The following is a 57,671-nucleotide window of genomic DNA, read 5'->3' as shown; positions in this document are numbered from 1 at the left end:
AATTGACCATAAACCCACCACCAGAACCACCACCGCGAGCAGTAACAAAATCAACGCTGTTTTATCCATAACTTGCTCAAATCTGGTAAAAAATCCTCGCTTTCGGACACTCATTCCAGCATCCAGTTCAACTTTTTACTATGACTATTTTGCCGTCGACGTGCGGCCTATTGATATCACTGGAGATTAATTTAACAACACAAATTGCCGAAGTTTGGGTTATGCGTTTAAGACGCCGTTACACGCAAAGATAATGTTTTGATAAGCGGGCCACTTTTTACAGTAAAAAATACCAAAACCCTATCTCAATAATAGGCATTGGCTATACATCTTTTCATTTTCATCTCTTACTTGCCGCTGTGCCCGCTAAAGTCATTATTTATCAATTTATTAAACAAATTTTCACTTACCTGTAAAGCCTTTGCGCAGAGTCTATGCTTATACCATATGCCGAAAAAAGGGGCTTGTGGGGAATAACCCTTCGGAAAAGAGGTTGAAGTGATAATCATTATCACTAACATAGCATTATGAGCCTTTGATCTGCTGATGTGAGGTAAACGATGGAATCATTTAATCCGCAAGATTTTACGTGGCGGGGGCTAACCATGACACCCGCTGCTGCAGAACATATCCGTGCGCTGGCCAGTAAGCAGGCCGGCGTGCTCGGCGTACGGCTGGGTATCAAGCAGACGGGTTGCGCAGGTTTTGGCTATGTACTCGATACCGTGACGGAGCCGAACGAAGACGATTTGCTTTACGAATCTGACGGCGCACGCCTTTACGTACCGCTGCAAGCGATGCCGTTTATTGACGGCACCGAAGTGGATTACGTGCGTGAAGGTTTAAATCAGATCTTCAAATTTCATAACCCGAAAGCCCAGCACGAATGCGGCTGTGGCGAAAGTTTCGGGGTATAGGCGGTACTATGTCTCGTAATACTGAAGCAACTGACGATGTCAAAATCTGGACCGGCGGCAACCTTAATTATAAAGAGGGCTTTTTTACCCGGTTGAGCACCGACGAGCTGGCAAAAGGCATCAATGAAGATGTCGTGCGGGCTATTTCAGCGAAACGCAACGAGCCAGATTGGATGCTCGAATTCCGCCTGAACGCCTTCCGGGCGTGGCTGGAGATGGAAGAACCGCACTGGCTGAAAGCGCAGTACGAAAAACTGGATTATCAGGATTACAGTTACTACTCCGCACCGTCCTGTGGCAATTGCGACGACACGTGCGCCTCGCAGCCCGGTGCGGTGCAACAGACCGGTGCAAATGCCTGGCTGACGGAAGAGGTCGAAGAGGCCTTTAACCAGCTTGGCGTTCCGGTACGCGAAGGTAAAGACGTGGCGGTCGACGCCATTTTTGACTCCGTCTCGGTGGCAACGACGTACCGGGAAAAATTGTCGGAGCAAGGGATCATCTTCTGCTCGTTCGGCGAGGCGATCCATGACCACCCGGAACTGGTTAAAAAATACCTCGGAACGGTGGTGCCTTCCAATGACAACTTTTTCGCCGCGCTTAACGCCGCCGTCGCCTCTGACGGGACGTTTATCTATATCCCGAAAGGCGTGCGTTGCCCGATGGAACTGTCGACCTATTTCCGCATTAACGCGGAAAAAACCGGCCAGTTCGAGCGCACCATTCTGGTGGCGGATGAAGGAAGCTACGTCAGCTATATCGAAGGATGTTCCGCACCGGTGCGCGACAGCTATCAACTGCACGCGGCAGTGGTGGAAGTGATCATCCACAAAGACGCGGAAGTGAAATACTCCACGGTGCAGAACTGGTTCCCGGGGGATAACAACACCGGCGGCATCCTCAACTTTGTGACTAAGCGTGCGCTGTGCGAAGGCGAAAACAGCAAGATGTCGTGGACGCAATCTGAGACGGGCTCCGCCATCACCTGGAAATACCCGAGCTGCATTCTGCGCGGCGATAACTCGATCGGTGAGTTCTTCTCCGTCGCGCTGACCAGCGGGCATCAGCAGGCGGATACCGGCACCAAGATGATCCATATCGGCAAGAACACCAAATCGACGATTATTTCCAAAGGGATCTCCGCCGGACACAGCCAGAACAGCTATCGCGGGCTGGTGAAAATCATGCCGACAGCGACCAATGCCCGTAATTTCACCCAGTGCGACTCGATGCTGATTGGCCCGGATTGCGGGGCGCACACCTTCCCGTATGTCGAGTGCCGTAATAACAGCGCGCAGCTTGAGCATGAAGCCACGACATCGCGTATTGGTGAAGACCAGCTCTTCTACTGTCTGCAACGCGGGATCAGTGAAGACGATGCCATTTCCATGATCGTCAACGGCTTCTGTAAAGACGTCTTCTCTGAACTGCCGCTGGAGTTTGCCGTTGAAGCGCAAAAACTGCTGGCTATCAGCCTTGAACACAGCGTCGGTTAAGAATTAAAGGATAAGAAATGTTAAGTATTAAAGACTTGCAGGTAAGCGTTGAAGATAAAGAGATCCTGCGCGGCCTGAGCCTGGACGTGCGCCCTGGTGAAGTCCACGCGATTATGGGGCCGAACGGTTCCGGGAAAAGTACGCTTTCCGCGACGCTGGCCGGACGTGAAGATTACGAAGTGGTAGGTGGCAGCGTCGAGTTTAAAGGCAAAGATTTGCTGGAGCTTTCGCCGGAAGAGCGTGCCGGTGAAGGGGTGTTTATGGCGTTCCAGTATCCGGTGGAGATCCCCGGCGTCAGTAACCAGTTTTTCCTGCAAACGGCGCTTAATGCGGTGCGTGAATATCGCGGCGAAGAGGCGCTGGACCGCTTTGACTTCCAGGATCTAATGGAAGAAAAAATTAAGCTGCTGAAAATGCCGGAAGATCTGCTTACCCGTTCGGTCAATGTCGGTTTCTCCGGCGGTGAGAAAAAACGTAACGACATTCTGCAGATGGCGGTGCTGGAACCCGATCTGTGCATTCTGGATGAAACGGACTCCGGTCTTGATATTGATGCGCTGAAAATTGTTGCCGAAGGGGTGAATGCACTGCGTGACGAAAAACGCGCATTTATCATTGTTACGCACTACCAGCGGATCCTGGATTACATCAAACCGGATTTCGTACACGTGTTGTATCAGGGGCGCATCGTGAAATCCGGTGATTTCACGCTGGTTAAGCAACTGGAGGAGCAGGGCTATGGCTGGCTTACCGAACAGCAGTAACGCGCTGCAACAGTGGCATCATCTGTTTGAAACGCAGGGCGGTGCGCGTTCTGAATCGGCGCAGCAGCATCTGCAGCAAATGCTGCGTTTAGGGTTGCCGACACGCAAACATGAAAACTGGAAATACACGCCGCTGGAAGGCTTACTGAACAGTCAGTTTGTGAGTACCTCTGGCACGATTGGTGCCGGGCAGCGCGATACGCTGGCATTGCCGGTGGATGCCGTACGGCTGGTGTTTGTTGATGGTCAGTTTAACGCGGCGCTGAGCGATGACACCGCGGGTTCTGGTTTTGAGGTCAAATTTGCCGATGTGCGGGAGGCGCTGCCTGCGCCAGTGCAGCCGGAAGTGTTCCTGCATCTGACAGAAAGCCTGGCGCAGAGCGTGACCTGGATTCAGGTAGCGCGTAACCAGCGTCCTGCTAAACCGTTGCTGCTTATGCATATTACTCAAGGGCTGGCGGGCGACGAGATGAATACCGCCCATTATCGCCACCATCTTGAGCTTGCCCAGGGGGCGGAAGCGACAATTTACGAACATTACGTCAGCCTGAACGATGCGCGCCACTTTACGGGCTCACGCCTGACGATGAATGTGGCGGCGAATGCGCGCCTGCACCACGTCAAACTGGCGTTTGAAAATCCGCAAAGCTACCACTTTGCGCACAATGACATCTTGCTTGCGGCGGATGCGGCGGCAGATAGCCACAGTTTCCTGCTCGGCGGCGCGGTGTTGCGCCACAACACCAGTACGCAACTTAATGGCGAAAACACGCAGTTGCGCATCAACAGCCTGGCGATGCCGGTGAAAGCGGAAGTGTGCGATACCCGTACCTGGCTTGAGCATAATCAGGGCTACTGCAACAGCCGCCAGCTACATAAAACCATCGTCAGCGATAAAGGCCGCGCGGTGTTTAATGGCCTGATCAAAGTTGCGCAACATGCCATCAAAACCGACGGGCAGATGACCAATAATAATCTGTTGCTCGGACGTCTGGCGGAGGTGGATACCAAGCCGCAACTGGAAATTTATGCCGATGATGTGAAATGCAGCCACGGCGCGACGGTTGGCCGCATTGATGATGAACAGATGTTTTATTTGCGCTCGCGCGGCATCAATCAACAGGCGGCGCAACAGATGATAATCCATGCTTTCGCGGCTGAACTGACGGAAGCCATTAGTGACGAAGCATTGAAACAACAGGTTCTGGCGCGTATCAGCCAGCGCCTGGCAGGGGGCAGAATATGAGTTTTCCCGTGAACGCCGTTCGCGCCGATTTCCCGGTGCTGCAGCGTGAAGTGAACGGACTACCGTTGGCCTATCTCGACAGCGCGGCCAGTGCGCAAAAACCGAACCAGGTCATTGATGCCGAAGCTGACTTTTTCCGCCACGGGTATGCGGCGGTACACCGCGGTATTCATACGCTCAGTGCGGAAGCCACCCAGCGAATGGAAAACGTGCGGGTGCAGGCCGCGGCGTTTCTTAACGCACGTTTACCGGAAGAGCTGGTGTTTGTGCGCGGCACGACCGAGGGAATTAACCTGGTGGCGAACAGCTGGGGTAACAGCCAGGTGCGCGCGGGCGACAACATTATCATTAGCGCGATGGAACACCACGCCAATATCGTTCCGTGGCAGATGCTGTGCGAGCGCGTGGGCGCGGAGTTACGCGTGATCCCGCTTAACCAGGATGGCACGCTGCAACTGGATGTGTTGCCAACGTTGCTGGATGAACGCTCGCGGCTGCTGGCGATCACGCAGGTGTCGAACGTGCTGGGCACCGAAAACCCGGTGGCGGAAATCATTGCGCTGGCGCATCAGCATGGTGCGAAAGTGCTGGTGGACGGCGCGCAGGCGGTCATGCACCATCCGGTGGATGTGCAGGCGCTGGATTGCGATTTTTATGTTTTCTCCGGGCATAAACTGTATGGGCCTACGGGTATTGGCGTGTTATATGCTAAAGAGGCTATCTTGCAGGATATGCCGCCGTGGGAAGGGGGCGGCTCGATGATCGCCACTGTGAGCCTGACCGAAGGCACAACCTATGCGAAAGCGCCGTGGCGTTTTGAAGCCGGTACGCCGAACACAGGCGGCATTATCGGGCTTGGTGCGGCAATTGAGTATGTCCGCAAGCTGGGGCTGGAAGCGATTGGTGAATACGAGCAGACGCTGATGCATTACGCACTCAATGCGCTGGCGGATGTGCCGGATCTGACGCTTTATGGCCCGGCGCAGCGCAAGGGCGTCATCGCGTTTAATCTCGGGAAACACCACGCCTATGATGTCGGCAGTTTTCTCGATAATTACGGCGTTGCGGTGCGCACCGGCCACCACTGTGCGATGCCGCTGATGGCGTTTTACCATGTTCCCGCCATGTGTCGTGCGTCACTGGTTATGTACAATACGGAAGAAGAGGTGGATCGTCTGGTAACTGGCCTGAAACGCATTCATCAGTTACTGGGCTAACGTGAGAGGCAAAAATGGCCGCATTACCCGATAAAGAGAAACTGCTGCGCAATTTTAGCCGCTGTGCCAACTGGGAAGAGAAGTACCTCTATATTATTGAGCTGGGGCAGCGTCTACCGGAATTAAGTGCCGACGCGCACAATCCTGAGAACATTATTCAGGGCTGTCAGAGCCAGGTCTGGATTGTCATGCACCGCAATGAAGCGGGGGTGATTGAGCTGGCAGGCGACAGTGACGCCGCGATTGTCAAAGGACTTATTGCCATCGTCTTTGTGCTCTATCAGCAGATGACCGCGCAGGATATTGTGGCGTTTGACGTGCGCCCGTGGTTTGAAAAGATGTCCCTTACGCAACATTTGACGCCTTCTCGCTCACAGGGGCTTGAGGCGATGATCCGCGCGATTCGCAACAAAGCCGCCAACATTAGCTAAACTTAAAAGACCATTTTTCATCCTGTTACGATGCGAGGCGTTATACGCCTCGCTGGATCTTCAGCTTTCTGACACCTTGTCAGTGGATACAGGAACTTCAGTATGAAACGCGCGTCTTTGCTCTCCTTATGTCTTTTCGGCGCTTTAAGCGCACTCCAGGTGGCTCGTGCGGCAGAATATCTTCTGCCTGCCGATGGGAGCCGTGTTATTGGGCAAAACCAGACTTACACTGTGCAGGCGGGGGATAAAAACCTGCAGGCCATCGCCCGTCATTTCGACACGGCAGCAATGTTGATCCTTGAAGCCAATAACACGATTGCACCCGTACCGAGGCCGGGTACGATCGTCACCATCCCTTCACAAATGATTTTGCCCGATACGCCGCGCGAAGGGATTGTGGTTAATCTGGCCGAGTTGCGGCTGTATTATTTCCCGCCAGGGAAAAATAGCGTGCAGGTCTACCCGATAGGTATTGGCCAACAGGGGCTGGAAACGCCGGTTTCGGTGACGCGGGTCAGCCAGAAGATCCCGAACCCAACCTGGACACCGACAGCGGGCATTCGCGCGCGTTCATTAGCCAACGGTATTGAATTGCCACCGGTGATACCCGCAGGGCCAAATAACCCGTTAGGGCGCTTTGCGCTGCGTCTGGGGATTGGCAATGGCGAATATCTTATCCACGGTACTAATGCGCCGGACAGCGTTGGGTTACGGGTCAGCTCAGGCTGTATCCGCATGAATGCACCGGATATCCAGGCGTTATTTGCACAGGTTGCGGCTGGTACGCGCGTGACGATTATCAACGAACCGGTGAAATACACCGTAGAGCCTGACGGGCGGCACTTTATTGAAGTGCATCGTCCGCTGGCACAAAAGGTTGAAGAAAATACGCAGACGGTGCCGATCACCTTCTCTCCCGCGCTGGAAGCGTTTATTCATAATGCCGGCGGTGATAATGGCATGATTACGCAGGCGTTGAATCGTCGTGCGGGTTACCCGATAGCAATTCCGGTGAAGACAGCGGCGGCAGAGTCGAAAGAAAGTGTGTTGTCCGTACAGAACAATGCGAAAGGTACGACGGTGGATGCAGAAGCCCAACAGGAGGCGGTAACGCAGTAGGCGAACAGGAAGGGCAAATTACAGGCAAAAAAAATGGCGCACAGAGTGCGCCATTTCATTACAGGAACTCTTACTTACGGTAAGAGTGAGCCTGGTTGTCCAGACGCTGGTTAGCGCGAGCTGCGTCATCTTTAGCAGCCTGAACGTCGGAACGGATTGCGTTCACGTCGTTGCTCAGCTGGTCAACTTTAGCGTTCAGAGTCTGAACGTCAGAAGACAGCTGATCGATTTTAGCATTGCTGGAGCAACCAGCCAGCAGAGTAGAACCCAGGATTACCGCGCCCAGTACCAGTTTAGTACGATTCATTATTAATACCCTCTAGATTGAGTTAATCTCCATGTAGCGTTACAAGTATTACACAAAGTTTTTTAGGTTGAGAATATTTTTTTGATGGGAATCCACTTAAATTTGATCGTTCGCTCAAAGAAGCACCGACTTTCAATAAAAGGTTAAAAAACGCGTGTTAAAACAGCGAGCTTCCATCGGATTCATCTTAGATAATGGCCAGTTTAAATAGTGAAATCCGATTGGATTTTTTATTTTAAATGGGGGCGGGAATATAAAAAAAAGCGCCGCAAGGGCGCTTTTTTAATCAGTCTGAATTGTCCGGGGATTATTACAGAACGTGGACAGAAGCCGTGTTTGTAGTGCCGCTCGGAACCAGTGCGCCGGAAACCATAACAACTACGTCGCCTTTGCTTGCCAGGCCGCTTTCCAGCGCCACTTCTTTACCCAGACGGTAGAAATCATCTGTAGAAGAGATCTCTTTCACCAGCTGCGGGATAACGCCTTTGCTCAGCACCAGCTGACGCGCGGTCACTTCGTTGGTGGTCAGCGCCAGAATAGTGGCATCCGGGAAGTATTTACGTACAGCGCGGGCAGATTTGCCGCCCTGAGTCGCAACAACAATCAGCGGAGCTTCCAGTTTTTCAGCGGTTTCAACAGCGCCACGGCAAACCGCTTCCGTGATACGCAGTTTACGGCTGTCGTTGTTGAAATCCAGACGGCTGGTCATCACGCGATCGGTACGCTCGCAAATGGTGGCCATAATGGTCACCGCTTCCAGCGGATATTTCCCTTTAGCGGATTCGCCAGACAGCATTACGGCGTCGGTGCCGTCGAGGATGGCGTTAGCCACGTCGCCAGCTTCAGCGCGGGTCGGACGCGGGTTTTTAATCATGGAGTCGAGCATCTGGGTCGCAGTGATAACGACTTTGCGAGCGCGGATACATTTTTCAATCATCATCTTCTGCGCGAAGATCACTTCTTCAACCGGGATTTCTACGCCCAGGTCGCCGCGCGCAACCATGATGCCGTCAGAGGCTTCGAGGATTTCGTCGAAGTTGTTCAGGCCTTCCTGGTTTTCAATTTTGGAGATGATCTGGATGTTCTCGCCACCGTGAGCTTTCAGGTGCTCACGAATTTCAACCACGTCAGAACGTTTACGGATAAAGGAGGCCGCAACAAAGTCGACGCCTTGTTCGCAACCGAAGATCAGGTCTTGCTTATCTTTTTCAGCCAGCGCCGGCAGGGCGATGGAAACGCCTGGCAGGTTAACGCCTTTGTTTTCACCGAGGTCGCCGTTGTTCAGCACTTTACAGATAACTTTATTGCCAACGATTTCGGTCACTTCCATACCGATCAGACCATCGTCTACCAGTACGGTGTTGCCAACGCTCAGATCGTTGGTGAAACCTTCGTAGGTCACGGCAACCGTATCCGCGTTGCCGACAACAGATTTGTCAGTGGTGAAGGTGAAAGTCTGACCTGCTTTCAGGGAGACGTCGTTGCCACCTTCCAGTTTGATGGTGCGGATTTCCGGACCTTTGGTGTCCAGCAGAATTGCCGCTTTTTTACCGGTTTTGCTCATCACGTTGCGCAGGTTTTTGATGCGCTGGCCGTGCTCAGCATAGTCACCGTGAGAGAAGTTTAAACGCATGACGTTCATGCCAGCGTCCAGCATTTTCGCCAGCATCTCTTCGGATTCGGTTTTCGGACCGATGGTGCAAACAATTTTGGTCTTTTTCATGACAGTTCTGGTCTTTAAGTTTGAGTTGAGAAGGATTGGGAATTTACGCTCCGGTTAGCGCACGGCTCCGGAGTCAAACCTGTGTTGCGAAAAGAGCGATGCCACAGTCTAAGGATAGGTGACATCAAAAAAGCGTGCAGAAGAATGTGTGCCTGAGATTCAGCCAGATCGGGGAAAAATTGATGTGAGTAATTTGTTTTACAGTTCAATCAGCTGAATCCATTCAAATTAGGATGGCGGCATTATAGCGTCGACATCGACAGAAAGGAATTAAAAACGCCGTTTCAAAATACGAATTTATCATCATTGTTGATTTGTTGTGTAACCGTTATCACAAAATTGCGCAACCGTTGCGTAGCCGAGGCAGCCCGCGGCCTGGCCATCGTAATGGCATCAGTTTGAACCACTCTCACGCCGCGTTATTTCTCTTCTACGGCTCCGCTTATTTACTTTCTCGCCTGCTGAGATTGGAAAATAAACAATAAGATTTTTCTGCTTATTTTTTATGCACAAGGGGTTGTGGGTATTAATTTAATAAAAAGTGTGCGCCAGTTTGCTTTTTAAATAATCGCCGGGGCGGCGGGTTTTTTACTTCTCTCTTTTGCATCAGCGAGGCGGATATATCCGAGAAGTACTGCTTAAAAGGGTGGAAATATATTTTATATTTCTGAATTAACATCACGTTTTTGCATGAAATTTGTTTTAAGGATAATCTTAAAATGCTTGCTTTTGTTGAGGGTTAACTGCTTGTTTTTTATTAAAAAGCAGAATGAATTGCGAAAGTGGTAGAAAACTAACTTATTGATAATTATGGTCTTTAACTTTTAGAAAGAATTTGCAATAAAACGCCTTGTTACTACTCTTAAGCGACTCTTGATGAGACCCGAAAAATTTATAAAAAATTTCGTTCCGGATTATTAACTCCGGAGGTCGGCTGGTGCCTGCTTATTATTTACTGCCAGCCTTATTTAATGCGTTTACTCATGATGAAGGTTGGGTGATGACAACTTCCGCTGTTGCTGGACAGGGATATGCTTTTATTCCGCCGCCAGAAATTCCGACCCAGCAGGGACCGATGGGCATCCTGTACGATTTTAATGACGGTGCCCGGTTATTGTTGCCAGCTGGTAATTGGCGGGTAGAAATAAGCGATGACGAAACGGGAAATATTCTGTTTGCCGACGATGTCGCGCAGGGCTGGGTAATCAGCACAAAAAAATATTACGTGCCGTTTCGTCTGCGGGTCTGGGACGGCGTCCAGCCGGAGCCCGTGCTGGACCACGCTCTGGATATGCGCGGCAAAACGGTACTGATCTCCTTTCCCGGCGGTACGCTGGGCGACCTCATCGGCTGGGTGCCTTACGCTGAACGCTTTCGGCAGACGTACCAGTGCAACGTTCATTGCACCATGGCACAGCCGATCGTCGATCTCTTCAAGCCGGTCTATCCGCAGCTCAATTGTGCTACCCCCGAAGAGTGGCTGGCCGGGCCGGGCGTGAGTGAGCCGCCTTACGCCAGCTGGCGCGTAGGGCTCTTTTTTCACGGCGATCTCGACAAGCAGCCATTTGATTTTCGCGCTGTCGGTCTGCACCGTACCGCCGGACATATTCTCGGCGTCGATCCCACAGAAATCGTTCCGGACCTGCGCCAGCGCAGCGCGCGTCGTATCGCTGAACCCTATGTTTGCATCGCGACCCAGTCCACCAGCCAGGCCAAATTCTGGAACAACGGCAATGGCTGGCATGAAGTGATCGACTATCTGAAAGCGCAGGGCTACCGCGTGCTGTGTATCGACAAAGAGCGCGTGGTAGGCCGCGGGTACATCTGGAACAAAATCCCCCACGGCGCGGAAGATTTCACCGGCAATCTGCCCCTCGCTGAACGCGTGGCGTTGCTGGAACACGCCGAATTTTTTATCGGCCTCGGCAGCGGTCTCTCCTGGCTTGCCTGGGGTTGCCATATTCCGGTGGTGCTGATCAGTGGATTCAGCCTGCCGAACAGCGAATTTCATACCCCCTGGCGCGTCATCAACACCCATGTCTGCAACGGCTGCTGGGATGACGTGCGATTTAATTTTGACCATCAGGACTATTTCTGGTGTCCGCGCCACAAAGGCACGGACCGGCAGTACGAATGCACACGTTTTATCACTGGTAAGCAGGTCATCGGTCATCTTCGTCGGCTGATTGCCCTGCGAAGCAATCCCTTTGGCATCAAAACAACAGCACTGGCAGACCCCGATCAACATGCCGCCTGACGGATGAGAGACGGGTTTTGAGGACACAGAAATGAAAAAAAGTCTTAACTGCAGTTACCGGCTGGTATGGAATGACGTTCAGCGGGCGTTTGTGGTGGTTTCAGAACTGACCCGGGCGAAAGGCAAGCGCGCAGGCGGCGCGGTGTTGATCTCGGCGGCGGTGGGTGGCCTGTTCGCAAGCAGCGGGGCGATGGCGTTTACCCCGGACGTCACTGGTTCGACGCGGGATGAGGTGGTGCAGGAGGGGGTTCAGAATGTGCGCTCTGGAGGCTTAACCACCAATCATACCATCAGCACCCGTGGTAAGCAGATAGTGGCGGGCGGGCAGACCGTGGATACGCGTGTTCAGGATGGCGGTTCGCAGATTGTGCGGCAGAACGGCCAGACGACCGGTACCGTTGTCACTAATGGGACACAGATTGTGGAAGTGGACGGGACGGCAACGGGCACGCAGCTTAACAGCGGCGGCACGCAGGCGGTCGCTGGCAGGGCTAATAGCACCGTTATCGGCGTTGGTGGTGTGCAGACTGTGCAGGAAAGCGGCGTGGCAAGCCAGACGATTATTAACACAGGTGGCGTGCAAGCTGTTAACGGCAGCTCCGTCCAGGGCGTCATTAACGCCGGCGGCATCCAGCTCATCAATAGCGGTGGTTTTTCTCAGGACGCGACGGTAAACAGCGGGGGTGTCCAGCACGTTAACGTCGGCGGTTCCGCGGCCGACACCGCCATCTTTGGCGGCGGCAATCAGGTCGTGGCCGGCACGGTATCCGGTGCGCACCTCAACGACGGTGGTGCGCAACTGGTTCAGCAAACCGGTAAAGCCACCGGTACCATCATTAACAACCGCGGTACGCAGACCGTAGACGGCACCGCTATCTCCGCAGTGGTCAACGGCGGCGGTACCCAACTGGTGCATAGCGGCGCGCTGGCGGCGGGCACCATCGTGAACAGCGGCGGGGTTCAGCATATTAATCAGGGCGGGGCAGCTTCTGACGGCGTGGTGTTTGGCGGCGGCACCCAGGTACTGGCGGGAACCGCATCCGGCACCAGCGTCAACGATGGCGGTGCGCAGCTGGTGCAGAAAACCGGCAAATCCACCGGAACCATCATCAACAATCGCGGCACGCAGACCGTAGACGGCCAGGCCATCTCTTCTGTCGTCAATGCTGGCGGGACGCAGCAGGTTAATCGCGGCGGGCTGGCGACGGGCGGCGTGGTGAACACCGGTGGTCTGCAACATATCAGCGAAGGCGGTGCAGCATCCGATGCCATTCTGCTCGGTGGCACCCAACTGGTGGAAGGCACCACCTCTGGCACCATCATTAATAACGGCGGTCTGCAGCAGATCCACGCCAGCGGCATGAGCAGTGATGCGGTGGTGAACGCCGGCGGTAAACAGGATGTGGACGGCGTCTCCTTCTCCGCTGAAGTGAACGACGGCGGCCTGCAGAAAGTCCGCAGCGGCGGTGCCGCCACCAGCGCAGTTATTAACACCGGCGGGATTCAAAATGTACTCTCAGGTGGATCAACCGCCTTCACCACGCTGTTGGGCGGGATTCAGCAACTGGCGGGCGTAGCGGCAGATACCATTATCGGTGCCGGCGGCGTACAGCACGTTCAGGTCGGTGGCAGCGCCAACGGATCGCTGATCAACGAGGGCGGTCTGCAGCGCGTGGATGGCACAGCTAACTCATCGGTTATTTATGACGGCGGCATCCAGTTGGTGAACAGCGGCGGTCTGGCGGATAACGCGACCGTTAACAGTGGCGGCCTGCAACACATCAATGAAGGTGGTGCAGCGTCCGACACCACGGTGTTTGGCGGCGGGCGGCAAGTTGTTGCCGGTACGGCCTCCGGCACCAGCATCAATGACGGTGCCTACCAGCTTGTTCAGGCCACCGGTAAAGCCACCGACACTATCATCAACAGCGGTGGCACTCAGGCGGTAGACGGCACGGCGATCTCCGCTGTGGTCAACGATAGCGGGGTTCAGCTGATCCACTCCGGCGCGCTTGCCGCAGGCTCGCTGGTTAATTCCGGTGGTCTGCAGCATATCAACGAAGGCGGCGCTGCCTCGGATGCGCTGCTGTTTGGCGGTACCCAGATTGTCGAAGGCACCGCATCCGACACCCGGGTGGACTCTGGCGGTGTGCAACAGGTTCACGTTACCGGGAAAACCATCGACAGCAAAATCTATGACGGCGGTTTCCAGGATGTTGACGGCACCGCTAACGGCACGATCGTCTACACCGGCGGTAAACAGCTGATCCGCAGCGGCGGTCATGCGAACGACACCCGCGTCGATAAAGATGGTGTGCAGATTGTGCGTGCCGGCGGCGCGGCGTCAAAAACGACGCTGCTGGGCGGAACGCAGCAGGTCGCGGGTATGGCAGGCGACACGGTTATTGGCGATGGCGGCATTCAGCACGTCCAGGTGGGCGGCATTGCCATGGGCGCGCTGATCAACAGTGGCGGTCTGCAGCGCGTTGACGGCTCGGCGACCTCCGCCGTGGTGAACAACGGTGGCGTGCAACTGGTGAACAGCGGTGGGCTGGCCGCAGGCTCCATCGTCAACAGCGGTGGCCTGCAGCATATCAACCTTGGCGGCGCGGCGTCTGATGGCACTATCTTCGGCGGGGGTAAACAGTTGGTGGCAGGGACCGCGTCCGGCACCAGCGTCAGCGATGGCGGTCAGCAGATCGTGCAGGCCAGCGGTAAAACCTCCGGTACGCAAATCAACAGCGGCGGTGTGCAGAGCGTGGACGGCAGCGCCACCTCATCCGTGGTACGCGATGGCGGCATCCAGCTGGTGAATAACGGCGGCCTGGCGGCAGGTACTGCTGTACACAGCGGCGGCCTGCAGCACATCAACCTTGGCGGCGCAGCGACTGATGGCACTATCTTTGGCGGCGGTAAACAGGTGGTGGCAGGCACGGCGTCCGGTACCAGCCTGAACGATGGCGCTTATCAAATCGTTACGACCACCGGGAAAGCGACCGGCACCCTGATCAACAGCGGCGGCGTGCAGAGCGTTGATGGCAACGCGACCTCGGCAGTGGTGCGCAACGGCGGCATCCAGCTGGTGAATAAAGGTGGTCTGGCGGCAGGCACCACGGTGAATAGCGGCGGTCTGCAGCACATCAATCTCGGCGGCGCGGCGTCTGACGGCACCATCTTCGGCGGCGGCAAGCAACTGGTGGAAGGTACTGCCTCCGGTGCCAGCGTGAACGATGGCGGTACGCAACTGGTGGCAGGGAGCGGTAAAACCACCGACACCCATATCAACAGCGGTGGTGTGCAGAGCGTAGACGGTACGGCCATCTCGTCCGTGATCAATAACGGCGGTCAGCAAATCGTCAACTACGGCGGCCTCGCTGCCGGTTCGATCGTCAATAACGGTGGGGTGCAACACATTTCCGCTGGCGGCGCGGCGTCTGACGGTACGGTGTTCGGCGGCGGTACGCAACTGGTGGAAGGTTCGGCTTCCGGTACCAGCATCAGCGACGGCGGGGTACAACTGGTGACCAAGAGCGGTCAGGCCAGCGGCACGCTGATTAACAGCGGTGGCGTACAACGCGTACACGGGCAGTCGTTCGACGCGGTGATTAATAACGGCGGTGCGCAGATCGTTGACCCGTATGGCTGGGCACGCCAGAGCGTGATTAATGCCGGCGGGACGCAGATCCTCAGTAACTCTGCTGTGGCGATCTCCACCGTGATGAATGGCGGTGAGCAGCACATCAATAACGGCGCGAAATCTTTCGCCGCGCGCCTGCTGGGCGGTACGCAGAATATCGGTAGCGGCGGGCAGGCCTTCGAAACTCTCGTTGAAAAGGGTGGCGTGCAGAACGTTAACGCGGGCGGTTACACCTACGGTGGCACCATCTCCACCGGCGGCAGACAAAATGTTGCCTCCGGCGGCGTAACCGACTTCACCTTTGTCGATGGTGGCCTGCAGGTGGTTGACGGTACCTCGATTGTCAGCATCGTGAAAAACGGCGGGCGTCAGGTTGTCAACAAAAATGCCAATGCCGAAGTCTCTGTGGTGATTGATGGCGGCATTCAGGAGGTCTTTGGCACCACCACCGGATCGGAGATCACCCGGGCGGAACAGCGCATCTATAGCGGGGGTTCTGCCACCTCTACCGTGCTGAGCGATGGTGCGGTTCAGGGGATTTACGACGGCGCGATAGTGACCGATACCCGTAACCGCAACAGCATCCAGAACCTGTACAGCGGTGGGCGTGCAGAAAACAACCTGATGGATGATTTTGCCGTGCAGAACATCGCTGCGGGCGCAACGGCGGTGAACACTTCGATGATCAACTCCAGCCAGCAGAATGTGCGCGGCAGTGCCGTTGATACCGATCTTTCGGCGAATGCCGTGCAGAACGTCTACCGCGGCGGGACCGCGACTCGCACGGCGATCTACGAGCGCGGCATCCAGAATATCTTCAGCGGCGGTTCATCAATACTTGCTGTCATTCAGGCCGGTGGGATCCAGAACGTGCTGAACGGCGGTACTGCCATCAGCACCACCATTAATAATGGCGGTACCCAGAACGTGAATAGTGGCGGGACGGTGATCTCGACCATTATCCGTGAGGGCGGGATCCAGAACGTCAATGATGGCGCGATCGTTATCGACAACAAAGTGGTTGGCGATCAGGTGGTCAATCAGGGCGGTACCGTCGCCTCGTCCACTGTTAGCGAAAACGGTACCCAGAGTGTCACCTTTGGCGGCACGGCGATTGCCACGACCGTCAGCAAAGGCGGCGCCCAGTTCGTGCGCGCCGGTGGTACGGCGGATCTGACGGCGATTGAGCGCGGCGGCGTGCTGGCGCTGGAAGATGGCGCAACGGTCACCAATATCAATCTCAATAGCGGCGCAGCATTGATGGCGGGCACCGATACCACGCTCAACGGTACCAACGCACTTGGCAGCTTCTCCATTGCCAATAAAGTTGCCGATAGTGTGCTGCTGGAAGGCGGCGGTCTGCTGTCGGTTGCCGCTGACGGCAGTGCCAACAACACCGTGGTAAGCGAGAACGGTACGCTGAGTGTCGCCGAAGGCGGGATGCTGACAGGGATAACCAAAGTCAACGACGGCGCTACGCTTGCCGGCAATCTTAACAACAGCGGCGAACTGCGTATCACCACTGATACCAGTGCCAACACCGTTAACGCGGCCATCAACGGTAGCGGTACGCTGTATAAAGAAGGTGATAACACGCTGACCCTGAGCGGTGCGCTTAATCAGGCGGGCGGTACTTATCTGCAGAGCGGTAAGCTGGTGTTCAGCGGGCTGGATGCCGTGACCGACATCATCGCCCAGCGCGGCACCTCGCTGCAGTTGACCAACGGCACTACGCTGACCGGGATGATCGACCCGACCGACCTGACCGTCGATGCCGGTTCAAGCTGGCTGATGACCGCAGACTCCCTGCTCAATAACCTGACGCTGGGCGGCTCGATCGATTACCAGGCACCGACCGGGACGTTCGTTCCGAAAACCCTGACGGTTACCAACCTGGTGGGCAATGGCGGCACCATTACCCTGAACACCCTGTTTAACGGTAATAGCGCAGTGAGCGACAGCCTGGTGCTGGACGGCGGCACCGCCACCGGTAATACGCGGATCGCCATTCGCAGCCAGGGCGGTCTGGGTGCACGTACCACCGGTAACGGCATCCAGGTGGTGAATGCCATTAATGGCGCGACCACGACCGATGATGCTTTCAGTCTCAGCGGCAGCCTGCAGGCGGGGGCGTATAACTACACCCTGCAACAGGGCAGCGCCGACCAGAGCTGGTATCTGACGACTGCTGAAGCCGGTGGCAACGAGAACGGCCCGCAGAACTACCGTTCGGCGACGTATCTTTATAGCTCTGTCTATGCGCAGGCCATGGACTACGACAGTGCGCTGCTCGGTTCGCTGGATGCCCGTCGCTATGCGGCGCGTACCGCCGCCGAAAGCGGTAGCAACATGTGGGCCCGTTTCCAGGCCGGTCAACTGAGCCACGATCATGGCAGCAACGATCTGCGTAACGGCAACACACCGGACAGTAAAGGCGGCTATACCTTCCTGCAGATCGGTAGCGATCTGTGGCAGGGTTCGGCTTCTGCCATGGAATGGACCGTTGGGGTGTACGGTGCGGCGGGGCTTTCTGCCGTCGACGTGCAGCGCAACGACAAGTCGAAAGCCGGTACGGTACGTGATGACGCTTACAGCGGCGGCCTCTACCTTAACGGCGTGCATGAGAGCGGCTGGTGGATGGATGTGGTGGCCCAGGGCACACGTCACAACTTCGATACCAACCCGCGCGATGGCGACGGTCTGAAAACTCACGGCTGGGGCTATGTTGGCTCCTTCGAAACCGGTCTGCCGTTTGAGATCGGCGGCGGCCTGGTACTGGAACCGCAGGTGCAGTACCAGTATCGCGGCGTGAACCTGAAAGATGGTAATGATGACGTTGCAGACGTGCAGTTCGGCGATGGTCACAGCCAGCAGGTGCGTGCCGGTCTGCGTCTGGGCAACAACGCGACGCTGAAAGAGACTGGCAAACCGGTACCGGTAAGCTGGTGGGTGCGTCCGTCCTTCATCCAGACCTTCGACTCGAAGGGTACGCTGAACGTCAGCGCACCAGGCGTAGCAGGCAGCGAGGTCGCGTTCAATCCGGATCAGGACGGCACCGCTGCTGCGCTGGATGTCGGCATTGACGGCCAGATCCGCGATAACGTTACCCTCGGGGTGCGTGCGGGCTACACCCGGAGCATTAATGACGCAGGCACTGGCGGCTACGGCGGTCAAATCACGCTGAAAGTCGGCTTCTGATAGCCAGGCGGTAACACGAAAAGCCGTGCCGTAAGGTGCGGCTTTTTTATGCGCTTTAGGAGAAGGTAGCGTGATCGCTGTCGCTAACGCAGAGTCGGCGTGGCGGTGAATATATGCTGAGATGAAAAAGAGGGATAAAGCTGAGAATGACTAAGAATGGTGCGTCCGAATGGACTCGAACCATCGACCCCCACCATGTCAAGGTGGTGCTCTAACCAACTGAGCTACGGACGCACTGAAAAGGAATGGTGCGTTCAATTGGACTCGAACCAACGACCCCCACCATGTCAAGGTGGTGCTCTAACCAACTGAGCTATGAACGCAATGTTGTGGTTGACAACGGGGACGAATATTAGCGGCAGGCCGGAGATGTGGCAAGCGGAAAATGGCAAATTTCTCACGCAATTCACCTGATTGCGGAACAACTGAGCAAAATGTCGTGAAAGTAGCCGCCAGCGGGCGGCTACCAACGTTTTAGCGCGCAGCGCGCTGCAAAATGGTCGCCGAGGGTTGACGTTGCAGGTAACGCATCCGCAGCATCATCATTATTGCCGCCGAGGTCAGGCCAATAATAAAGCCCATCCAGAAACCCGCAGGGCCCATTCTGTCGACCACTAAATCGGTTAACGCCAGCGTGTAACCCACCGGTAAACCCAGCACCCAGTAAGCAATAAAGGTGATAAAAAAGATCGAGCGCGTATCTTTATAACCACGCAGGATACCGCTGCCAATCACCTGAATGGAATCGGAGATTTGGTAAATCGCCGCCAGCAACATCAAGTGCGATGCCAGCGTCACGACCTGTGGATTATCGTTATAGATCAGCGCGATATGTTCACGCATTAACGCGGTGAAAATCGCCGTTAACGCCGCCATGGAGATGCCGACCAACAACCCCGTGTGGGCTGAGGTTTTCGCATCCAGCGTTGAACCCTGGCCGAGACGAAACCCGACGCGAATGGTCACCGCTGCTGACAGCGAGAGCGGTAAAACAAACATCAGGGAACTGAAATTCAGCGCGATCTGATGTCCGGCGACATCGACAATGCCTAACGGCGAAACGAGCAGCGCCACCACGGCAAACAGCGTTACTTCGAAAAAGAGCGCCAGTGCAATGGGTAGCCCGAGCTGAGTCAGGCGTTTTAACACCGCGACGTCAGGTTTGGCAAAACGTTGCATCGCTTGAATATCACGCATCGCGCGGGCGCGTTTAACGTACAGGCGCATGCAAATAAACATCACCCAATAGACGGACGCGGTCGCCACACCGCAGCCCACGCCGCCGAGTTCGGGCATACCGAAATGGCCGTAAATAAAGATGTAGTTCACCGGGATATTCACCAGCAGGCCGACAAACCCCATCAGCATACCCGGGATCGTGCGGGCAAGGCCTTCGCACTGATTACGCATCACCTGGAAAAAGAGATAACCCGGCGCCCCCCACATCAACGCACGTAAAAAACGCACGGCTTTATCCGCCAGTTGCGGATCGATGTTATGCATGGCGTAAATAATATGACCGGCATTCCACAGCACAATCATGATCAACACCGCAACCAGGCCCGCCAGCCAGAACCCCTGGCCAACCTGATGGGCAATTCTGTCGCGACGTCCGGAACCATTTAACTGGGCAATCACCGGCGTCATCGCCAGCAGCAGACCGTGGCCGAACAGAATGGCGGGAAACCAGATTGAGGTCCCGATTGCCACCGCCGCCATATCCGTGGCGCTGTAGCCACCGGCCATTACCGTATCGACGAAACCCATGGCTGTCTGGGCGACCTGCGCGAAAATAACCGGCACGGCGAGCGCCAGTAACTGACCCGCTTCTCTCATATACTTCTGCACGAGAACACCTTTATCTTGTAGTTATAAGAAGAATGGAACGACTAATCAGGAAGGAGTTTTTCCTTGTGCTAAAAAGGATGCCGCACAGCGATGGGTGCGACATGTGTACAAATATTACCTGCTATGGCGCGCTTTTGCCATGCCAGTCATAAAGCAAAGTTATCTTTTAGCATGCGGCGCTACGCTTATCTTTTTGCCAGAGTGGCGGGAAAAAGGGCGGCAGGGCGATTGAAACTGGCAAGGGTAAATTTCACCTGTTATTGTGCGTAAAGAACACGGTAATGGCCGTATGAATGGAACAGGAGTGGTAAGTATGTTTACGGGTATTGTGCAAGGCACGGCGAAACTGGTGTCAATTGATGATAAACCCAATTTCCGCACTCACGTTGTTGAGTTGCCTGAGACGATGCTGGATGGCATTGAGACCGGCGCTTCCATTGCCAATAATGGTTGCTGTCTGACAGTGACGGCGATTAACGGCCGCCATATCAGCTTCGATCTAATGAAAGAGACGCTGCGTATCACCAACCTCGGCGATCTGAATGTGGGCGACTCGGTAAACGTTGAGCGCGCGGCAAAATTCAGCGATGAAATCGGCGGTCACTTAATGTCGGGTCATATCATGACCACCGCCGAAATAGTCAAAATTCTCACCTCGGAAAATAACCGCCAGATCTGGTTCAAAGTGCAGGATCCTGCGCTGATGAAATACATTCTGTACAAAGGTTTTATCGGCATTGACGGGATCAGCCTGACGGTTGGCGAAGTCACCAGTAGCCGCTTCTGCGTGCATTTAATTCCGGAAACGTTGCAGCGTACGACGCTTGGCGCGAAAAAACTGGGGCATCGCGTGAATATCGAAATCGACCCGCAAACGCAGGCGGTTGTCGATACCGTGGAGCGTGTGCTGGCCTCGAAAGAAGCGGCGATTGTCGCAGCAGCCAGCGAAGAGTAAAAATAAACCCCGGCATGCCGGGGTTTATTTTTTAACGCGCGACGCGCAACCCGTGTTCAATACCCCGACTGAAAACCACCTGCCAGAGCTGAATGTCCCGCGCACGAAACGCCCCCGCGCAGGCATTGAGATAATAGCTGAACATCCGTTTAAAGCGCTCCGAGTAGTTGTCGGCGATTTCCGGCCAGGCGGCAAGAAAACGCTCATGCCACGCCATTAACGTACGGTCATAATCCGCGCCGAAATTGTGCCAGTCTTCCATCACAAAGTGTGATTCGCTGGCATCCGCAATCTGGCGCACAGAAGGCAAACAACCATTCGGGAAGATGTAGCGGTTGATCCACGGATCCACATTATGATCGGTACGTTTTGAGCCGATGGTATGCAGTAAAAAAATGCCATCAGGTTTCAGGTTACGATCGACAACGCGGAAATAGGTCGCATAGTTTTTTGGCCCGACATGTTCAAACATGCCAACGGAAACAATGCGGTCAAATTGCTCGTCGAGATCGCGATAATCCTGCAAACGGATATCGACATCCAGCCCTTCGCAACGCTTCTGCGCCAGCTTTTGCTGCTCTGCGGAGATCGTCACGCCAACCACACTGACGCCGTAATTTTGCGCCATAAACTGCGCCAGACCACCCCATCCACAGCCAATATCCAGCACGCGCATGCCGGGTTTCAACTGCAGCTTTTCACCAATAAGCCGCAGTTTTGCCCGTTGTGCATCGTCCAGCGTTTCAGCGTCTTTCCAGTAGGCGCAAGAGTATTGCATCTGCGGGTCCAGCATGCGGGTAAACAGATCATTACCAAGATCGTAATGTTCTTTGCCCACAATCCAGGCCCTTTTTTTACTTTGCAGATTAAATAATCTTGCTCCGGCAATGCGGAGTGTATCTTTGAAATGGTGCGGAAGTTGGTTTTCCAGCCCGGCGCGTAAGACTTTGGTGAAGAATATGTCCAGGCGGGCGCAATCCCACCAGCCGTCCATATAACTTTCGCCGAGTCCGAGCGAGCCTTCCTGTAAAACACGTTTGAAAAAATCAGGATTTTTCACCTGAATATCTGACGCTGCGGGACCGTTGACGCGGATACCTGCGCGACCCAGCAGTTCGTTTGCTATACGGAACCAATTGTCATCCCGTACGCTAACTTCTTCTATACACGATGAACTCATAACTTCTCCATCACTCGCAGTGATCAGAACCTTCAAACAGCGTAGACGCTTTTTCGGGCTTGTGAGAAATCTCACGGTTTTTACCGTGAGGCTGATATCCGACGTAGAACAGAGGAAGGGAGAGGACCCTTGCCGAAAGGCCTTCCATGGGTAAACGGGTACAATCCGGTACCCGTTAATGCATAATATTTATCGTATTTATCAAACAGCCGAAAATGAGTATAGGCTTCAAAATCGGGTGATTCAATAAAAAGCCCGTAGCAAGCTAACCACTGTGTTGTTGATAGTCGCTTGCGCAACTATTAATGCGACGAGGAAGCCACAACCTTTTTACCTGCTAATTCATCGTGCGTGCGGCGCTGAAGGCGATAACCCAGCGCGACCAGTAGCACCATTGCCAGCATGACACTGGTTGTCGTCAGCAGTGGTGTGGCGATGAGCCATGAGACCACCAGGCTTGCCAGAAAACATAAACCCAGCTGTAGCGTATTTTGCAAGGCGGCTGCGCGGCCGGTTGCCTGCGGGAAAGGACGCAGCGCCTGCGCGACCACGATAGGGTAAATCGCGCCGTTGGCCATTGCCATAAAGCAGAAGGGGATGAGCAGCGCGGTCAACGACACGGCCGGCATAAAACCGACGGCCCAGGTGGCGAGGACACTTAACGCGAACGCCCCCAGCAGCCATGGCAACAAACGAGAACCCTGCCATTTCTGCAACGCGGCACGGCAACCGTAACCGCCCACCAAAAAGGCGATGGTTTGCGGCACATAACTGAGGCCAATAACCGATGGGCCATAACCCATTTCATGCAGAATAAACGGTGAACCGGTCAGCCAGGCGAAGAAACTGGCTGAGCAGGCGGCATAGATAATCACATTCCCGCGATAATCCCGGGCACGCAGCAGATCCATAAATGTCAGCGGTTGTTCGTGGTGTTCACTTTTCTGCGCGGGTGATTTCAGCCGCCATGCCGGGATCATCAGAATTAACGTTATCGCCAGTAAAGTGGCGAAAATGGCCTGCCAGTTGAAATGCGCAAGGATCCAGGCGCCCAGCAGCGGTGCCAGTGCCGGCGTCAAACCCACCAGCGGCATAATAGTGGCGAAGATGCGATTGACGCGATGAGCGGGGTAGTTATCCGTCACCAGCGCCTGCCAGCTTACTGTCGCGGCGCAGACGCCGACCGCCTGGAGAAAGCGCAGTACCAGCAGCAGGGTTGCATCACGTACCCATAATGTTCCCAGACAGCCCAGCGCGAAAATTGCCAGCCCGGCTAGCAAAACCGGCTTGCGACCATAGCGATCTGATAGCGGCCCCCATACCAGTTGCGCAATGGCAAAGCCCGCCAGAAACAGGCTTAAAGTCGCGCTAACCACCGCAGACGATGTGTGTAAATCTTGCTGTATCGCGCTGAAGGCGGGGAGGTACATATCAGTGGCTAAAAAGCCGAGCACGCTTAATCCCGCGAGCCAGACTAAAAATCCGTTGCCAGGTTGCATTAGTGTTTCTCTTTAATTGCAGGTAATCAGGGCTGTCGAGTGTAAGGAGTGCATTAGCGCTTGTGAAACGCTAATATTTGCGTAGTGGTTTCAAATTTTTTGCAGGCAGATTATGTGGTCAGAATATTCGCTGGAAGTGGTTGATGCTGTCGCGCGCAATGGCAGTTTTAGCGGTGCGGCGCAGGAGTTACACCGTGTACCTTCTGCAGTGAGCTATACCGTGCGGCAGCTTGAAGAGTGGCTGGCTGTTCCGCTGTTTGAGCGTCGCCATCGTGATGTTGAGCTTACGCCTGCCGGAGTCTGGTTTTTGAAAGAAGGGCGAGCTGTTATCAAAAAAATGCAGATCACCCGTCAACAGTGCCAGCAAATCGCCAACGGCTGGCGCGGGCAACTGGCGATCGCCGTCGACAACATCGTAAAACCTGAACGTACCCGGCAATTGATCGTCGATTTCTATCGACATTTCAGTGATGTTGAGTTGCAGGTTTACCAGGAAGTCTTTAACGGTGTCTGGGATGCGCTTGCTGACGGACGGGTGGAGCTGGCGATCGGCGCAACGCAGGCTATTCCCGTCGGTGGGCGTTATGCGTTTCGCGATATGGGAATGCTGAGCTGGAAATGCGTGGTTTCCAGTCGCCATCCGCTGGCGTCACTGGCAGGCCCGCTTAGCGACGATACCTTGCGCAACTGGCCTTCACTTATCCAGGAAGATACGTCCCGCTCGTTGCCGAAACGTATTACCTGGCTACTGGATAATCAGAAACGCGTGATTGTTCCTGATTGGGCGTCGTCGGAGGCGTGCTTATCGGCAGGGTTATGCGTGGGAATGGTGCCGGCACACTTTGCCCGCCCGCGGCTCGACAGCGGTGACTGGGTTGCGCTGACCCTGGAAAATCCCTTCCCGGATGCGGCGTGCTGCCTGACATGGCAACAAAATGAGGCGTCCCCGGCGTTAAACTGGCTGCTGGAATATCTGGGAGATAGCGAAACGCTGAATGACGAGTGGTTACGGGAGCCGAATTAACGGCTCCGTAATAAGCGGTTAGCGGCGGTAGTCGCGGAACGGGCCATCGGCCACGGAACGGCGTTCAACCAGACGCGGATGTACTTCAATAGACTGCGACTCTTCGCGCTTGTTGACGATACGATCAAGCAGCATGGTAAACGCCGTTTCTCCCAGCGAATCTTTCGGCTGGTGAATCGTGGTCAGGGCCGGGGTGAAGAAGCGTGAGTTACGTACGTTGTCATAACCAATCAGGGAAATATCCTGCGGTACGCGTAAACCCATCTCATCGGCAGCGCACAGCGCGCCCATCGCCATAATATCACCGCCGCAAAAGACTGCGGTAGGGCGATGCGCCTGATTGAGGATTTGCTGCATCGCGCGATAGCCGGATTCCGGCTCGAAATCGCCCTGCACGATCCAGTTTTCCGGCACGCTGATAAGGGCTTCTTCCATCGCTTTCATAAAGCCGGCCAGACGGCCCGCGCCAGTGTTACGCTCCAGCGGGCCGGGGATCACGCCAATATCGCGGTGTCCGCGATCAATAAGGTAGCGCCCGGCCATATAACCGCCTTCAAAGGCGTTATCAATAACGGAATCCGTAAAGTCGGCCTTCGCTTCGCCCCAGTCCATCACTACCATCGGAATATGGCGGTACTCTTCCAGCATGCTCAACAGCGATTCCGGGTATTCGGAACACATTACCAGCAAACCATCAACGCGCTTTTGCGCCATCATCGACAGATAAGCACGCTGTTTTTCGAGGCTATTCCAGGCATTGCCGAGGATCAGGGTATAACCCTTCTGGAAGCACTTTTTCTCTACGGCTTCGATAATTTCAGCAAAGTAGGCCGCTTCACTGCTGGTGGCCAGCAAGCCGATCGATTTTGTGTGATTCACTTTCAGGCTGCGGGCGACGGCGCTGGGGGAATAGTGCAACTCTTTAATCGCCGCCCACACAGCGTTGCGCGTCTCTTCGGCGACGAAACGGGTTTTGTTAATTACATGTGATACGGTTGTAGTGGAAACGTTTGCTCGTTTCGCTACGTCTTTAATCGTTGCCATCAGATATCACTCCAGACCATATCATAAGCTCCTGATAATACTTAAGGTAAACGTTTGCCTTTAATCACCCTGTACCCATCAAAGGGGGTGCGGTACGCCGGGAAAACGACACTGGACGTCAGGAGGGGAGTCAATGGCCGGTACGCTAATAAATTTAGCGTCGAATTTTGTCTGATCTTGAGCAAAAGGGGAAGTATTAAAACGTTTCTCCTGCGAATTCCCGCAAGATTTTTAAGATAATTTGTGCAAAAATGCGTTATCTCACTTTTTGTGGGGAAATTAAAAAGGGGAAAATTGATGAGCACCGATCTGAAGTATTCTTTAATCACTACCGTCATCGTTCTGAGCCTGATTGTTTTCGGCGGTCTGACTGCTGCACTGCATTGATCTATCGCGAGGGAGAGCCTTTTCTCCCTCGGTTTTCTTCCCCGCCATTGTTATCACTTCTGCAATAATCTTTTGTCATTCTGCCAACTTCTGTTTTTTGTGATAGCTGTCATACTTTTGGCTTCAGCGACAGGGTCGCAAGTCGGCATGTCTATTTTGGAGTCACAGATGAAAATTAATTTCCCTTTGCTTGCCCTGGCGATTGGCGCCTTCGGCATTGGTACCACCGAGTTTTCCCCGATGGGATTACTGCCGGTTATTGCCCGCGGCGTCGATGTTTCTATTCCGGCGGCGGGGATGCTGATTAGCGCCTACGCTATCGGCGTGATGGTTGGTGCGCCGTTAATGACATTGCTGCTGTCTCACCGTGGCAGACGCAATGCCCTGATCTTTTTGATGGCGATTTTTACGCTCGGTAACGTGCTGTCGGCGATTGCGCCGGATTACGCCACATTAATGCTGGCGCGGATCGTCACCAGTCTGAACCACGGCGCGTTTTTTGGTCTTGGCTCGGTGGTGGCAGCGAGTGTTGTCGCCAAAGAGAAGCAGGCCAGCGCAGTGGCAACCATGTTTATGGGGCTGACCATTGCTAACATTGGCGGTGTGCCTGCCGCGACCTGGCTGGGTGAAACCATTGGCTGGCGTATGTCGTTCATGGCCACCGCCGGGCTGGGTGTCATTGCCATGGCGAGCCTGTTCTTTTCGCTGCCGAAAGGTGGCACAGGTGAGCGCCCGGACGTACGTAAAGAGCTGTCGGTACTGGTACGCCCACAAGTGTTGTCCGCATTGCTGACCACCGTGCTCGGCGCAGGCGCCATGTTCACGCTGTATACCTACATTGCGCCGGTACTGCACACCATTACCGATGCCACTCCCGTTTTTGTGACGGCGATGCTGGTGTTGATTGGCGTTGGTTTCTCCATTGGTAATTATCTTGGCGGCAAACTGGCGGATCGCTCGGTCACCGGCACGCTGAAAGGTTTTTTGATCCTGCTGATTGCCATCATGCTGGCGATCCCGTTCCTGGCGCGCAGTGAAGTGGGCGCAGCCATCAGCATGGTGGTGTGGGGCGCGGCGACGTTTGCGGTGGTTCCGCCGTTGCAGATGCGTGTCATGCGTGTTGCGCATGAAGCACCGGGCCTTTCATCTTCAGTCAATATCGGTGCCTTTAACCTCGGTAACGCGCTGGGTGCGGCAGCCGGGGGGGCAGTGATTTCCGCTGGGCTGGGTTATGATTTCGTCCCGGTTATGGGGGCGATTATTGCCGGGCTGGGCCTGCTGGTGGTGCTGTTCTCTGGTCACTCTCAGCCAGAACGTGCCTGTGCCGCAGCAGAATAAATAGCACAAATGCAAAAAAGGAGGGGCTAGCCCCTCCTTTGTTTTATGCCGCGTTTATGCCGCTAAATTTTTGGTCACGAATGACCAGTTTACCAGCGCCCAGAAATGTTCAAGGTAGTTCGGACGCGCATTACGGTAATCGATGTAATATGCATGTTCCCACACATCGACGGTTAACAGCGGGGTTGCATCGCTTGTCAGCGGAGTGCCCGCATTAGACGTTGAAACAATGGCTAATGTGCCATCCGCTTTTTTCACCAGCCACGTCCAGCCAGCACCGAAGTTTTTAACCGCAGCATCGGTGAATTGCGCTTTGAATTCGGCAAAGCTGCCGAATGATTTGGCGATAGCTGCCGCCAGTTCACCGGTCGGTTCACCGCCAGCATTCGGGGCCAGGCAGTTCCAGTAGAAAGTATGGTTCCAGACTTGGGCTGCATTATTGAACACGCCACCTTCGCTATTTTTCACAATCTCTTCCAGCGATTTACCTTCAAAAGCGCTGCCTTTGATCAGGTTGTTGAGGTTGGTGACATACGTCTGATGGTGTTTACCATAGTGGTATTCCAGCGTTTCGGCTGAGATATGCGGCGCCAGGGCGTCTTTTGCATACGGTAATGCAGGTAATTCAAACGACATTGCTATTCTCCTTTCATTATTTTAATAACACCCAATAGCCCTACTGGATGTGCGGATTAGGGTAGCAAATCGAAAGGCCAGACAAAAGAGGGAGTTACCTGCCGCAGGCGCGGCAGGTGAGGAGTTAGCGAATAGTTTTCGGCGTCACGACGCGACGCGCGCCAACATAATGGCGCTGCCAGTAATCTTCACTCAGCGATGTAACCTGAATGTCCTGGCCGCTACGCGGAGACTGAATGAATTTACCATTACCGACGTACACGCCCACGTGATCGGCGGTACCACGGCCCTGGGTACGGAAGAACACCAGATCGCCGCTCTCCAGTTCCGCCACATTCACCGGCGATGCATCGCGCAGGTGATACATTTCATTGGCGGTACGCGGAATACGGAATTTCACCAGATCCTTATATGCGTAATAGACCAGACCGCTGCAATCGAAACCGGTGCTTGGTGAGGTGCCGCCCCAGTGATAAGGCTTGCCAATCTGATTCATCAGCTTGGACATGGCGGTTTTTTGTGCTTTTTGAATGCGAACTTTATGCACATCGGCGATGGCGTTAGTGCTTTTAACCTTCACACAATGCGGCTTGTGGCCTTTGCGCGGCGTACATTTCTCAGTCCAGGTGACGGCGGTGGTTTTTAGCGGGCTGGATGTATTACGACGCGAGGTGATTTTGCTGGCTTTTTTGCTGGTAGTAACTTTTTTGTTTGCCGGAGCTTTTTTACTCTCCGTTGTTTTTTTGCTGGTGGTTTTTTCTGCCGGGCTGCGACTGTTTTTCTTTGGTGTCTTTTGTGATGTATTTTTTTTCTTACGTTCGGATGCTTTCGCCAGATGCGATTTTTGCACGGCCGACGCTCGCGCCTGTTCAGAGGCACTCGCTAATGGCGTGAAAGAAATCGTGGTGAACAACAAAGCACAGAGCGTGATTGAAGCTTTTGGTATCCGCGCCACTGAGCAATCCCCTGTTAGGGCAAGCATTTAATACGCCTGCAAATGGTTTTTTAAAACTCGTCGATTCTAATCCATAAAAACCCCAAAAGTTAATACTGTTTTTGCATCTATAGCTTCGTTTCGTTAACAAGCGCAAAAAAAAGCAGCAAAACGTTTCTATGTGCTCAAGAGTTAGGCAGCAAGCGGGATGGCGAGTTGAGTTAAGTCATATTCCTAAGGCAACTTTTGCCGACAGACGATAAAATCATGAACGGTGAACAAAATGTTATTTTCCGATGCCCCTCTGAACCGTTACAATGGCGAACATCTGCCGTAGAAGAAGTTGAAGGAAGCATGACAATGAGCACAACACTTGAAAAAATCCAGCGCCAGATCGCTGAAAACCCGATTCTGCTGTATATGAAAGGCTCTCCGAAGCTGCCAAGCTGCGGTTTCTCCGCCCAGGCGGTACAAGCGCTCTCTGCATGCGGTGAACGTTTTGCTTATGTAGACATTCTGCAAAACCCGGATATTCGCGCAGAACTGCCGAAATACGCTAACTGGCCGACCTTCCCGCAACTGTGGGTTGAAGGTGAACTGGTTGGCGGCTGCGATATCGTAATTGAAATGTATCAACGCGGCGAATTGCAGACGCTAATCAAAGAAGCGGCGGCAAAACATAAAGACGAGCCGAGCGCAGAGTAATTTCTGCCAATAAAAAAGCGACCTGACGGTCGCTTTTTTTATGCCTGATTTTCATCCGCGATGGGCAACGGCCAGCCGCCAAGGCGCTTCCAGCGGTTGACGATTTCGCAAAACAGCAGGGCGGTTTGCTCTGTATCGTACAGTGCGGAGTGCGCCTGCGAGGCGTCAAACGCAATGCCCGCTGCGCCACACGCTTTTGACAGCACCGTCTGCCCGAGAGCCAGCCCGCTTAATGACGCGGTATCGAAAGTGACAAACGGGTGGAACGGGTTGCGTTTCAGTGAAGCGCGTTCCGCAGCGGCCATCATAAAGCTGTGATCGAACGTCGCGTTGTGCGCCACCATAATCGCGCGGTTACAACCCTGATCTTTAATGCCTTTGCGCACTATTTTAAAAATGGCATGCAGGGCGTCATGCTCACTCACCGCGCCACGCAGCGGATTGCCCGGATCAATGCCGTTAAAGGCCAGCGCTTCGGGTTGCAGGTTCGCGCCTTCGAAAGGCTCAACGTGGAAATGCAGCGTGCTGTCGGGCATGAGCCAGCCTTGTTCATCCATTTTCAGCGTAATGGCGGCGACTTCCAGCAGCGCGTCGGTTTTGGCGTTAAACCCGGCGGTTTCAACATCAATTACCACAGGGTAAAAACCGCGAAAACGGTCGCACAGACCAGTCAGTTGAGCGTTATCGGACATCAGGATCTCTTGATACGGGAAAATGGCAGCGCATTATGGCAAATTTTACGAAGGGATGTAAAACAGCGGGCGCAAAGCGCGCCCGGAGGGGATTAGTTACCCAGGCCTTTACCGGCGTCTTTCTCTTCGATCAGCTCGATTTTGTAACCGTCCGGATCTTCAACGAAGGCGATAACCGTGGTTCCACCTTTAACCGGACCCGCTTCACGCGTCACATTACCGCCGTTGTTGCGGATAGCTTCGCAAGCTTGCGCCGCGTTTTCCACGCTCAGCGCGATATGACCGTAAGCATTACCCAGATCGTAGCTTTCCACGCCCCAGTTGTAGGTCAGTTCAATCACCGCTTCTTCGCTTTCCGGGCCGTAGCCAACGAAAGCCAGCGAATATTTATATTCCGGGTTTTCACTGGTACGCAGCAGCTTCATGCCCAGCACGTTAGTATAAAATTCGATGGAGCGTTGCAGGTTGCCGACGCGCAGCATGGTGTGAAGTAAGCGCATAATATCCTCTTGTATGAATGTGTTAACGTTCCGAATAGAAACACAGTTTTAGTATAGCGGCGCAGACCCGCCGCTATCAATGAACAATCAGAGGATCACAGAGAAGGGTAGTCAGTGTAACCTTCCGCGCCGCCGCCATAGAAGCTTTCCGGGCGCTGTGGGTTCAGTTCCGCTTTCAGTTGCAGACGTTTTACCAGGTCCGGGTTGGCGATATAGGCGCGACCAAAGGCTACCGCGTCAATCAAACCTTTCTCGATCAATTGTTCCGCTTTTTCCGGGGTATAGGCACCTGCACCAATGATCGGGCCGTGGAAACGTGCGCGCACTTTTTCACGGAACGCGTCGGTGTATGGTTCACCGCCGGCCCAGTCCGGCTCTGACATATGCAGGTAAGCAATACCGCGCTTGCCCAGTTCCTCGATCAGATATAACGCATCGGCTTCTTCGTTCGGGCCGTTATCCATGTTCTGGAAAGAACCGATCGGAGACACGCGAATACCAATGCGCTCTGCGTCCCACTCTTTGCTTACCGCATCGACCACTTCCAGCACCAGGCGCGCGCGATTTTCCACGCTGCCGCCGTACTGGTCGGTACGCTGGTTCGCCGACGGTGAAAGGAACTGGTGCAACAGATAACCATGGGCCGAGTGCAGTTCAACCAGATCAAACCCGGCGTCGCGCGCATTGGCAACGGCCTGGCGGAAATCATTAACGATACCCGGGATCTCATCGGTTTCCAGCGCGCGCGGTGTGGAGGTGTCTTCACGCGTGGCGTTGCCGTTGGCATCACGCAGAGAGGTACGCGTTCCCGCGTTGATGGCTGACGGTGCGACCGGCGCGGCACCACCCGGTTGCAGACTGCTGTGCGAGATACGACCGGTGTGCCACAGCTGTACGGCGATACGGCCGTTTTCGCTATGCACGGCATCGGTGATTTTCTGCCATGCCGCAATTTGTTCTGCGCTGTGCAGACCCGGTGCGCCGGCATAGCCTTTCGCCTGCGCGGAGATTTGCGTGGCTTCGCTGATAATCAGGCCGGAGCTGGCGCGCTGACGATAATATTCCGCCATTAACGGCGTAGGAATATCACCCGGCTCGATGCTGCGCAGTCGCGTCAACGGTGCCATAAAAACGCGGTTTGGAACGGTAATAGCGCCCACTTTCAGCGGCGTAAATAATTTACTGGACATAACAACTCCTGAATAGACCGGTCGACTAGTAAAAAGTGAAATAAAAATGCCTGCTCTCAGACAGGCGTTGCAATGATGCTGTTTGCATGCGCCAGCGCGCTTTCCAGCGGCAGGGCGCTTCGCGAAATTTTGGCCTGCAAATTGGCACCTAACCACAGGGAGTACAACACTTGCGCCTGCGTTAGTGCTTCCCCCTGAAACGTTAAGCTGCGATCGTTACGCCCTTTTTCCAGCGTATCCGCGAGCAGGGCGATAACGCCGCCCGCGCCTTTGTCCATTGCTGAACGCATGTCTTCCGACAGATCGCACACTTCCGCCGACAGTTTCACCGTCAGGCAACCGCTAATAATTCCCTGTTGGCTAAACTGCCGGAGCGTCTCCTGATAATACGCCAGCAGCCTGTCACGGTAGTTTCCCGGCCCGCTGGCGAAATGGGCCGCCAGCCGCTGGTGATACGCGGCATAGTGACGCTCAAGCAACGCCACGCCGAACGCCTCTTTAGAGCGAAAATAGTGGTAGAAAGAGCCTTTTGGCACTTCCGCCGTTTTCAGTAATTCGCTCAGGCCCATACCGGTAAACCCGCGATGCATGCAAAGCTGCTCGCCGGTCGCCAGTAAATGTTCGCGCGTGTCATGTTCGGTATTTCTGCTCATCGCGCCACTCTACTAGACCGATCGGTCTGTTGCAAGTGGCGAACAATACGTTTTTCGCCTTGCGCGTTGTCGACAGGCAGTCTTCAATAAAGGGAACTGCCTGTATTACCGGAGACGACTGTGCCAGAACAACTGGAGTTTTTCCCCGTCCAGAGCCCGTGCCGCGGTATTTGCCAGTCGGATGAGCGCGGTTTTTGCCGTGGCTGCATGCGTAGCCGCGATGAGCGTTTTAACTGGCAAAAAATGACCGATGCGCAAAAGCAGGAGGTGCTGCGTTTGTGCCGCCAGCGCCTGCAGCGCAAAATGCGCGCAAACAAAGCGTCCTCTGCGGAAGAACCTCAGCAACCTTCACTGTTTTAGTCGCCAAAATGCGTATACTCGAAGGCAAATTACCTTCGAGGAAATCATTATGGTTCAACGTATTGCCCTCGCGCCGCAAGGCCCGGAGTTCTCCCGTTTTGTGATGGGCTACTGGCGTTTAATGGACTGGAACATGTCCGCGCAGCAGCTGGTTAGCTTCATTGAGTCTCATCTTGATCTCGGTGTGACTACCGTTGATCACGCGGATATTTACGGCGGTTATCTGTGTGAAGCCGCGTTTGGCGAAGCGCTCAAGCTCGCTCCGCATCTGCGTGCCCGCATGGAGATTGTCAGCAAATGTGGCATCGCCACCACCGCGAAACCGGAACATGCGCTGGGTCATTACATTACTGAACGCGACCACATTATTCGCAGTGCCGAACAGTCGCTGGTGAATCTTGCCACCGATCACCTTGATTTGTTATTGATCCACCGTCCCGATCCGTTGATGGACGCCGATGAGGTGGCGGAAGCATTTCTGCATTTGCATCAGAGCGGAAAAGTGCGCCACTTTGGCGTTTCTAACTTCACACCCGCTCAGTTCTCTCTGTTGCAGTCACGCCTGCCATTTACGCTGGCGACCAACCAGGTCGAGATCTCGCCGGTTCACCAGCCGCTACTGCTGGATGGTACGCTGGATCAACTGCAACAGCTGCGCATCCGCCCGATGGCATGGTCATGTCTCGGCGGCGGGCGTCTGTTTAACGATGCTGCGTTCCAGCCGCTACGTGATGAACTGGCGCGCGTTGCGCAGGAACTGAATGCCGAAACCATCGAACAGGTGGTCTATGCCTGGGTGATGCGTCTGCCGTCTGCGCCGCTGCCCATTATTGGCTCGGGTAAAATTGAGCGCGTGCGTTCGGCGCTGGGGGCACTGAACCTTCAGATGACGCGCCAGCAGTGGTTCCGTATTCGCAAAGCGGCGCTTGGTTACGACGTGCCATAACGCGGGCAGATGACCTCCCGGTGAAATCTGCCACCCTGGTTTAAACTTACAGGGTTAAAACAGACCGAAGGAGGTCATATGAAGCGTTTTAGTCTGGCTGTGCTGGCGCTCGTGGTTTGCGCCGGGGCGCAAGCCGCCAGTGAAGAAGTGGAAATGAACCTGGTCACTGCGCAGGGCGTTGGGCAGTCTGTTGGTAGTGTAAAAATCAGCGAAACCGATAAGGGGCTGGAATTTGCGCCCGATCTGAAAGCCCTGCCGCCCGGCGAGCATGGTTTTCACGTCCATGCCAAAGGCAGTTGCCAGCCTGCGATTAAAGAGGGGAAAGCCTCTGCTGCTGAAGCGGCAGGAGGACACCTCGATCCGCAGCATACCGGCAAGCATGAAGGGCCAGAAGGCGCCGGACATTTAGGCGACCTGCCGGTGCTGGTGGTCAACAATGACGGTAAAGCGACCGACCCGGTGGTGGCGCCGCGTCTGAAAAAACTCGCGGATGTGAAAGGCAAAGCGCTGATGGTGCACGTGGGCGGCGATAATATGTCCGATCAACCGAAACCGCTCGGCGGTGGCGGCGCACGTTACGCCTGCGGCGTTATTAAGTAAGCGTTCCGGCTGCCGGGGCTTGCTCCAGCTGCGATAGCGCGCAATATAAGCGCCAGACAACCGAGGCCAGCTCCCGCGCGGCCGGCTGGTGATGTTTACCCAGCACCGCGCTAATCCGCTGCAGCTCGGTCAGCGTGGCAGAAAGCGTTCGTTGCCGGACGCCACGCTCACTCATCACATCCCGCAATAAGACAATGCATAACTCGCGGACTTTGGCGAGGGGATCCGAGCGGATTTCCCAGTCGCGTAGCTGCCAGACAACATGCGAGCAATTCAATAACACAACCCCCCAGCGCAGCAACCAGCGCCGTGCTTGCGCGTCCTGGCTATGGCTTAACTGGCTAATGTGGTGATAAACCACCGATTCAAACTCATGCTCGCTCAGCTGTGGCAGGCGGCTAAGTTGATCGACAAAACTGCGGCGCAGCGTGCGAATGTGACGCCGACTTTTGCGGGCATCTGAGCCCGGACGTAACACGGCAAACGCGAGCCACGCCAGCGCGACACCTGAGATCTTCGCCAGGTTATCATTTAAGAAGTCCGCAAAGTCATAAACCGGTGGATTGGTCACGGCGATAAACGAGCCCATAAAAACAATCAACTGCCCCCACAACCCGGCCAGCTTTGGCATTTGTAATTTCAACAATTGCAGGGTGGTTAACAGCGGGAAGAGAAACAGCAGAAACACCGCCAGCTCGCTGATTTGCACCATCAGGCCGAATTTCACCATAAAGCTGAACAGCGACAGCAAAATTAAGGTGCGCAACAGCAGTGTCAGGGAGTTAAACGGCGCGGGTGAGACGGAGTAAAGCACACAGCTGATAGCCGCCAGCGTCAGCGCCGCCGAGCCCGATTCCCACTGCGTATTGATGCTCCATGCGCCGACCAGACTCAGCGCGCAAAAGGTACGAATGCCGCTCCATAGCGCTTCGGCATTATCCGTATCACGCATCAATCCCGGGCTTCGCGGCGGCGTATAACTGCTGACTGGCGAAGCATTCTCCACGCGCGCCAGCCAGCGACTACTGGTGAGGTATAAACGGCAGAAGTAGCGTAAGCGCTGCCAGAATGCATGGTGCCGGTAATCCTCGCTTTCTCCGGGCGCGAGCGGGGCGATAATCCGTGCGACGGTAAGCGCATCCGCGCGCGGGTGAGCAAGCGCAGAGAGCAGTTGCTCAAGAACCGGGCGCAAGTTTTCCGGCGCGTCGGGCCAGTTCAGCAACATTCTGCGCAGGCTGGAGATCACACTGGTCATGCGCAACTGTTGGTGCAGTAACCAGGTAAGCAAACTGTTTTGCCGCCGAAAACGGTAATGGCTCCAGAACGCCTGAATGCGCAGCAAATTGGTGGTGAGGATCTGGCCGATAACGCTCTCATGGGCGGTGCGGATAGCGTCTGTGGTTTCTGGCCGCCACAGAAGGCTTGCATGCTCCAGCAACCGGGCATGCATTTTTTTCAATGCTGACAGCAGGGTGGTTCCGTCCGCGTTGCCGGGCAGGATCATCATCATCATGCCGCCGCACAAAATGCCCAGGATCACTTCGCACACGCGCGCCTGAGCAATATCCCACAGCTCCGTAATATCGGTCACATCGACCATGGCGAACGCGATAATCGCGGCGGTATAACCCGCCAGTTGAAAGGCATAGGCGACATTATTGGTGAACTGCGCGCAAGCCCAGGTACAAAAGCCAATCCAGGTGGCCATGGCGAACAGAAACAGCCACGGATCGTTGAGTGTCTGACCGGCAATGATCAGTGCCGCGCTCGCCCCAAGCAGGCTCCCGGCAATACGGCCAAGGCTTTTACTGATCACGCCGCCGACGGTGGGGAAGCTGACAACGGCTGCGGATGTCATGGCCCAGTACGGTTCATCGAGATCGAGATAATAAGCCACCGTGAGCGCCAGACACATCGCGATACCGTTGCGCAGCGCATAGCGCCACTGCCCGACCGTGGCTTTTACCCATGGCAGATTTTGCCAGAGCCAGACAGGCGATTTCATTACTGACCGCCAATCGCCACGGTGCACGTGGTGCCGGAAACCAGCGTCAGCCCGGCGGGCAGGTTATCAAACTGAATACGTACCGGCACACGCTGCGCCAGCCGTACCCACGGTACGTTCGGTTTGATATCGGCAACCAGCCCGCTGTCAGTCTCGACGCTTTGGTCATATATCGCGCGACCAATACTTGATACGTGACCCTGTAACGTAACATCTCCACTATAAAGTACGATTTTCGCTGCTGCCCCTTCATGAATATGGCGCAACTTGGTCTCTTCAAAGTAACCCATCACATAAAACGAATGGCTATCGACCAGCGCGAAAACCGGTTGCCCGGCGGTAGCGTAATTGCCAGAACGGGTGGAAAGGTTGGTGACCCAGCCGTCTACCGGTGCCTTAACTACTGTTTGCGCCAATTGCCATTGTGCCTGCGCAAGTTGTGCCTGCGCTGCCGCAACGCTTGCCTGCGCGGCTTTAACACTAATATTGGCAGTATCGAGATCTTCTGCGGAGATGTAGTTTTGTGAGAGATGGCGACGGCGATTGGCTTCATTATTCGCTTTTGCCAGATCGGTTTGCATACGAGCCAACTGGGCTTCGGCGTTCAGTACGGCAATGTGGTAAGGCGTATCGTCAATACGAAACAGCACATCGCCCGCTTTAACCAACTGATTATCTTTCACCTTCAGTTCGCTGATGCTGCCTGAGACCTGCGGTGTGATACTGACCTGCTCAGCGCGGATCTTTCCGTCACGCGTCCAGGGGGACTGCATATAAAAGTTCCACATCCACCAGGCCGCGACAATCGCCACAGCCAGCACCAGGAGAGTAGAAAAATACTTCAGGGATTTCAGGCGCATAATTACCACACAATTAGCAAGCCGAGGGCGAGGCTCAGCGCAATAACAAACAAGGAGAGATCCATCAGGATGGGGTGCCAGATATCACCCGCATAAATCCACCCGCGCAACAGGCGATGAGTAATAAGCCAGAACAAAAAGCCCAGCATGACCACTTTAAATACGGGAGGGAAATAGACCGATGCGCCAAAAATCAGATCTTGCAGGGGTAAGTTCGGGAAACTTGAGTTCAACTTCACACTTTGTGTCCTGTGCAACCTAACGGATCGCCAGATTGATGATTATCATTAGATAAGTACCAACCACTGCGTGTTGCTAAGGCAGGTGGAATCTCAGCGTAAGCCCCGGCGAGAACCGCAATACATTTGTTTTACCAATATAAATACTGCAAACTATTCTAAAATGAGTATAATAACTTAGCAAGCTAATTATAAGGAGATGAAATTGGAATCGCCATTAGGTTCTGATCTGGCACGCTTAGTGCGCGTCTGGCGCGCTTTGATTGACCATCGCCTGAAACCTCTGGAATTAACGCAGACTCACTGGGTAACGCTGCATAATATTCATCAGCTGCCGCCCGATCAGTCGCAAATTCAACTGGCAAAAGCGATTGGCATTGAGCAGCCTTCGCTGGTGCGTACGCTGGATCAACTGGAAGAGAAAGGCCTTATTTCTCGCCAGACCTGCGCCAACGATCGCCGGGCAAAGCGGATCAAATTGACAGAAAAAGCGGACCCAATCATTGAAGAGATGGAGACGGTTATTCGTAAAACCCGGGGGGAAATACTTTCCGGGATCTCTGCGGAAGAACTCGATCAGTTGATTAAAATGATTGCCCGACTGGAACAAAACATCAATGAGCTTCAGTCGCGAGACTGACCAGCAAAGCCTTGCATCCGCAAGGCTTTTTTACATTAACATTCAGTATCGGCAATATGAAAGGGCGGCCACTGGCGTGACCACCTAATGCGGGAATTAACGCGGGGAAACGGTAATCTGACGACCGTTGCTTGCCATCACGACGCGCTGGCCTGCGGAGAAACGGGTGTTGCCCTGTTTCTGCACGACCATAATGGTGTTGCCATCATCTTTACGAATTTCCAGCTCAACACCCTGCGTTTTATTCAGTGAACCCTGGACGGATTGCCCTGCAACACCACCGGCTACCGCGCCTGCTGCGGTGGCGAGAGAACGTCCCGTGCCGCCGCCAACAGTATTGCCAAGGAAACCACCCAGCACTGCACCGCCAAGCGCGCCGATAACATTGTTTTCGTCGCCACCCTGAATCTGTACCGGACGGACGTTAACAATGGTGCCGTAAGTGACATTCTGCACCTGTTTAGCTTCGGATGCAGAGTAGACATCACCGGAAAGCGTGTCGTTATTCACGCAGCCAGCCAAAGTAAAACCAATCAGCGAAACTGCCAGTGCACGTAACATCATTTATGAATCTCCTGTTCACCATGAAACGCCCTTGCGGGCATCCGACATGGTTAAATTATATGGCATTTTAGCAATACCAGGTCATATCTTCTGCCAAATCCCGGCAAAATAATAATCAACGCGAGTTTAACCAGATTTAAACGAAGCGATTATAAGCGCAGCACGGCGTAATTTCACTTAACGGAAAATCATCCGATTGTTAAAAAGTGTTTGCAGCCGATGGCGTTAACCCCCGCTTTATGGTGGAGTGGTGCCCTTCGGTCATGCATTAAAGGAAGGCGTATGAAATCGGGTCGCTACATTGGGGTGATGTCTGGAACAAGTCTGGATGGGGTTGATGTGGTGCTGGCGGCAATCGATGAAACCATGGTCGCGCAGCAAGCGAGCCTGACGTTTCCGATTCCGCTGCCGTTAAAAGAGGCGATTCTTGGCATTTGCCAGGGACAGCAACTTACACTTTCGCAACTGGGGCGGCTGGATACCCAACTGGGCAAGTTGTTTGCCGACGCGGTGCTGGCGCTAATGGACCGAGAGCAACTCCACCCGGAAGATATCGTCGCGATTGGCTGTCACGGGCAAACCGTCTGGCATGAGCCGACAGGCATTGCGCCGCATACTTTGCAGATTGGTGACAATAACCATATCGCGGCGCGTACGGGGGTGACGGTGGTCGGTGATTTTCGCCGCCGTGATATCGCGCTTGGCGGGCAGGGCGCGCCGCTGGTGCCGGCCTTTCACCATGCACTGCTGGCGCACCCGGTAGAACGGCGCATGGTGCTCAACATTGGTGGCATCGCCAATTTATCGCTTCTGATCCCCGGCCAGCCGGTAAGAGGCTATGACACCGGACCTGGCAACATGCTCATGGACGCATGGATTTGGCGGCAAAAAGGCAAACCCTACGACAAAGATGCGCAGTGGGCGAGCGAAGGCAAAGTGGTGCTGCCGCTCCTGCAAAACATGCTAAGCGATGCCTACTTTGCCACGCCTGCACCGAAAAGCACCGGTCGTGAATACTTTAACTACAGCTGGCTGGAACGCCACCTGGCTCACTTCCCGGGGTTAAGCGCCAGCGATGTGCAGGCCACGCTGGCTGAATTGACGGCGGTGACAATTTCCGAGCAGGTGCTGCTCAGTGGCGGTTGTGAACGCCTGCTGGTCTGCGGTGGGGGGAGTCGAAATCCGCTGGTCATGGCGCGTCTGGCGGGGCTTTTGCCAGGTACAGAAGTCACTACCACGGATGAAGCCGGTATCAGCGGCGACGATATGGAAGCGCTGGCGTTTGCCTGGCTTGCGTGGCGAACTCTGGCCGGACTGCCTGGCAATCTGCCCTCAGTCACCGGCGCGTCCGCTGCCTCGGTGCTCGGCGCGATTTACCCTGCTAACCCGCGGCAGAATCAGAGTTAACCGCATTTCACTTTAGTTGCACCGGGCTAGACTGACCAGGCTTAGGGAGGGCGTTTCGCCCTCCGTGACCAGGACCGTCCCGGGAATACTCTATGAAAAAAATAGTCATCGCCTGTCTGCCCGCACTGCTTGCCGGATGCAGCTATTACAATCAGTTAGTAGAACGCATGCATACCGATACGCTGGTTTACCAGTGCGACGAAAAACCGCTCACCGTGAAAATTAATAATACCCGTCAGCAGGCGAGTTTTGTCTGGGATGATAAATTGCTGACCTTACAGCAAGGGCTTTCAGCCTCCGGCGCACGTTACACGGATGGCGTCTACGTTTTCTGGTCGAAGGGTGAGAGTGCGACCGTCTACAAGCGCGATCGCATCGTACTGAATAATTGCCAGCTTATTCCGCAGCGTTGAGATTTTCACAGGGGGGCGCATAATAGCCCCACCTGATGATTACTTTCGCTAACGCCATGTCTGATAACGATCAATTGCAGCAAATCGCGCATCTGCGCCGTGAATACACCAAAGGTGGTCTGCGTCGTGGCGACCTTCCCGCCGAACCGTTGGCATTATTTGAACGCTGGCTGGGGCAGGCCTGTGAAGCCCAGCTTGCCGATCCTACCGCAATGGTTGTCGCGACAGTGGATGAGACCGGCCAACCTTACCAGCGCATCGTATTGCTCAAGCATTATGATGAAAAAGGGCTGGTGTTCTATACCAACCTTGGCAGCCGGAAGGCGCATCACATCGAAAACAACCCTGCTGTCAGTCTGCTGTTCCCATGGCATATGCTGGAACGGCAGGTGATGGTCACCGGCAAAGCGGAACGGCTTTCAACGCTCGAAGTGATGAAGTATTTCCACAGCCGCCCGCGTGACAGCCAAATCGGCGCCTGGGTATCGAAACAATCGAGCCGCATCTCTGCGCGCGGCATTCTGGAAAGCAAGTTCCTTGAACTGAAGCAAAAGTTCCAGCAGGGCGAAATCCCGTTACCCAGTTTCTGGGGCGGCTATCGCGTCAGTATTGACCAGATGGAGTTCTGGCAAGGCGGTGCCAATCGCCTGCATGACCGTTTTTTATACCAGCGCGAGAATGATGCGTGGAAAATTGACCGCCTCGCGCCGTAAACCCTGAAAAATGTTGCTATAAGCGCTGGCACTCCGTGTTCCGGCGCTTTATTCTATCTGCCCCCCATGAAGTATCCTTTCGCATCTGGCGAAAAGTCGTGTACCGGCAAAGGTGCAGTCCGTTTTATACATGGAGATTTTGATGGCAAGCAGTAACTTGATTAAACAATTGCAAGAGCGGGGCCTCGTGGCTCAGGTGACGGATGAGGAAGCGTTAGCAGAGCGACTGGCGCAGGGCCCGATCGCGCTCTATTGCGGCTTCGATCCCACCGCTGACAGCTTGCATTTGGGGCATCTGGTTCCATTGTTATGCCTGAAACGCTTCCAGCAGGCTGGCCACAAGCCAGTAGCGCTGGTGGGTGGCGCGACCGGTCTGATTGGCGACCCGAGTTTTAAAGCCACTGAGCGTAAACTGAACACTGAAGACACCGTGCAGGAGTGGGTGGATAAAATCCGCAAACAGGTTGCACCGTTCCTCGATTTCGACTGTGGCGACAACTCCGCTATCGCTGCAAATAACTACGACTGGTTTGGCAGCATGAACGTGCTGACCTTCCTGCGCGATATCGGTAAACACTTCTCTGTTAACCAGATGATTAACAAAGAAGCGGTCAAGCAGCGCCTGAACCGCGATGATGTCGGCATCTCGTTCACCGAGTTTTCCTACAACCTGCTGCAGGGTTACGACTTTGCCTGCCTGAACGAACTGCATAATGTCGTGCTGCAAATTGGCGGCTCCGACCAGTGGGGTAACATCACGTCGGGTATCGATCTGACTCGCCGCCTGCACCAAAATCAGGTCTTTGGCCTGACGGTTCCGCTGATCACCAAAGCCGATGGCACCAAATTTGGTAAAACCGAAGGCGGCGCGGTGTGGCTCGATCCGAAGAAAACCAGTCCGTATAAATTCTACCAGTTCTGGATCAACACCGCCGACGCGGATGTTTACCGCTTCCTGAAGTTCTTCACCTTTATGGACATCGCGGAAATTAACGCGCTGGAAGAAGAAGACAAAAACAGCGGTAAAGCGCCGCGTGCGCAATATGTGCTGGCTGAGCAGGTGACGCGTCTGGTTCACGGCGAAGAGGGTTTAACCGCCGCTAAACGCATCACTGAAAGCCTGTTCAACGGTACGCTGAGTGATTTGAGCGAAGCCGATTTTGAACAGCTGGCGCAGGATGGTGTACCGATGGTTGAGATGGAAAAAGGTGCCGATCTGATGCAGGCGCTGGTGGATTCGGAGCTGCAGCCGTCCCGCGGCCAGGCGCGTAAAACCATCGCGTCTAACGCTGTTACCATCAACGGCGAAAAACAATCCGATCCGGAGTATTTCTTCACTGATGGCGATCGCCTGTTCGGCCGCTACACGCTGTTGCGCCGCGGTAAGAAAAACTACTGCTTGATCTGCTGGAAATAAAAACAGACCTGCCGAAGGGAGTGAGAAATCACTCCCTTCTTTTTATTGTTCCACTTTTGCAAGGCTACCAACAATGAAGAATATCCTCGCCATTCAATCGCATGTGGTCTTTGGTCATGCGGGGAATAGTGCCGCCGAGTTTCCGATGCGCCGCCTGGGCGCTAACGTCTGGCCGCTGAACACGGTGCAGTTTTCTAACCATACCCAGTACGGCAAATGGACCGGCAGCGTTATGTCGCCAGCCCATCTGACCGAAATTGTGCAGGGCATTGCGGCAATTGACCAACTGAAACGCTGCGACGCGGTGCTGAGTGGTTATCTGGGTTCGGCAGAGCAGGGAGAGCATATTCTTGGGATCGTCCGCCAGGTGAAAGCAGCCAACCCGCAGGCGAAGTATTTCTGCGATCCGGTCATGGGGCATCCGGAGAAAGGCTGCATCGTTGCGCCAGGGGTTGCCGAGTTTCATGTCCGCCACGCCTTGCCTGCCAGCGATATCATTGCGCCCAATCTGATTGAGCTGGAGATCCTCTGCGAGCATGCGGTCCACACGGTGGAGGACGCAGTGGCTGCGGCACGCGAGCTGATTGCGCAGGGGCCGCAAATCGTGCTGGTGAAACACCTGGCGCGCGCGGGACTGAGCGGCGATCGCTTTGAAATGTTGCTGGTGACGTCCAGTGAAGCCTGGCACATTAGCCGTCCGCTGGTGGATTTTGGCGCACGTCAGCCTGTCGGAGTGGGCGATGTGACCAGCGGATTGTTACTGGTGAAATTGTTGCAGGGGGCGAGCGTACGTGAAGCGCTCGAACACGTAACGGCGGCAGTGTATGAAATTATGCTGGCGACCAAAAATTTGCAGGAGTATGAACTGCAGGTGGTCGCGGCGCAGGACAGAATTGCGCAACCTGAGCATCTTTTTAGCGCGACATTGCTGTAAAAAAGGCGGGGATCCCCGCCTTTATTGATGCCCGCTGAGCAGCGCGTACGCGGGCATTCACATTTTACTGAATACCTTCTGCCGCCATTGCAGTCGCCACCGCAGGGCGAGCGGCAACACGCGCCATATACGCATCAATATTCGACAGACCTTCCATATTCAATTTCACCGCGCGCGCCCAGCGCAGAACCGTGAACAGATAACCGTCGGCAATGGTAAAGTTCGCACCGCTAATCCATGCGTTATTGCTCAGGGATTCATTCACGTAGTGCAATTTTTTCTCAAGCAAAGCGCGTACGGTGGGTTTGTACTCTTCCGGTGTATCCGGGCGAAACAGCGGGGTGAAGCCTTTATGCAGCTCGGTTGCGATAAAGTTCAGCCACTCCAGCGTTTTGTAACGCGGCAGGGTGCCAACAGGTGCCAGTAACTGGCTCTCAGGCGCGCTGTCAGCAACGTATTGCATAATCGCCACGCCTTCGGTAATCAGAGTGTTGTCATCCAGCAGCAGCGCCGGGATTTGTCCTTTCGGGTTGATGGCAAAAAAGTCATCGCCGTTTTCCAGGCGTTTTTTCATCAAATCAACACTTACCAGATCCACATCTTTTCCGCTCTCACGCAGAGCAATATGTGAGGCGAGAGAGCAGGCGCCCGGCTTGTAAAACAGTTTCATTATCTTTTCCTTATGGCTGATTTCCGGCATAGGTTATTACGCGGCAGAATAAAAAAAAAGCCGCTAACTTGCGTTAGCGGCTGAATAATTCGAGTTCCCCGCGGCGATTATGCCGTAGCGGTTTCCGACGTGTCGCGAGTGGTATCTTCGCTCTGCGTCATGCGGTTCAGCTTCGGTGCGGTGACGATCATCAGCAAAGCGATAATCGCTGTCGCGATACCAATTTGCAGGAACACGGTGCCATAGATGTTCAGTGACATCAGCGGATCGGTCACGTTTTCCGGGATCGCCATCTGATTAGCCACATAGCCGGCGATAATGTTCGCGCCAGCCGTGGTCAGGAACCAGCTTCCCATAATGAAGCCCATCAGACGCTGCGGCACCAGTTGCGCAACCATCGCCAGACCGAGACCAGAGATCATCAGTTCACCGATACTTTGCAGACCATAGCTTGCGATCAGCCAGCTTACGGAAACGATACCCGCATCAGATGCGAATTTCGTGCCCAGCGGCAGCACCAGGAACGCGCCGGAGCACAGCACCATACCGATAGCGAATTTGTGCGGCATCGGCAGCGTATCACCCATTTTGTTATAGATAGCGGCCAGAATCGGGCTACCAATGATGATCCAGAACGGGTTCAGCGCCTGATACTGCTCAGGTTCGAAAGCGATACCGAACAGCGTGTGCTCAACGTTACGGATAGCAAAGAAGTTCAGCGATGTCGGCATCTGGCTGTAGAGTACGAAGAAGACAATCGCTTGCACCATCAAAATAAAGGCGACGATCATTTTACGACGCGCGGCACCTTTCAGCGCGAAAGTCTCTTTGGCGAAGATGCAGATAATACCCAGCGCCACAACGCCCAGCACCATACGCGCGATGCCCTGGTTGTGCAGCAGCCAGGTGGCGATAGCAATCAGCGCCACGATGCCGACAATGGTTGCCAGCAGATAGCCAACGCGCAGCGGTTCGAAATCGGGTTTAGAACCGTGGTTTTTCACCCAACGTTTGCAGAAAGCGAAGTTAACGATAGTGATCAGCAGACCCACCACGCTCAGACCAAACGCAGTGCTCCAGCCGAACTTCGCAGCCAGCCACGGGGTTGCCAGCATGGAGAAGAACGAACCGACGTTAACGGACATGTAGTACATGGTAAATGCACCATCCAGACGCGGGTCGTCTTTCGCATAGCAGGTGGAGAGCAGGGATGACGGGTTGGCTTTAAACAGACCATTACCCACGGCAATTGCCGCCATGCCCATGTACACAATGCTCGCATCATGACCGGACCACGCTACCAGCGCATAACCGATGGCCAGCACGATCGCGCCCAGCATGATTACGCGTTTGGTGCCCAGTACTTTGTCACCCAGCCAGCCACCGATGGCAACCAGGCCATAAACCAGTGCGCTGAAGGAGGAGAACAGTGTAATAGAGTCCGCTTCTGACATACCCAGTTGTTTAACCAGGTAAACAGCCATAATCCCTTGCAGGCCGTAGTAACCAAAACGTTCCCATAACTCGATAGAGAAGATCAGATAAAACGCTTTCGGTTGCTTAAAAGCGTTCAGGCTGACGCTTTCCGTTGGTTTGTTTGCAGTTGACACATATACCTCTTTTTTTACATCCCATATTAACGGGGGTGTTCAGCGCGCAATGACCAGAGTTCATCACGCTTATAGTTATATTGGGAGGGGAAAACGGCGGTTAATGTTCACTATCCAGCGCGTTCAGGCAAGTCTTTTGACATATTCTGTTACATAGATCCAGGGCATTACAATGCTCGGTGTTTTTATTTGTTATTCAGAGTTAAATTTCATCATTGAAATAAAAGTGGATTTTTCTACTACAATTCGGGGGTTAGATTGCACATTAAGGCATATGTTCCGCTATTTTGGCTAAATGGTAGTGTATTGGGCTGGTTTATGTAGTCAATCTGGTCATATCTCTTGTAAAACATGATTAAAGTTTGCACTGCAACCATTTGCTATACATCGCTGATCTCTTTTTTAACATTGTGTTAGCAATAGCGACCGAATTTGCCGTCAGTTGGATTTTTTTCTTCTAAAAAAAGGAATAAACTTATTAAATACGCATAAGCGGACGATTATTTGCTCAATATCACGATCTGTGCGCAATCATTCGCCATTTTAGCTCTTTTGCAGAGATGCGACCTTTATCACATAACGTAATGGCGGAAAATCAGCGAAATCCTGCGTGCAGCGTGTTGGCTGCACGAAAAAAAACGTGCAGCCGGTGACGGGGTATGTGGATTAGATCCGTGAAGCTTTCAACTCGTTTTTTGCTGCTTAATTTATGCCTAGCGTATTTTTCTCGCTCCGTGGTCCTCTGCGCAGGAATCCTGGCAACAATCGCGCCATCCCTTTTTTGCGAACCGTTTTATCAATCCCCGCCGGCTGTTGCACTGCGCTGGCCTGCTGAACCACATTGTTTTTATAAACGACATCAATGATAAATGAGGGTCCTTCGTCATCATCCGACGATTCTTCACGTGTTACTCCGATAGCGATGAGATTGAATGCATCGAGTATGCGGGCGGTGGATTTACCATTTGGTGTTCGCTGAAAAAACGCCTCAAACAGGGTTTTTCCGGTTAATCCTTCTGTTTCGTTCAGTGTTTGCTCATTTATCACGCTTTTTCTGATGATTTTCTTTGGCATCTCGCCTAAAAAACCGCTGTTCTCAGCCGCTACTTTGTATTGATATTGCGCAATATGTGTCGCGAAATAGGGTTCTGGTTCCACCCGGAAGTTGTGGGCAAATACCCACACGTCTTTCAGAAACTTATTCGTGAAAATATTTTCTGTTTTCAAACTTTTCGACTCGATGCTGAAACCTTCGTCACCGCTGTATTCTACAAACAGGTGAGAGAAATTTTCCCGGTTTGCAATGTAGTCCAGCGCCTGTTGATCTTTAGGAGATAAATCAGGGTAGCTGAAGGCCTGAGTGGACGCAGGGGCACCGGTATATTGTCGCGAATGCTTGAAGTGGGTATAGATGCGCTCCTCATCATAATTATTGAGTCGCATAAATTTGAGGTGAGCGAGAACCTCTTCCAGGGTGCCAAACTGTTTACTCGCTATATAATCAACGGTTTCCATCAATTTTTTTCCCTTCAAAAAGGCGATCCGTGGCACGAGCCCGTCGGGATCATGTAATGCCACAGGGTTATTGCGCACCATGCGAAACAGATTCAGCCCGTCAATGCCACCCGCCGGATCCGCACTCAACCAACGTCCCGCCCACGGCTGGTAGTAGCGGTAGCCGTAGTAATAAAGCCCGGTTGCATCCTGCTCCTTGCCGGAATAACGAATCGTTTTGTAATCCGCCTCCAGCTGGCTGCGCGCGGCGAATAACGCCGTGCCGCCGAACGGGTAATACTCCTCCTGGCTGATAAGCTCGCCACTGCTGTCCACTTCCAGACTGCTGCTGCCGGTGAGGTTGTCGTAGCTGTAGCGAATCTGGTCATTACTGATGCCTTCAGGCTGCCCGCTTTCCCAGTGCAGCACCCGCACCTGCGCGCGTCCGGCCACGCCGACGGTTATCACCTGTAACTCCTCTGTGGCGCTGCTGTGCAGTTCCAGACCCGGCAGGTAAACCACCCGTCTGGTCTGCGTGCTGTTGCCGGTCAGCTGCGCGGTGATTTTCACGATGCGCTGGCTGGCGGCGTCGTAGCGGTAACGTTCGCTGTCATCCGTTGCGCCTGTGCGGGTGACGGGCGTGACCTGCTGAAGTTCCTGTCGCGCCGTCCACAGCAGGCTCTGTCCCGGTAAAAGCTGTTGCTGCTGGCCACCGGCAGTGAACAGCGCCTCCACATCCGCCGGGGTTTCGGTGAGTGTGCTGAGCACCGCGCGGTTACTGCGGTCGGATACGGTCATGTTCACGGTGTAGTTGTTGCCGGATGCGGGCGCGCTGTGCCGGATTTTCGTCAGATTACCGGCGTTATCGTAGGTGTAAGTGCGGGTGTAGTTCGTGTAAGTGGCGTTATCGAAGGAGGTGAAATCAGGCAGGTTACTGCTCTGCTGTACCGCGCTGGCCATTTCGCGCCCGCTGGCGCTGACCAGCTGGTACAGGCTGTCGTAGGCGTAGTGATTTTCGGGAACCACTTCCTGATTGCGCCAGAAACGGGTCTCCTCGGCATCGCTGGTAATCACCAGCACATTGCCCACCGGGTCGTATTCGTAGCGCAGGTCCTGCAGCACTTTTGCCGGTGTCATACGTTCCGTTTTAATGCCCACCAGCCGCTGGGTTTCCGCTTCGTACGAATATGTGGTCGCCACGCCGTTGCCGTGCTCCTCGCGCAGCTTCTGCCCGGCAGCGGACCAGGTCAGGGATTTCACGATAATTTGCTCAGAACCGCCATTCACCGTCAGCCAGCTGCCTTTCAGCAGACCCGCCACGTCATAGGCCACGCGCTGGATATTGCCTCTGGCATCGGTGGTGGTGAGTACATTCCCGGCGGCGTCCACCGTGCTGGTCGTGGTGTAAGTTTCGCCCGCCAGCAGGTCCTTCCACACGGAAGCATCCGCACCCTGCCAGTCTGCGTCGGTATCGTCCGGCAGCAACTGGCGGGTGACGGCAAGCGGCACACCGTTCAGGGAAAGGCTGGTCGTGGAAAGCAGACCTGCCGGGTCGTAGTGGCTGACCAGCTGGCCGGCAAGGTTATAGCTCTGTTCATCTGCGGAATGACCGCCCCGGATAAACCGCTCCGTGATGCGCGCGCTGCCACCGGCAACCTGCTCGGTAATGCCGAGCAACCGCCCCGGCAGACTTGCCTCTTCATACTGGAAGGTGCGTGTCACCGCGGCACTGCGGTCATTCCCTGAGCCAATGTTGCTGACCTGCAAAAACGCCCGCCCGGAGGCGTCATTCAGGGCAATCGTGGTTCCGGCATCGGCACTTTGCGTGCGCAGCGGCGCGCCGTTCAGGTCGGGGAGATAACTGAAATTCACCCGCCCGGCGGCATCCAGGCGCGGGTCAGCACTTTGTGATGGTAAACCGCGCGCGTCAAACTGATGGCGGGTGATGCGCTCGTCGGTGGTGTCCGGCGTTTCCGGATGGCGGTGATAAACGATGTCACGCACCGCCAGACCACGATTATTCAGCACCACTACGGTCGGGGTTTTAACATAGAGGGAAGTCGTCACAGCGTGCTCCGGGAGAGGGAAATTACTGCTTAAATTATAAACAACGCAAAAAAAACAGGCCGGGGGATTAGTTCGCTGAATAATCTGAAATGGTACTCAAATGGGTTAAGTGTAGGAAGTTTCAATCCCGGACGTTGCTACTTGCACACGCGTTGCTCATGCCAGAGACGCACACTTTTATCGGAGAAGGGGCCGCGGAAATCTGTCGCACTTTATCGAAACGGAATGGCTGCTTTTTTTGCAGCCATTCCGACAGCAGAACTAATGAGCCAGCGAAGTCGCCCGGGAGCGGAAGACGTTCCTTGCACGGTTGAATATTCCTGAAATCCATCCTCTAAAGCGCGCCCATCTACCGGGAGACGTCCCAGCAAAAACACGCGGTGTTTCAGGTGCAGTCGCCCTCTGGTTTATCACCGGCGCGGGTGCCTGTGCTACGGTTGGAAAGCAACGAAACTGACGCGATCCCAACACTTATCGATCAGGGTGATAATGATCCGTTCCTTGCCGATTAGCTATAGTCCGCGCGGCTTGCGGAAGTGGCACGGCGAATATCCTGGTCGCTGAGGCTGCACCTGCAATCCGACTATAATCACAGTTACTCCATTGCGGCGTTTATTGAACATTATCAGCGCTTACATGCGTAGCATCTGCTGAAAATAACAGTGATCCCGGCGAAATATATTCGCTGGTGAACGTACATTATTTTTTCATCACAGAGACCCGACTTTTTGCAGTTGTTTTTTGAGTAAATAAAATTAACCTCCCTTTATATTCCGAACTTGGTGATGTACGTTGTGCCGGGTAATCCCAATACCCAGCCTTCGCTGTGGTAATACCACTGATATTATTTTGATCTTTCTCATCAACAACTAAATCCTGGCTAATCAACACAGTTTTCCCCATTCTTAATAAATCCATCGCGGTCATTCGGACACAAACATCCTCAAGTTGTCCCATTAAAATTATCGGATTATCGGCGAATTTCGCCAAAAATTGAGTGGTCGTCATTATCCTGCCAGCATCATTAGCTCTTGATACATCTTCCGCTGGAATATCCATTCCAGGGGCAAATAAACTCTCTGTTTTCTTTAACATTCTCCATGAGCCAACCATTGATTCTATGGGCGTTCGAAGTTTACTGTAAGTCTTCACTTTATTAGTTAGGCTTTCGATACTTTCACCTTTTGGTAAACCTTTCATCGCGCTAAATAAATAATTAACGTCGATCATTGGCAATTGCTTTTCTTTGGCAAAATTTATTATTTCAATATGCCTCCGTTCTGTTTCAGGGTTAGTTCTTATTTTTCCTTTTTTATTAAATAACGCCTTAACCCCAGTATTAGCTGTTTGTAATCGCTGCATATCTATCATCATAAAAACGGGCTCTTGTCGCACGGAAACTAAATCTGCCACCACCTTTTGCAAACTTTCAAAAGGCGCTTCTGTGGAAATGGCCCACGTTTGTTGTCCTGGCTTCGTCATTTCCTCATCGAATCTTTCACTTAAAATATTGCCGATTATGCTCGCATCATTTTCATACGGTTGCAGACCATTATTATCCAGATAGCGAACGGGGTTATTCCTGACCATTTTAAAAAGATTCAGCCCGTCCACCGTCCCTGCCGGATCTGCCGAGAGCCACCGTCCCGCCCACGGCTGATAATAGCGGTAGCCGTAGTAATAGAGCCCGGTGGCGTCCTGCTCTTTACCTGAATAGCGGATGGTCTTGTAATCCGCCTCCAGCTGGCTGCGCGCGGCAAACAACGCCGTGCCGCCGAACGGGTAATACTCCTCCTGGCTGATGAGTTCGCCACTGCTGTCCACTTCCAGACTGCTGCCGGTCAGGTTGTCGTAGCTGTAGCGAATCTGGTCATTACTGATACCGGCAGGTTGCCCGCTTTCCCAGTGCAGCACCCGCACCTGCGCGCGCCCGGCAACACCGACGGTTATCACCTGCAGGGTTTCCGCGCTGCTGCTGCGCAGTTCCAGACCCGGCAGATAAACCACCCGTCTGGTCTGCGTGCTGTTGCCGGTCAGCTGCGAGGTGATTTTGACGATGCGCTGGCTGCTGGCGTCGTAGCGGTAACGTTCGCGGTCGTCGGCTGCGCCGTCGCGGGTGACGGGTGTGACCTGCTGCAGCTCCTGGCGCGCCGTCCACAGCAGGCTCTGCCCCGGTAAAAGTTGTTGCTGCTGACCACCGGCAGTGAACAGCGCGTCGACATCGGCCGGATTTTCGGTGAGTGTGCTGAGTACTGCGCGGTTACTGCGGTCGGATACGGTGATGCTGGTGGTGTAGTTATTGCCGGACGCCGGGGCGCTGTGCTGAATTTTCGTCAGATTACCGGCGTTATCGTAGGTGTAAGTGCGGGTGTAGTTTGTGTACGTGGCGTCATCAAAAGAGGAATACGCCGGAAGGTTGCTGCTCTGCTGTACCGCACCGGCCATTTCGCGCCCGCTGGCGCTGACCAGCTGGTACAGGCTGTCGTAGGCGTAGTGATTTTCGGGAACCACTTCCTGATTGCGCCAGAAACGGGTCTCCTCGGCATCGCTGGTAATCACCAGCACATTGCCCACCGGGTCGTATTCGTAGCGCAGGTCCTGCAGCACTTTTGTGGCGGAGACTCGTTCCGTTTTAATGCCAACCAGACGTTGGGTTTCGGCTTCATAACTGTATGTTGTCACCACGCCGTTGCCGTGCTCCTCGCGCAGCTTCTGCCCGGCAGCGGACCAGGTCAGGGATTTCACGATAATCTGCTCGGAACCGCCATTCACCGTCAGCCAGCTTCCCTTCAGCAGCCCCGCCACGTCATAGGCCACGCGCTGGATGTTGCCTTTCGCATCGGTGGTGGTGAGGACATTTCCGGCCGCGTCCACCGTGCTGGTTGTGGAGTAAGTTTCGCCCGCCAGCAGGTCGTTCCACGCGGAAGCATCCGCGCCCTGCCAGTCTGCGTCGGCATCGTCCGGCAGTAACTGGCGGGTGACGGCAAGCGGCACACCGTTCAGGGAAAGGCTGGTCGTGGAAAGCAGACCTGCCGGGTCGTAGTGGCTGACAAGCTGACCGGCAAGATTGTGGCTCTGTTCATCCACTGAATTCCCACTCCAGATAAATCGTTCAGTGACTTTTCCCTGCTCGGTAATGCTGAGCAACCGCCCCGGCAGGCCTGCATCTTCATACTGGAAGGTGCGGGTCACCGCGGCGGTGCGGTCATTCCCTGAACCAATATTGCTGACCTGTAAAAATGTCCGCCCGGAAGCGTCACTGAGCACAACCACCGTACCGGCATCCGCGCTCTGCGTACGCAGCGGCGTGCCGTTCAGATCGCAGGTAAATTCAAAGTTCGCACGCCCGGCGGCATACAGACGCGGGTCGACACTCTGTGACGGTAAACCGCGCGCGTCAAACTGATGGCGGGTGATGCGCTCATCGGTGGTGTCCGGCGTTTCCGGATGGCGGTGATAAACGATGTCGCGTACCGCCAGACCACGGTTATCCAGCACCGTGACCGACGGGGTTTTAGTAAACGTTGTGGTTTGCATAAGTTCCTCTTGTTGCCTGGTAACCGACGGGTTAGCCGATTGCGGCAGAGATAAAAATCGAACAAACATTCAACGATGCACATTGCGGATTGACTGGTTCCACAGGAGGGACAGTACGCCGCACTATTGCATCTGTAGCGAACCAGGATGCACAGGAAAACCTGGTAAAGTGAGTATAACTAACCGCCGAAAAGTGGAGAGTGCCCGCACTTATCAGGGTGTTAACCCATGACAGCAGACAATGAGTCTGTCAGACTTGCCGCAGTCTTTATTACACTGGAGTCAAACTATGAACTTTCATCCATGGCTCAACGCGTTACATATCGCGGCGGCCATCGTCTGGATAGGCGGAATGCTGGTTATGGCGGTTGTTGCCGGCTGGTGCGCCACACAAGAAAATAACACCGCGCGTGTCGCGTTGGCGGGCGATGTCCGGCGCTGGAGCCGGAAAATCACCACGCCTGCAATGGTGCTGCTGTGGGTTGCTGGTGCGGTAATGGTGGTTGCGCACGGTCAAATGCCGCATCTGTGGCTGATAATCAAGGTGGTGGTAGTGTTGCTGCTTTCAGGCCTGCACGGTTTTCTCTCTGCCACGCTGCGTCGCATCGCGGCAGGTGAAGCGGTGAAGGGGATGGGCGCTTTGCGTAATGCAACCACCATTACTGTTGTCGCTGTGGTGGTGATAATTCTGCTGGCGGTGCTGCGCCCGTTCTGACGACGTTAACTATCGACTTTACTGTCGTACTCGCACAGATCTTCGATAATGCAGGAGCCGCAGCGCGGCTTACGGGCGATGCAGGTGTATCGCCCGTGCAGGATCAGCCAGTGGTGGCAATCGACTTTAAATTCAGCGGGTACCACTTTCAAAAGCTTCTCTTCCACTTCCTCAACGTTTTTACCCGGCGCGAAACGTGTGCGGTTAGAGACGCGAAAAATATGCGTATCCACGGCGATGGTTGGCCAGCCAAACGCGGTGTTAAGTACCACATTGGCGGTTTTGCGCCCGACGCCCGGCAGCGCTTCCAGCGCGGCTCTGTCTTCCGGCACTTCGCCATTGTGTTTTTCCAGCAAAATACGGCATGTCTTGATGACATTCTCCGCTTTGCTGTTAAACAAGCCGATGGTTTTGATGTACTGCTTCACGCCCTCAACGCCCAGCTCCAGCATCGCTTTGGGCGTGTTTGCCACCGGGTAGAGCAGGGCTGTCGCTTTATTGACGCTGACATCGGTGGCCTGCGCGGAGAGCAGTACGGCGATCAGCAACTCAAACGGTGAGGTGAAATTCAGCTCGGTAGTCGGGTGCGGGTTGTTTTCCCGTAAGCGGGTTAAAATTTCCAGTCGTTTTGCTTTATTCATTATGCCTTCCCGGGCGCGGCCTGAGTGCTGTCGTTTTCCGCAGTCGCCGCCGCTTCACGGCGTTTTTTCATTTTCTGATCGATAAGGTATTTCACCGCCAGCATCATGCCGAGGCCAATAAACGCGCCCGGCGGCAACATCGCCAGCAGGAACGGGGAATCGGTGTGGAACACTTCTATGCGCAGCGCCTTCGCCCAGCCGCCTAACAGGCCATCCGCGCCATCAAACAGCGTACCGTTACCGAGGATCTCGCGCAGGGAACCCAGGACGAACATGGCGCAGGTTGCACCCATACCAATAGAGAAACCATCGAGTGCTGAAAGTGCCGGGCCTTTTTTGGCCGCAAACGCTTCAGCACGTCCCACCACGATACAGTTGGTGACGATCAGCGGAATAAAAATGCCCAGTGACTGGTAAAGCCCGAACGCATAAGCGTTGATCAGCATTTGTACCGCGCTGACCACCGAGGCGATGATCATCACGTAAATAGGGATGCGGATCTCATCCGGCGTCCAGCGGCGCAGGAGCGAGATAAACAGGTTGGTCAGGGTGAGTACGAGCGTTGTCGCCAGCCCCAGACCCAGCGCGTTGGTGGCAGTGGACGTGACCGCCAGCAGCGGACACATACCCAGTAGCTGTACCAGGGCAGAGTTGTTTTTCCACAGTCCCTGAACAATAACCTCTTTCACTTCGCTCATCGCTTACTCTCCACAACCCGGTAAACGGGAAAGCTGTTCCGGTAGTGTCATCGCGTACAGGCCGGTCCGTTTCACCGCGTTAACGACCGCGCGCGGCGTAATGGTCGCACCGGTAAACTGATCAAAATCACCGCCATCTTTTTTCACCGCAAAGTGGCTATCGGCCGCGCCGTCAATCCGCTTCCCGGCGAAATGGGTGATCCAGTCAGAAATTCGCAGCTCAATCTTATCGCCGAGACCCGGGGTTTCATGGTGCTCCGTCACCCGCACACCCAGCACCGTGCCGCTGAAATCTGCGCCGACAAGCAGCTGGATGGCGCCTGAGTAACCGTCCGGTGCGGTCGCTTCAAGGACAGCAGCAACCGGCTTGTCATCTTTTTTGGCGATCCATACATGGTGTTGTCCTTTGCCAAGCGCCGGATCGCTGACCAGAAAACAGCTCTGTTGCAGCGAGTTATTATAGCTGTCGCCCGGGATCACCTGATCAAACAGCGCTTTTTGTTGTAGCGCGGCCTGGTCGGCAATCGTTGTTTTGGTCATTTGGTCTATAGCGGCGGTCAGCCCGGTAGAACCCGCGGCGAACAGCGCCAGCGTCACGCCATGTTTACGCATTGTCTTTAGCATGGCGGCTCCTTAACGATGCCCGTACACGCGCGGACGCGTGTAGTAATCAATCAACGGCACGGTAATATTTGCCAGTAATACGGCAAAGGCCACGCCATCCGGGTAGCCGCCAAAACTGCGGATAAGCCACACCAGCACGCCTGCCAGCGCGCCAAAAATCAGCCGGCCTTTGTTGGTGGTCGAGGCGGTAACCGGATCGGTCAGAATGAAAAATGCACCGAGCATGGTCGCGCCAGAGAACAGATGCAATTGCGGCGCAGCCAGCGACTGCGGGGCGAAAACCCAGCCGAGTGTGGCGCAAATCGCCAGAGTCAGCAGGAAGCTTACCGGGATATGCCAGCGAATGGTTTTCTGCCACAGCAGGAACAGACCACCTGCCAGATAGCCGAGGTTAACCCACTGCCAGCCCGCACCAGCCAGCACGCCGCTATAGATAGGGGAGCGCAGGATCTGCTCGACGCTGTGCCCGGCATGCAATGAAGTTTTAAAGGTGTCGAGCGGCGTCGCCTGGCTGACCCCATCGATACCAATGCGCAGCGTTTCCATATTTGCGCCAGCGGCAGTGTGACCGGTGAAAATAACCTGTAACGCATCGATAAAGCCGGGAACGGTGCGTGCGATTTCATACGGCGGCAGCCAGCTGGTCATCTGCACCGGGAAGGAGATTAACAGCACCACATAGCCAATCATTGCCGGGTTAAACGGGTTGTGGCCTAAACCGCCGTAAAGCTGCTTGGCGATAACTACAGCGAACACGGTGCCAAGCACCACCATCCACCACGGGGCGAAAGAGGGAATACTGATAGCCAGCAGCAGACCGGTTAACAGGGCAGAGTTGTCCGCCAGGATCGCGCTAACGTTCTGCTTGCGTAATTTCAGTACCAGCGCTTCGGCAGCCAGTGCGCTGATAATGGCGAGAATGAGCTGTATCAGCGTCCCCCAACCGAAAAACCACAATTGCGCAGCAATGCCCGGCACGGCCGCGAGCGTAACCAGCAGCATGATACGTGAGGTCTGGCGCTGGTTATGGGTGTAAGGGGAGCTTGCGATTCTGAAAACCATTTAATCCTCGTTAACGGCTTGCTGTGCGGCCTTCTTCGCCTGAACACGGGCGATGGCTGCGGCGACGGCGGCTTTGCGCGGGTCGTCATTGGCGGCCTGCGCAAAAGACGAGACCTCATCAGTTTGCGTGGCGGCTTGTAGTTGTTCTGATTTGCGCGCTTTGGCGCGGGCAATCGCTGCTTCAACGGCGGCTTTGCGCGGATCGACCGGTGCAGATTCAGCTGGTGACTGTCCGGCGTCCACCTGTGGTTGCTCAGCGTTTGCGGTCGATTCTGCGGACTGGATCTGCGCGAGCTTACGCGCTTTGGCGCGGGCAATCGCCGCTTCAACGGCGGCTTTGCGCGGATCGACCGGTGCAGATTCAGCCGGTGACTGTCCGGCGTCCGCCTGAGGTTGCTCAGCGTTTGCGGTCGATTCTGCGGACTGGCTCTGCGCGAGCTTGCGCGCTTTGGCGCGGGCTATTGCCGCTTCAACGGCGGCTTTGCGCGGATCGACCGGTGCAGATTCAGCCGGTGACTGTCCGGCGTCCGCCTGAGGTTGCTCAGCGTTTGCGGTCGA

50 protein-coding genes and 2 tRNA genes (2 of these 52 cut by a window edge) are annotated in these 57,671 nt (G+C 54.6%); 24 read left to right on the top strand and 28 right to left on the bottom strand.

What is annotated here, in order from left to right; all coding sequences use genetic code 11:
- Nucleotides 1-69 carry the beginning of an Ecr family regulatory small membrane protein gene (locus DFO56_RS06480; protein WP_147271666.1) on the bottom strand. Its footprint begins 75 nt before the window's first position, so only the first 69 of its 144 coding nucleotides appear in the window; the start codon lies at nucleotides 67-69; its stop codon lies beyond the left edge, outside the window.
- Nucleotides 70-560: 491 nt separating this feature from the next.
- On the opposite strand from DFO56_RS06480, the gene sufA reads away from it, so the two are divergent.
- The 7 genes from sufA to DFO56_RS06445 all read left to right on the top strand — a co-directional run bounded on the left by sufA (nucleotide 561) and on the right by DFO56_RS06445 (nucleotide 7,190).
- Nucleotides 561-917 carry a Fe-S cluster assembly scaffold SufA gene (sufA, locus tag DFO56_RS06475; RefSeq protein WP_016496315.1) on the top strand — a complete coding sequence of 119 codons (357 nt, stop codon included), beginning with the start codon at nucleotides 561-563 and terminating at the stop codon, nucleotides 915-917.
- An 8-nt stretch (nucleotides 918-925) separates the two neighbouring features.
- Nucleotides 926-2,413, top strand: a complete 1,488-nt coding sequence (sufB, locus tag DFO56_RS06470; protein WP_016496314.1) for a Fe-S cluster assembly protein SufB — start codon at nucleotides 926-928, stop codon at nucleotides 2,411-2,413.
- 17 nt (nucleotides 2,414-2,430) lie between these two features.
- Nucleotides 2,431-3,177 (top strand): Fe-S cluster assembly ATPase SufC, encoded by a 747-nt coding sequence (gene sufC, locus DFO56_RS06465; protein WP_016496313.1) that lies wholly within the window; start codon nucleotides 2,431-2,433, stop codon nucleotides 3,175-3,177.
- Nucleotides 3,152-4,423 (top strand): Fe-S cluster assembly protein SufD, encoded by a 1,272-nt coding sequence (gene sufD / locus DFO56_RS06460; RefSeq protein ID WP_045511467.1) that lies wholly within the window; start codon nucleotides 3,152-3,154, stop codon nucleotides 4,421-4,423. Before sufC ends, sufD begins: the two co-directional genes overlap by 26 nt.
- Entirely contained in the window at nucleotides 4,420-5,640 is a 1,221-nt protein-coding gene (sufS, locus tag DFO56_RS06455) for a cysteine desulfurase SufS (RefSeq protein WP_045511464.1), read from the top strand. Before sufD ends, sufS begins: the two co-directional genes overlap by 4 nt.
- A gap of 14 nt (nucleotides 5,641-5,654) precedes the next feature.
- Nucleotides 5,655-6,071, top strand: coding sequence for a cysteine desulfuration protein SufE (gene sufE / locus DFO56_RS06450; protein ID WP_045511461.1), 417 nt, complete (start codon nucleotides 5,655-5,657; stop codon nucleotides 6,069-6,071).
- Nucleotides 6,072-6,173: 102 nt separating this feature from the next.
- Nucleotides 6,174-7,190, top strand: coding sequence for a L,D-transpeptidase family protein (locus DFO56_RS06445; RefSeq protein WP_045511458.1), 1,017 nt, complete (start codon nucleotides 6,174-6,176; stop codon nucleotides 7,188-7,190).
- 70 nt (nucleotides 7,191-7,260) lie between these two features.
- Here the strand turns inward: DFO56_RS06445 and DFO56_RS06440 are convergent, their stop codons facing one another.
- Nucleotides 7,261-7,497, bottom strand: a complete 237-nt coding sequence (locus DFO56_RS06440) for a major outer membrane lipoprotein (protein ID WP_007374746.1) — start codon at nucleotides 7,495-7,497, stop codon at nucleotides 7,261-7,263.
- Nucleotides 7,498-7,807: 310 nt separating this feature from the next.
- A complete protein-coding gene (gene pykF, locus DFO56_RS06435; protein ID WP_016496308.1) occupies nucleotides 7,808-9,220 on the bottom strand; it encodes a pyruvate kinase PykF in 1,413 nt (470 codons plus the stop codon).
- A gap of 1,000 nt (nucleotides 9,221-10,220) precedes the next feature.
- Between pykF and DFO56_RS06430 the strand changes: the two genes are divergently transcribed.
- Nucleotides 10,221-11,477, top strand: a complete 1,257-nt coding sequence (locus DFO56_RS06430) for an autotransporter strand-loop-strand O-heptosyltransferase (RefSeq protein ID WP_044489667.1) — start codon at nucleotides 10,221-10,223, stop codon at nucleotides 11,475-11,477.
- A 31-nt stretch (nucleotides 11,478-11,508) separates the two neighbouring features.
- The gene (locus DFO56_RS06425; RefSeq protein WP_045511454.1) at nucleotides 11,509-18,312 is read left to right on the top strand and encodes an AIDA repeat-containing protein; all 6,804 of its coding nucleotides are present in this window, start codon (nucleotides 11,509-11,511) and stop codon (nucleotides 18,310-18,312) included.
- A gap of 157 nt (nucleotides 18,313-18,469) precedes the next feature.
- Here the strand turns inward: DFO56_RS06425 and DFO56_RS06420 are convergent.
- From DFO56_RS06420 to mdtK, 3 genes are all read right to left on the bottom strand, one after another.
- Nucleotides 18,470-18,546: transfer RNA gene (locus DFO56_RS06420), tRNA-Val, on the bottom strand.
- A 12-nt stretch (nucleotides 18,547-18,558) separates the two neighbouring features.
- Nucleotides 18,559-18,635: transfer RNA gene (locus DFO56_RS06415), tRNA-Val, on the bottom strand.
- A gap of 151 nt (nucleotides 18,636-18,786) precedes the next feature.
- Nucleotides 18,787-20,160, bottom strand: a complete 1,374-nt coding sequence (gene mdtK, locus DFO56_RS06410) for an MdtK family multidrug efflux MATE transporter (RefSeq protein WP_044489373.1) — start codon at nucleotides 20,158-20,160, stop codon at nucleotides 18,787-18,789.
- Nucleotides 20,161-20,473: 313 nt separating this feature from the next.
- On the opposite strand from mdtK, the gene DFO56_RS06405 reads away from it, so the two are divergent.
- A complete protein-coding gene (locus DFO56_RS06405) occupies nucleotides 20,474-21,115 on the top strand; it encodes a riboflavin synthase (RefSeq protein ID WP_016496304.1) in 642 nt (213 codons plus the stop codon).
- A 31-nt stretch (nucleotides 21,116-21,146) separates the two neighbouring features.
- Here the strand turns inward: DFO56_RS06405 and cfa are convergent, their stop codons facing one another.
- Together cfa and punC are read right to left on the bottom strand one after the other, a co-directional pair.
- Complete coding sequence (cfa, locus tag DFO56_RS06400; RefSeq protein WP_045511450.1) at nucleotides 21,147-22,295, bottom strand: cyclopropane fatty acyl phospholipid synthase; 1,149 nt, start codon at nucleotides 22,293-22,295, stop codon at nucleotides 21,147-21,149.
- Nucleotides 22,296-22,597: 302 nt separating this feature from the next.
- Nucleotides 22,598-23,794, bottom strand: a complete 1,197-nt coding sequence (gene punC / locus DFO56_RS06395; RefSeq protein ID WP_045511448.1) for a purine nucleoside transporter PunC — start codon at nucleotides 23,792-23,794, stop codon at nucleotides 22,598-22,600.
- 112 nt (nucleotides 23,795-23,906) lie between these two features.
- Here punC and punR point away from each other — a divergent pair, with 112 nt between their 5' ends.
- Nucleotides 23,907-24,818 (top strand): DNA-binding transcriptional activator PunR, encoded by a 912-nt coding sequence (punR, locus tag DFO56_RS06390; protein WP_016496301.1) that lies wholly within the window; start codon nucleotides 23,907-23,909, stop codon nucleotides 24,816-24,818.
- 18 nt (nucleotides 24,819-24,836) lie between these two features.
- On the opposite strand, the gene purR is transcribed toward punR, so the two are convergent.
- Nucleotides 24,837-25,862: an HTH-type transcriptional repressor PurR gene (gene purR / locus DFO56_RS06385; RefSeq protein WP_016496300.1), complete on the bottom strand. Its 1,026-nt coding sequence runs from the start codon at nucleotides 25,860-25,862 to the stop codon at nucleotides 24,837-24,839.
- A 297-nt stretch (nucleotides 25,863-26,159) separates the two neighbouring features.
- Between purR and DFO56_RS06380 the strand changes: the two genes are divergently transcribed.
- Nucleotides 26,160-26,249, top strand: a complete 90-nt coding sequence (locus tag DFO56_RS06380) for a YnhF family membrane protein (RefSeq protein ID WP_016496299.1) — start codon at nucleotides 26,160-26,162, stop codon at nucleotides 26,247-26,249.
- Nucleotides 26,250-26,417: 168 nt separating this feature from the next.
- The gene (locus DFO56_RS06375; protein WP_044489666.1) at nucleotides 26,418-27,587 is read left to right on the top strand and encodes an MFS transporter; all 1,170 of its coding nucleotides are present in this window, start codon (nucleotides 26,418-26,420) and stop codon (nucleotides 27,585-27,587) included.
- A gap of 54 nt (nucleotides 27,588-27,641) precedes the next feature.
- On the opposite strand, the gene sodB is transcribed toward DFO56_RS06375, so the two are convergent.
- Both sodB and DFO56_RS06365 read right to left on the bottom strand, forming a co-directional pair.
- Nucleotides 27,642-28,223, bottom strand: a complete 582-nt coding sequence (gene sodB, locus DFO56_RS06370) for a superoxide dismutase [Fe] (protein ID WP_045511445.1) — start codon at nucleotides 28,221-28,223, stop codon at nucleotides 27,642-27,644.
- 124 nt (nucleotides 28,224-28,347) lie between these two features.
- Nucleotides 28,348-29,178, bottom strand: coding sequence for a C40 family peptidase (locus tag DFO56_RS06365; RefSeq protein WP_044489372.1), 831 nt, complete (start codon nucleotides 29,176-29,178; stop codon nucleotides 28,348-28,350).
- Nucleotides 29,179-29,517: 339 nt separating this feature from the next.
- Here DFO56_RS06365 and DFO56_RS06360 point away from each other — a divergent pair, with 339 nt between their 5' ends.
- Nucleotides 29,518-29,862 carry a Grx4 family monothiol glutaredoxin gene (locus tag DFO56_RS06360; protein WP_016496295.1) on the top strand — a complete coding sequence of 115 codons (345 nt, stop codon included), beginning with the start codon at nucleotides 29,518-29,520 and terminating at the stop codon, nucleotides 29,860-29,862.
- Nucleotides 29,863-29,900: 38 nt separating this feature from the next.
- On the opposite strand, the gene rnt is transcribed toward DFO56_RS06360, so the two are convergent.
- The 4 genes from rnt to DFO56_RS06340 form a co-directional block, all read right to left on the bottom strand.
- Complete coding sequence (rnt, locus tag DFO56_RS06355; protein ID WP_045511442.1) at nucleotides 29,901-30,554, bottom strand: ribonuclease T; 654 nt, start codon at nucleotides 30,552-30,554, stop codon at nucleotides 29,901-29,903.
- A 92-nt stretch (nucleotides 30,555-30,646) separates the two neighbouring features.
- The gene (gene gloA, locus DFO56_RS06350) at nucleotides 30,647-31,054 is read right to left on the bottom strand and encodes a lactoylglutathione lyase (protein WP_016496293.1); all 408 of its coding nucleotides are present in this window, start codon (nucleotides 31,052-31,054) and stop codon (nucleotides 30,647-30,649) included.
- A 95-nt stretch (nucleotides 31,055-31,149) separates the two neighbouring features.
- Entirely contained in the window at nucleotides 31,150-32,244 is a 1,095-nt protein-coding gene (locus DFO56_RS06345; protein WP_016496292.1) for an alkene reductase, read from the bottom strand.
- A 56-nt stretch (nucleotides 32,245-32,300) separates the two neighbouring features.
- Nucleotides 32,301-32,897: a TetR/AcrR family transcriptional regulator gene (locus DFO56_RS06340; protein WP_045511440.1), complete on the bottom strand. Its 597-nt coding sequence runs from the start codon at nucleotides 32,895-32,897 to the stop codon at nucleotides 32,301-32,303.
- Between the two features lie 120 nt (nucleotides 32,898-33,017).
- Here DFO56_RS06340 and DFO56_RS06335 point away from each other — a divergent pair, with 120 nt between their 5' ends.
- The 3 genes from DFO56_RS06335 to sodC all read left to right on the top strand — a co-directional run bounded on the left by DFO56_RS06335 (nucleotide 33,018) and on the right by sodC (nucleotide 34,803).
- The gene (locus DFO56_RS06335) at nucleotides 33,018-33,257 is read left to right on the top strand and encodes a DUF1289 domain-containing protein (protein ID WP_016496290.1); all 240 of its coding nucleotides are present in this window, start codon (nucleotides 33,018-33,020) and stop codon (nucleotides 33,255-33,257) included.
- 49 nt (nucleotides 33,258-33,306) lie between these two features.
- Nucleotides 33,307-34,203: an aldo/keto reductase family oxidoreductase gene (locus DFO56_RS06330; protein WP_045511437.1), complete on the top strand. Its 897-nt coding sequence runs from the start codon at nucleotides 33,307-33,309 to the stop codon at nucleotides 34,201-34,203.
- A 78-nt stretch (nucleotides 34,204-34,281) separates the two neighbouring features.
- On the top strand, nucleotides 34,282-34,803 hold the full coding sequence (gene sodC / locus DFO56_RS06325; protein ID WP_016496288.1) for a superoxide dismutase [Cu-Zn] SodC: 522 nt from the start codon (nucleotides 34,282-34,284) through the stop codon (nucleotides 34,801-34,803).
- Here the strand turns inward: sodC and DFO56_RS06320 are convergent.
- Genes DFO56_RS06320 through DFO56_RS06310 form a run of 3 tightly spaced genes read right to left on the bottom strand, consistent with a single transcriptional unit; the run spans nucleotide 34,796 to nucleotide 37,907 of the window.
- Nucleotides 34,796-36,808: an FUSC family protein gene (locus DFO56_RS06320; protein WP_045511434.1), complete on the bottom strand. Its 2,013-nt coding sequence runs from the start codon at nucleotides 36,806-36,808 to the stop codon at nucleotides 34,796-34,798. The two genes, sodC and DFO56_RS06320, sit on opposite strands and share 8 nt — an antisense overlap.
- A complete protein-coding gene (locus DFO56_RS06315) occupies nucleotides 36,808-37,668 on the bottom strand; it encodes an HlyD family secretion protein (protein WP_045511433.1) in 861 nt (286 codons plus the stop codon). The genes DFO56_RS06320 and DFO56_RS06315 overlap by 1 nt, the downstream gene beginning before the upstream one ends.
- Before the next feature lie 2 nt (nucleotides 37,669-37,670).
- Nucleotides 37,671-37,907: a DUF1656 domain-containing protein gene (locus DFO56_RS06310; RefSeq protein ID WP_045511429.1), complete on the bottom strand. Its 237-nt coding sequence runs from the start codon at nucleotides 37,905-37,907 to the stop codon at nucleotides 37,671-37,673.
- A gap of 199 nt (nucleotides 37,908-38,106) precedes the next feature.
- Between DFO56_RS06310 and slyA the strand changes: the two genes are divergently transcribed.
- Complete coding sequence (gene slyA / locus DFO56_RS06305) at nucleotides 38,107-38,547, top strand: transcriptional regulator SlyA (protein ID WP_016496284.1); 441 nt, start codon at nucleotides 38,107-38,109, stop codon at nucleotides 38,545-38,547.
- 96 nt (nucleotides 38,548-38,643) lie between these two features.
- Here slyA and slyB read toward each other — a convergent pair whose 3' ends face one another.
- Entirely contained in the window at nucleotides 38,644-39,111 is a 468-nt protein-coding gene (gene slyB / locus DFO56_RS06300) for an outer membrane lipoprotein SlyB (protein ID WP_016496283.1), read from the bottom strand.
- A 282-nt stretch (nucleotides 39,112-39,393) separates the two neighbouring features.
- Here slyB and anmK point away from each other — a divergent pair, with 282 nt between their 5' ends.
- The 5 genes from anmK (at nucleotide 39,394) to pdxY (ending at nucleotide 43,995) form a co-directional block, all read left to right on the top strand.
- Entirely contained in the window at nucleotides 39,394-40,518 is a 1,125-nt protein-coding gene (gene anmK / locus DFO56_RS06295; protein ID WP_016496282.1) for an anhydro-N-acetylmuramic acid kinase, read from the top strand.
- Nucleotides 40,519-40,610: 92 nt separating this feature from the next.
- A complete protein-coding gene (gene mliC / locus DFO56_RS06290; protein WP_045511426.1) occupies nucleotides 40,611-40,931 on the top strand; it encodes a C-type lysozyme inhibitor in 321 nt (106 codons plus the stop codon).
- Between the two features lie 56 nt (nucleotides 40,932-40,987).
- On the top strand, nucleotides 40,988-41,644 hold the full coding sequence (pdxH, locus tag DFO56_RS06285) for a pyridoxamine 5'-phosphate oxidase (protein ID WP_045511640.1): 657 nt from the start codon (nucleotides 40,988-40,990) through the stop codon (nucleotides 41,642-41,644).
- 142 nt (nucleotides 41,645-41,786) lie between these two features.
- Nucleotides 41,787-43,061: a tyrosine--tRNA ligase gene (tyrS, locus tag DFO56_RS06280; protein WP_016496279.1), complete on the top strand. Its 1,275-nt coding sequence runs from the start codon at nucleotides 41,787-41,789 to the stop codon at nucleotides 43,059-43,061.
- 73 nt (nucleotides 43,062-43,134) lie between these two features.
- The gene (gene pdxY / locus DFO56_RS06275; protein ID WP_045511423.1) at nucleotides 43,135-43,995 is read left to right on the top strand and encodes a pyridoxal kinase PdxY; all 861 of its coding nucleotides are present in this window, start codon (nucleotides 43,135-43,137) and stop codon (nucleotides 43,993-43,995) included.
- Between the two features lie 64 nt (nucleotides 43,996-44,059).
- Here pdxY and gstA read toward each other — a convergent pair whose 3' ends face one another.
- The 4 genes from gstA to DFO56_RS06250 form a co-directional block, all read right to left on the bottom strand.
- On the bottom strand, nucleotides 44,060-44,665 hold the full coding sequence (gstA, locus tag DFO56_RS06270) for a glutathione transferase GstA (protein WP_045511420.1): 606 nt from the start codon (nucleotides 44,663-44,665) through the stop codon (nucleotides 44,060-44,062).
- A gap of 107 nt (nucleotides 44,666-44,772) precedes the next feature.
- Nucleotides 44,773-46,275, bottom strand: a complete 1,503-nt coding sequence (dtpA, locus tag DFO56_RS06265) for a dipeptide/tripeptide permease DtpA (protein WP_016496276.1) — start codon at nucleotides 46,273-46,275, stop codon at nucleotides 44,773-44,775.
- A 702-nt stretch (nucleotides 46,276-46,977) separates the two neighbouring features.
- Entirely contained in the window at nucleotides 46,978-49,836 is a 2,859-nt protein-coding gene (locus DFO56_RS06260; RefSeq protein ID WP_114413843.1) for an RHS repeat domain-containing protein, read from the bottom strand.
- A gap of 699 nt (nucleotides 49,837-50,535) precedes the next feature.
- Entirely contained in the window at nucleotides 50,536-53,373 is a 2,838-nt protein-coding gene (locus DFO56_RS06250) for an RHS repeat domain-containing protein (protein ID WP_114413842.1), read from the bottom strand.
- 289 nt (nucleotides 53,374-53,662) lie between these two features.
- Between DFO56_RS06250 and DFO56_RS06245 the strand changes: the two genes are divergently transcribed.
- Nucleotides 53,663-54,088 (top strand): CopD family protein, encoded by a 426-nt coding sequence (locus DFO56_RS06245; RefSeq protein WP_045513455.1) that lies wholly within the window; start codon nucleotides 53,663-53,665, stop codon nucleotides 54,086-54,088.
- Nucleotides 54,089-54,093: 5 nt separating this feature from the next.
- Here DFO56_RS06245 and nth read toward each other — a convergent pair whose 3' ends face one another.
- The 5 genes in view from nth to rsxC are tightly spaced (at most 9 nt apart) and all read right to left on the bottom strand, a layout consistent with a single transcriptional unit that may run on beyond the window.
- Nucleotides 54,094-54,729 carry an endonuclease III gene (gene nth, locus DFO56_RS06240; protein ID WP_016496272.1) on the bottom strand — a complete coding sequence of 212 codons (636 nt, stop codon included), beginning with the start codon at nucleotides 54,727-54,729 and terminating at the stop codon, nucleotides 54,094-54,096.
- The gene (locus tag DFO56_RS06235; RefSeq protein WP_016496271.1) at nucleotides 54,729-55,427 is read right to left on the bottom strand and encodes an electron transport complex subunit E; all 699 of its coding nucleotides are present in this window, start codon (nucleotides 55,425-55,427) and stop codon (nucleotides 54,729-54,731) included. The genes nth and DFO56_RS06235 overlap by 1 nt, the downstream gene beginning before the upstream one ends.
- 3 nt (nucleotides 55,428-55,430) lie before the next feature.
- The gene (rsxG, locus tag DFO56_RS06230; RefSeq protein WP_044489371.1) at nucleotides 55,431-56,051 is read right to left on the bottom strand and encodes an electron transport complex subunit RsxG; all 621 of its coding nucleotides are present in this window, start codon (nucleotides 56,049-56,051) and stop codon (nucleotides 55,431-55,433) included.
- Nucleotides 56,052-56,060: 9 nt separating this feature from the next.
- Entirely contained in the window at nucleotides 56,061-57,113 is a 1,053-nt protein-coding gene (rsxD, locus tag DFO56_RS06225) for an electron transport complex subunit RsxD (RefSeq protein ID WP_045513452.1), read from the bottom strand.
- On the bottom strand, nucleotides 57,114-57,671 hold the 3' end of the coding sequence (rsxC, locus tag DFO56_RS06220; RefSeq protein ID WP_114413841.1) for an electron transport complex subunit RsxC. 2,139 nt of this gene lie beyond the right edge of the window; 558 of the gene's 2,697 nt are visible here — the last part of the coding sequence; its start codon lies beyond the right edge, outside the window; its stop codon occupies nucleotides 57,114-57,116. It lies immediately after the preceding gene.

It is taken from the genome of Kosakonia sp. AG348, assembly GCF_003337365.1.
Classification (GTDB): Bacteria; Pseudomonadota; Gammaproteobacteria; order Enterobacterales; family Enterobacteriaceae; genus Kosakonia.
This window is presented reverse-complemented; position numbering and strand designations above follow the sequence as displayed.

What these genes read in the sequence shown, in the direction of transcription:
- sufA (WP_016496315.1), top strand. Translation starts at nt 561, where the DNA reads ATGGAATCATTTAATCCGCAAGATTTTACGTGGCGGGGGCTAACCATG.
- sufB (WP_016496314.1), top strand. Translation starts at nt 926, where the DNA reads ATGTCTCGTAATACTGAAGCAACTGACGATGTCAAAATCTGGACCGGC.
- sufC (WP_016496313.1), top strand. Translation starts at nt 2,431, where the DNA reads ATGTTAAGTATTAAAGACTTGCAGGTAAGCGTTGAAGATAAAGAGATC.
- sufD (WP_045511467.1), top strand. Translation starts at nt 3,152, where the DNA reads ATGGCTGGCTTACCGAACAGCAGTAACGCGCTGCAACAGTGGCATCAT.
- sufS (WP_045511464.1), top strand. Translation starts at nt 4,420, where the DNA reads ATGAGTTTTCCCGTGAACGCCGTTCGCGCCGATTTCCCGGTGCTGCAG.
- sufE (WP_045511461.1), top strand. Translation starts at nt 5,655, where the DNA reads ATGGCCGCATTACCCGATAAAGAGAAACTGCTGCGCAATTTTAGCCGC.
- DFO56_RS06445 (WP_045511458.1), top strand. Translation starts at nt 6,174, where the DNA reads ATGAAACGCGCGTCTTTGCTCTCCTTATGTCTTTTCGGCGCTTTAAGC.
- DFO56_RS06440 (WP_007374746.1), bottom strand. Translation starts at nt 7,497, where the DNA reads ATGAATCGTACTAAACTGGTACTGGGCGCGGTAATCCTGGGTTCTACT.
- pykF (WP_016496308.1), bottom strand. Translation starts at nt 9,220, where the DNA reads ATGAAAAAGACCAAAATTGTTTGCACCATCGGTCCGAAAACCGAATCC.
- DFO56_RS06430 (WP_044489667.1), top strand. Translation starts at nt 10,221, where the DNA reads ATGACAACTTCCGCTGTTGCTGGACAGGGATATGCTTTTATTCCGCCG.
- DFO56_RS06425 (WP_045511454.1), top strand. Translation starts at nt 11,509, where the DNA reads ATGAAAAAAAGTCTTAACTGCAGTTACCGGCTGGTATGGAATGACGTT.
- DFO56_RS06405 (WP_016496304.1), top strand. Translation starts at nt 20,474, where the DNA reads ATGTTTACGGGTATTGTGCAAGGCACGGCGAAACTGGTGTCAATTGAT.
- cfa (WP_045511450.1), bottom strand. Translation starts at nt 22,295, where the DNA reads ATGAGTTCATCGTGTATAGAAGAAGTTAGCGTACGGGATGACAATTGG.
- punC (WP_045511448.1), bottom strand. Translation starts at nt 23,794, where the DNA reads ATGCAACCTGGCAACGGATTTTTAGTCTGGCTCGCGGGATTAAGCGTG.
- punR (WP_016496301.1), top strand. Translation starts at nt 23,907, where the DNA reads ATGTGGTCAGAATATTCGCTGGAAGTGGTTGATGCTGTCGCGCGCAAT.
- purR (WP_016496300.1), bottom strand. Translation starts at nt 25,862, where the DNA reads ATGGCAACGATTAAAGACGTAGCGAAACGAGCAAACGTTTCCACTACA.
- DFO56_RS06380 (WP_016496299.1), top strand. Translation starts at nt 26,160, where the DNA reads ATGAGCACCGATCTGAAGTATTCTTTAATCACTACCGTCATCGTTCTG.
- DFO56_RS06375 (WP_044489666.1), top strand. Translation starts at nt 26,418, where the DNA reads ATGAAAATTAATTTCCCTTTGCTTGCCCTGGCGATTGGCGCCTTCGGC.
- sodB (WP_045511445.1), bottom strand. Translation starts at nt 28,223, where the DNA reads ATGTCGTTTGAATTACCTGCATTACCGTATGCAAAAGACGCCCTGGCG.
- DFO56_RS06360 (WP_016496295.1), top strand. Translation starts at nt 29,518, where the DNA reads ATGAGCACAACACTTGAAAAAATCCAGCGCCAGATCGCTGAAAACCCG.
- rnt (WP_045511442.1), bottom strand. Translation starts at nt 30,554, where the DNA reads ATGTCCGATAACGCTCAACTGACTGGTCTGTGCGACCGTTTTCGCGGT.
- gloA (WP_016496293.1), bottom strand. Translation starts at nt 31,054, where the DNA reads ATGCGCTTACTTCACACCATGCTGCGCGTCGGCAACCTGCAACGCTCC.
- DFO56_RS06345 (WP_016496292.1), bottom strand. Translation starts at nt 32,244, where the DNA reads ATGTCCAGTAAATTATTTACGCCGCTGAAAGTGGGCGCTATTACCGTT.
- DFO56_RS06340 (WP_045511440.1), bottom strand. Translation starts at nt 32,897, where the DNA reads ATGAGCAGAAATACCGAACATGACACGCGCGAACATTTACTGGCGACC.
- DFO56_RS06330 (WP_045511437.1), top strand. Translation starts at nt 33,307, where the DNA reads ATGGTTCAACGTATTGCCCTCGCGCCGCAAGGCCCGGAGTTCTCCCGT.
- sodC (WP_016496288.1), top strand. Translation starts at nt 34,282, where the DNA reads ATGAAGCGTTTTAGTCTGGCTGTGCTGGCGCTCGTGGTTTGCGCCGGG.
- DFO56_RS06320 (WP_045511434.1), bottom strand. Translation starts at nt 36,808, where the DNA reads ATGAAATCGCCTGTCTGGCTCTGGCAAAATCTGCCATGGGTAAAAGCC.
- DFO56_RS06315 (WP_045511433.1), bottom strand. Translation starts at nt 37,668, where the DNA reads ATGCGCCTGAAATCCCTGAAGTATTTTTCTACTCTCCTGGTGCTGGCT.
- slyA (WP_016496284.1), top strand. Translation starts at nt 38,107, where the DNA reads ATGAAATTGGAATCGCCATTAGGTTCTGATCTGGCACGCTTAGTGCGC.
- slyB (WP_016496283.1), bottom strand. Translation starts at nt 39,111, where the DNA reads ATGATGTTACGTGCACTGGCAGTTTCGCTGATTGGTTTTACTTTGGCT.
- anmK (WP_016496282.1), top strand. Translation starts at nt 39,394, where the DNA reads ATGAAATCGGGTCGCTACATTGGGGTGATGTCTGGAACAAGTCTGGAT.
- mliC (WP_045511426.1), top strand. Translation starts at nt 40,611, where the DNA reads ATGAAAAAAATAGTCATCGCCTGTCTGCCCGCACTGCTTGCCGGATGC.
- pdxH (WP_045511640.1), top strand. Translation starts at nt 40,988, where the DNA reads ATGTCTGATAACGATCAATTGCAGCAAATCGCGCATCTGCGCCGTGAA.
- tyrS (WP_016496279.1), top strand. Translation starts at nt 41,787, where the DNA reads ATGGCAAGCAGTAACTTGATTAAACAATTGCAAGAGCGGGGCCTCGTG.
- pdxY (WP_045511423.1), top strand. Translation starts at nt 43,135, where the DNA reads ATGAAGAATATCCTCGCCATTCAATCGCATGTGGTCTTTGGTCATGCG.
- gstA (WP_045511420.1), bottom strand. Translation starts at nt 44,665, where the DNA reads ATGAAACTGTTTTACAAGCCGGGCGCCTGCTCTCTCGCCTCACATATT.
- DFO56_RS06250 (WP_114413842.1), bottom strand. Translation starts at nt 53,373, where the DNA reads ATGCAAACCACAACGTTTACTAAAACCCCGTCGGTCACGGTGCTGGAT.
- DFO56_RS06245 (WP_045513455.1), top strand. Translation starts at nt 53,663, where the DNA reads ATGAACTTTCATCCATGGCTCAACGCGTTACATATCGCGGCGGCCATC.
- nth (WP_016496272.1), bottom strand. Translation starts at nt 54,729, where the DNA reads ATGAATAAAGCAAAACGACTGGAAATTTTAACCCGCTTACGGGAAAAC.
- DFO56_RS06235 (WP_016496271.1), bottom strand. Translation starts at nt 55,427, where the DNA reads ATGAGCGAAGTGAAAGAGGTTATTGTTCAGGGACTGTGGAAAAACAAC.
- rsxG (WP_044489371.1), bottom strand. Translation starts at nt 56,051, where the DNA reads ATGCTAAAGACAATGCGTAAACATGGCGTGACGCTGGCGCTGTTCGCC.
- rsxD (WP_045513452.1), bottom strand. Translation starts at nt 57,113, where the DNA reads ATGGTTTTCAGAATCGCAAGCTCCCCTTACACCCATAACCAGCGCCAG.